This window comes from Amycolatopsis sp. NPDC004625 (assembly GCF_040609695.1).
Classification (GTDB): Bacteria; Actinomycetota; Actinomycetes; order Mycobacteriales; family Pseudonocardiaceae; genus Amycolatopsis.
In genome coordinates this window covers 144,277-201,947 of record NZ_JBEXKX010000003.1, presented here as the reverse complement: position 1 = coordinate 201,947, position 57,671 = coordinate 144,277, and the positions used below count along the sequence as shown (strand labels likewise).

38 protein-coding genes and 2 pseudogenes (1 of these 40 running past the window's edge) are annotated in these 57,671 nt (G+C 72.9%); 18 read left to right on the top strand and 22 right to left on the bottom strand.

Annotation, left to right across the window (positions count from 1 at the left end; translation table 11 throughout):
* The 3 genes from ABZW17_RS04650 to ABZW17_RS04640 form a co-directional block, all read right to left on the bottom strand.
* Positions 1 to 128 carry the 5' end (the start) of a glycosyl hydrolase family 18 protein gene (locus ABZW17_RS04650; RefSeq protein ID WP_354809615.1) on the bottom strand. 2,128 nt of this gene lie to the left of the window's left edge, so the window shows 128 of its 2,256 coding nt (coding positions 1-128); its start codon is at positions 126 to 128; the stop codon falls past the left edge of the window.
* Positions 129 to 247: 119 nt separating this feature from the next.
* The gene (locus ABZW17_RS04645) at positions 248 to 1,027 is read right to left on the bottom strand and encodes an enoyl-CoA hydratase/isomerase family protein (RefSeq protein WP_354809613.1); all 780 of its coding nucleotides are present in this window, start codon (positions 1,025 to 1,027) and stop codon (positions 248 to 250) included.
* Between the two features lie 2 nt (positions 1,028 to 1,029).
* A complete protein-coding gene (locus ABZW17_RS04640) occupies positions 1,030 to 1,941 on the bottom strand; it encodes a PaaX family transcriptional regulator C-terminal domain-containing protein (protein ID WP_354809898.1) in 912 nt (303 codons plus the stop codon).
* Positions 1,942 to 2,088: 147 nt separating this feature from the next.
* On the opposite strand from ABZW17_RS04640, the gene ABZW17_RS04635 reads away from it, so the two are divergent.
* Entirely contained in the window at positions 2,089 to 3,726 is a 1,638-nt protein-coding gene (locus tag ABZW17_RS04635) for an ABC-F family ATP-binding cassette domain-containing protein (protein WP_354809611.1), read from the top strand.
* A 39-nt stretch (positions 3,727 to 3,765) separates the two neighbouring features.
* Here ABZW17_RS04635 and ABZW17_RS04630 read toward each other — a convergent pair whose 3' ends face one another.
* From ABZW17_RS04630 to ABZW17_RS04610, 5 genes are all read right to left on the bottom strand, one after another.
* Positions 3,766 to 4,587 carry a carbohydrate ABC transporter permease gene (locus ABZW17_RS04630; RefSeq protein ID WP_354809609.1) on the bottom strand — a complete coding sequence of 274 codons (822 nt, stop codon included), beginning with the start codon at positions 4,585 to 4,587 and terminating at the stop codon, positions 3,766 to 3,768.
* Entirely contained in the window at positions 4,584 to 5,549 is a 966-nt protein-coding gene (locus ABZW17_RS04625; RefSeq protein ID WP_354809607.1) for a sugar ABC transporter permease, read from the bottom strand. The genes ABZW17_RS04630 and ABZW17_RS04625 overlap by 4 nt, the downstream gene beginning before the upstream one ends.
* On the bottom strand, positions 5,531 to 6,805 hold the full coding sequence (locus tag ABZW17_RS04620; RefSeq protein ID WP_354809605.1) for an extracellular solute-binding protein: 1,275 nt from the start codon (positions 6,803 to 6,805) through the stop codon (positions 5,531 to 5,533). The genes ABZW17_RS04625 and ABZW17_RS04620 overlap by 19 nt, the downstream gene beginning before the upstream one ends.
* A gap of 107 nt (positions 6,806 to 6,912) precedes the next feature.
* Positions 6,913 to 9,003 carry an alpha-galactosidase gene (locus ABZW17_RS04615; RefSeq protein WP_354809603.1) on the bottom strand — a complete coding sequence of 697 codons (2,091 nt, stop codon included), beginning with the start codon at positions 9,001 to 9,003 and terminating at the stop codon, positions 6,913 to 6,915.
* Positions 9,004 to 9,101: 98 nt separating this feature from the next.
* Entirely contained in the window at positions 9,102 to 10,058 is a 957-nt protein-coding gene (locus tag ABZW17_RS04610; RefSeq protein WP_354809601.1) for a methionyl-tRNA formyltransferase, read from the bottom strand.
* A 114-nt stretch (positions 10,059 to 10,172) separates the two neighbouring features.
* On the opposite strand from ABZW17_RS04610, the gene ABZW17_RS04605 reads away from it, so the two are divergent.
* The gene (locus ABZW17_RS04605) at positions 10,173 to 11,471 is read left to right on the top strand and encodes a SidA/IucD/PvdA family monooxygenase (RefSeq protein ID WP_354809599.1); all 1,299 of its coding nucleotides are present in this window, start codon (positions 10,173 to 10,175) and stop codon (positions 11,469 to 11,471) included.
* Positions 11,472 to 11,515: 44 nt separating this feature from the next.
* On the opposite strand, the gene ABZW17_RS04600 is transcribed toward ABZW17_RS04605, so the two are convergent.
* The 4 genes from ABZW17_RS04600 to ABZW17_RS04585 are packed head-to-tail and all read right to left on the bottom strand — an operon-like array spanning position 11,516 to position 14,931.
* Positions 11,516 to 12,001 (bottom strand): DinB family protein, encoded by a 486-nt coding sequence (locus tag ABZW17_RS04600; protein ID WP_354809597.1) that lies wholly within the window; start codon positions 11,999 to 12,001, stop codon positions 11,516 to 11,518.
* Between the two features lie 20 nt (positions 12,002 to 12,021).
* Positions 12,022 to 12,831 carry an ABC transporter ATP-binding protein gene (locus ABZW17_RS04595; RefSeq protein WP_354809595.1) on the bottom strand — a complete coding sequence of 270 codons (810 nt, stop codon included), beginning with the start codon at positions 12,829 to 12,831 and terminating at the stop codon, positions 12,022 to 12,024.
* 4 nt (positions 12,832 to 12,835) lie between these two features.
* Positions 12,836 to 13,894 (bottom strand): iron chelate uptake ABC transporter family permease subunit, encoded by a 1,059-nt coding sequence (locus ABZW17_RS04590; protein ID WP_354809593.1) that lies wholly within the window; start codon positions 13,892 to 13,894, stop codon positions 12,836 to 12,838.
* A complete protein-coding gene (locus ABZW17_RS04585) occupies positions 13,894 to 14,931 on the bottom strand; it encodes an iron chelate uptake ABC transporter family permease subunit (RefSeq protein WP_354809591.1) in 1,038 nt (345 codons plus the stop codon). The genes ABZW17_RS04590 and ABZW17_RS04585 overlap by 1 nt, the downstream gene beginning before the upstream one ends.
* A gap of 154 nt (positions 14,932 to 15,085) precedes the next feature.
* Here ABZW17_RS04585 and ABZW17_RS04580 point away from each other — a divergent pair, with 154 nt between their 5' ends.
* From ABZW17_RS04580 to ABZW17_RS04565, 4 genes are all read left to right on the top strand, one after another.
* A complete protein-coding gene (locus tag ABZW17_RS04580) occupies positions 15,086 to 33,076 on the top strand; it encodes an amino acid adenylation domain-containing protein (RefSeq protein ID WP_354809589.1) in 17,991 nt (5,996 codons plus the stop codon).
* A 2-nt stretch (positions 33,077 to 33,078) separates the two neighbouring features.
* Positions 33,079 to 33,492, top strand: coding sequence for an aspartate 1-decarboxylase (gene panD, locus ABZW17_RS04575; RefSeq protein WP_354809587.1), 414 nt, complete (start codon positions 33,079 to 33,081; stop codon positions 33,490 to 33,492).
* Positions 33,493 to 33,556: 64 nt separating this feature from the next.
* On the top strand, positions 33,557 to 34,576 hold the full coding sequence (locus ABZW17_RS04570) for an ABC transporter substrate-binding protein (RefSeq protein WP_354809585.1): 1,020 nt from the start codon (positions 33,557 to 33,559) through the stop codon (positions 34,574 to 34,576).
* A gap of 11 nt (positions 34,577 to 34,587) precedes the next feature.
* A complete protein-coding gene (locus ABZW17_RS04565; RefSeq protein ID WP_354809583.1) occupies positions 34,588 to 34,797 on the top strand; it encodes an MbtH family protein in 210 nt (69 codons plus the stop codon).
* Between the two features lie 339 nt (positions 34,798 to 35,136).
* Here the strand turns inward: ABZW17_RS04565 and ABZW17_RS04560 are convergent, their stop codons facing one another.
* From ABZW17_RS04560 to ABZW17_RS04550, 3 genes are read right to left on the bottom strand one after another with little or no spacing between them, the layout of a single operon-like run.
* A complete protein-coding gene (locus ABZW17_RS04560) occupies positions 35,137 to 36,888 on the bottom strand; it encodes an ABC transporter ATP-binding protein (protein WP_354809581.1) in 1,752 nt (583 codons plus the stop codon).
* Positions 36,885 to 38,555, bottom strand: coding sequence for an ABC transporter ATP-binding protein (locus tag ABZW17_RS04555; RefSeq protein ID WP_354809579.1), 1,671 nt, complete (start codon positions 38,553 to 38,555; stop codon positions 36,885 to 36,887). The genes ABZW17_RS04560 and ABZW17_RS04555 overlap by 4 nt, the downstream gene beginning before the upstream one ends.
* Positions 38,556 to 38,608: 53 nt before the next feature.
* On the bottom strand, positions 38,609 to 39,469 hold the full coding sequence (locus ABZW17_RS04550) for a hypothetical protein (protein WP_354809578.1): 861 nt from the start codon (positions 39,467 to 39,469) through the stop codon (positions 38,609 to 38,611).
* 55 nt (positions 39,470 to 39,524) lie between these two features.
* Here ABZW17_RS04550 and ABZW17_RS04545 point away from each other — a divergent pair, with 55 nt between their 5' ends.
* Together ABZW17_RS04545 and ABZW17_RS04540 are read left to right on the top strand one after the other, a co-directional pair.
* Positions 39,525 to 40,037: a DinB family protein gene (locus ABZW17_RS04545; protein ID WP_354809576.1), complete on the top strand. Its 513-nt coding sequence runs from the start codon at positions 39,525 to 39,527 to the stop codon at positions 40,035 to 40,037.
* A 269-nt stretch (positions 40,038 to 40,306) separates the two neighbouring features.
* On the top strand, positions 40,307 to 41,446 hold the full coding sequence (locus ABZW17_RS04540; protein ID WP_354809574.1) for a hypothetical protein: 1,140 nt from the start codon (positions 40,307 to 40,309) through the stop codon (positions 41,444 to 41,446).
* Here ABZW17_RS04540 and ABZW17_RS04535 read toward each other — a convergent pair.
* Positions 41,346 to 41,963, bottom strand: a complete 618-nt coding sequence (locus ABZW17_RS04535; protein ID WP_354809572.1) for a helix-turn-helix domain-containing protein — start codon at positions 41,961 to 41,963, stop codon at positions 41,346 to 41,348. The genes ABZW17_RS04540 and ABZW17_RS04535 overlap by 101 nt on opposite strands.
* A gap of 66 nt (positions 41,964 to 42,029) precedes the next feature.
* Here ABZW17_RS04535 and ABZW17_RS04530 point away from each other — a divergent pair, with 66 nt between their 5' ends.
* The 4 genes and pseudogenes from ABZW17_RS04530 (at position 42,030) to ABZW17_RS04515 (ending at position 45,408) form a co-directional block, all read left to right on the top strand.
* Positions 42,030 to 42,980, top strand: a complete 951-nt coding sequence (locus tag ABZW17_RS04530; protein WP_354809570.1) for a zinc-binding dehydrogenase — start codon at positions 42,030 to 42,032, stop codon at positions 42,978 to 42,980.
* A 10-nt stretch (positions 42,981 to 42,990) separates the two neighbouring features.
* A complete protein-coding gene (locus tag ABZW17_RS04525) occupies positions 42,991 to 43,701 on the top strand; it encodes an MBL fold metallo-hydrolase (protein ID WP_354809568.1) in 711 nt (236 codons plus the stop codon).
* 139 nt (positions 43,702 to 43,840) lie between these two features.
* Positions 43,841 to 44,308: pseudogene (locus tag ABZW17_RS04520) on the top strand (ABC transporter substrate-binding protein); the annotation flags it as partial.
* The gene (locus ABZW17_RS04515) at positions 44,305 to 45,408 is read left to right on the top strand and encodes an LLM class flavin-dependent oxidoreductase (protein ID WP_354809566.1); all 1,104 of its coding nucleotides are present in this window, start codon (positions 44,305 to 44,307) and stop codon (positions 45,406 to 45,408) included. The pseudogene ABZW17_RS04520 and the gene ABZW17_RS04515, both read left to right, overlap by 4 nt.
* Here the strand turns inward: ABZW17_RS04515 and ABZW17_RS04510 are convergent.
* From ABZW17_RS04510 to ABZW17_RS04490, 5 genes are all read right to left on the bottom strand, one after another.
* A complete protein-coding gene (locus ABZW17_RS04510) occupies positions 45,405 to 45,998 on the bottom strand; it encodes a class F sortase (protein WP_354809564.1) in 594 nt (197 codons plus the stop codon). The genes ABZW17_RS04515 and ABZW17_RS04510 overlap by 4 nt on opposite strands.
* The gene (locus tag ABZW17_RS04505; protein ID WP_354809562.1) at positions 45,988 to 46,821 is read right to left on the bottom strand and encodes a DUF4397 domain-containing protein; all 834 of its coding nucleotides are present in this window, start codon (positions 46,819 to 46,821) and stop codon (positions 45,988 to 45,990) included. The genes ABZW17_RS04510 and ABZW17_RS04505 overlap by 11 nt, the downstream gene beginning before the upstream one ends.
* 17 nt (positions 46,822 to 46,838) lie before the next feature.
* Positions 46,839 to 48,662, bottom strand: coding sequence for a glycosyl transferase (locus ABZW17_RS04500; RefSeq protein WP_354809560.1), 1,824 nt, complete (start codon positions 48,660 to 48,662; stop codon positions 46,839 to 46,841).
* 95 nt (positions 48,663 to 48,757) lie between these two features.
* Positions 48,758 to 49,543: an IclR family transcriptional regulator gene (locus ABZW17_RS04495; protein ID WP_354809558.1), complete on the bottom strand. Its 786-nt coding sequence runs from the start codon at positions 49,541 to 49,543 to the stop codon at positions 48,758 to 48,760.
* Positions 49,544 to 49,600: 57 nt separating this feature from the next.
* Positions 49,601 to 50,191, bottom strand: a complete 591-nt coding sequence (locus ABZW17_RS04490; protein ID WP_354809556.1) for a TetR/AcrR family transcriptional regulator — start codon at positions 50,189 to 50,191, stop codon at positions 49,601 to 49,603.
* 87 nt (positions 50,192 to 50,278) lie between these two features.
* Between ABZW17_RS04490 and ABZW17_RS04485 the strand changes: the two genes are divergently transcribed.
* The 3 genes and pseudogenes from ABZW17_RS04485 to ABZW17_RS04475 all read left to right on the top strand — a co-directional run bounded on the left by ABZW17_RS04485 (position 50,279) and on the right by ABZW17_RS04475 (position 53,350).
* On the top strand, positions 50,279 to 51,196 hold the full coding sequence (locus ABZW17_RS04485; RefSeq protein ID WP_354809554.1) for an oxygenase MpaB family protein: 918 nt from the start codon (positions 50,279 to 50,281) through the stop codon (positions 51,194 to 51,196).
* Between the two features lie 10 nt (positions 51,197 to 51,206).
* Positions 51,207 to 52,232: an LLM class F420-dependent oxidoreductase gene (locus ABZW17_RS04480; protein ID WP_354809552.1), complete on the top strand. Its 1,026-nt coding sequence runs from the start codon at positions 51,207 to 51,209 to the stop codon at positions 52,230 to 52,232.
* Between the two features lie 118 nt (positions 52,233 to 52,350).
* A pseudogene (locus ABZW17_RS04475) lies at positions 52,351 to 53,350 on the top strand (IS481 family transposase).
* Positions 53,351 to 53,358: 8 nt separating this feature from the next.
* Here the strand turns inward: ABZW17_RS04475 and ABZW17_RS04470 are convergent.
* Entirely contained in the window at positions 53,359 to 54,099 is a 741-nt protein-coding gene (locus tag ABZW17_RS04470; protein ID WP_354809550.1) for an SDR family oxidoreductase, read from the bottom strand.
* An 80-nt stretch (positions 54,100 to 54,179) separates the two neighbouring features.
* Here ABZW17_RS04470 and ABZW17_RS04465 point away from each other — a divergent pair, with 80 nt between their 5' ends.
* From ABZW17_RS04465 to ABZW17_RS04455, 3 genes are all read left to right on the top strand, one after another.
* A complete protein-coding gene (locus ABZW17_RS04465) occupies positions 54,180 to 54,737 on the top strand; it encodes a TetR/AcrR family transcriptional regulator (protein ID WP_354809548.1) in 558 nt (185 codons plus the stop codon).
* A gap of 118 nt (positions 54,738 to 54,855) precedes the next feature.
* Positions 54,856 to 56,169, top strand: a complete 1,314-nt coding sequence (locus ABZW17_RS04460; protein ID WP_354809546.1) for an MFS transporter — start codon at positions 54,856 to 54,858, stop codon at positions 56,167 to 56,169.
* A complete protein-coding gene (locus tag ABZW17_RS04455; RefSeq protein ID WP_354809544.1) occupies positions 56,156 to 57,586 on the top strand; it encodes an aminotransferase class V-fold PLP-dependent enzyme in 1,431 nt (476 codons plus the stop codon). Before ABZW17_RS04460 ends, ABZW17_RS04455 begins: the two co-directional genes overlap by 14 nt.
* Positions 57,587 to 57,671: the final 85 nt, after the last annotated feature.

Below are 57,671 nucleotides of genomic sequence, written 5' to 3'. Positions count from 1 at the left end.
CCGCTCATCGCCAGGGTGGCGGTCAGCGAACCGGCAGCGGCGGCGGGTGGCGCGAGCGCCGCGGTGCCGCCGGCTGCGATCAGCAAGGCGGCGAGCGCGGAGCGTAGTCGTGCGGGAGTGCGTCTCATGGCGGTTCTCCAAGCGGCACGAGGCGGGGGACGAGGTGGTCTAGACCACATCGAATGTAACCCGGCCCGGGGAGAACCGCGCACGCCCGAACGGCGGAAACCGCTGTCCGAACGGACTGTTAACGCCCGGAGAACGTCGCTTTCCCCGGCCCGTCGGCCAAGAACGACTTCACGGCGTTGCGGAGGTCTTCGGTTTCGAAGAGCTCGGCGGCGATCGTCGTGATGTGCGCGTTCGCCTCGGGGACGCCGCCGGCGGAGAAGTGGTCGAGGACGCGCTTGGTCGCCGCGTGCGCGCGGGTCGGGCCGTCGGCGAGCCGCCGGGCGAACGCCCGGGCCGCGTCGTCGAACCCCTCGTCCGGCAGCACGCGGTTGACGACGTTCCAGCGCTCCAGCGTCGCGGCGTCGTAGGTGTCGCCGGTCATGACGAACTCCTTCGCCCGCCCGACGCCGGCCCGCGCGGCGAGCCGCTGGGTGCCGCCCATGGTCGGCGTCAGCCCGACGACCTTCTCGACGAGGCCGAACTTCGCGCGCGAGGCGGCGAGGATGACGTCGCAGGCCACCGCGACCTCGAACGCCCAGGTCAGGCACAGGCCGTGCGCCGCGAACACGGTCGGGAACGGCAGCGCCGCGATCCGGTCCGGCACCGCCAGCATCTCGTCGAACAGCACCTTCGCCTCGGCGGGCGAGCCCTGGGCGTCGAACAGCGAGACGTCGACGCCGCCGCTGACGATCTTGCCCTCCGCGCGGATCAGCAGCGCCCGCGCGGGCTCGGCCTCCAGCTCGCCGATCGCCGAGGCGAGCGCGGACTGCAGCGAAGCCGTGTAGAGGTTCAACGGCGGAGCGTCGACGGTCAGGACGGCGAGCCCGCCGTCACGATCGAGGCGGACCTGCTGAGTCATGTTCACCCTGCTTCTTCGGCTTCGACGATGTCGTCCCAATACTGCTGGGCCTCGGGGCGCCAGTCGACGTGTTTGTGATGGAACAGTTCCGCCGCCTTCGTCCCGCTCCACTTCGCCGGCAGCAGCTCGGCGGGCAGCTGCGGGTCGAGGAAGGGGAACCGCCGCCACTCGTGGACCAGCTCGGTCTGCGCCCGCAGCACCGCGCGGCCGCCGGTCGGGTGCAGGCCGGTGAAGCGGTCGATGAAGTCCTCGTAGCGGTCCTTCAGCTCGGTCAGCTCCCAGGACCGGGCGACCATGGACTCCTGCTCGCCGACCTCGCCGTAGGCGGCGGTGAACGACATCGCCTGCGCGTCGAGGCCCAGTTCGCTGACGATCTGCTGGGCCTCCCGCTGCCGCGTCAGGTCCGGGCTCACCCACACACCGGCCACCGGCGAGCCGAAGCCCGCCCAGGTCAGCCGGGTGCGCAGCCGGTGCCGCAGGTCCCGCTTGGCCTCCGGGACGGACACGATGAGCATCAGCCACTGCCCGTTCCAGCGGCGTTCTTCGCGGCCGAACGCGTAGATCCGGTCGGCGCCCTCGGTCAGCAGCCGGCGCCCCGGCGGGGTCAGCGACCAGCGCACGCGGCGCCCGACGCGTTCGGAGACCACCCAGCCTTCGGCGGCCGAGCGGGCCAGCGCCTGCCGCGCCGACTTCTCCTCGATGTCGAGGATGCCCAGCACCTCGACGAGCATCGACGTCCAGACCGGCTTGTCCCGCGGCAGCGCGTACTCGCCGAGGACGGTCATCAGCAGCGACCGCGCGCTGGCGTGGCTGACCTCCCGGCGCCGGCTCACCGTGGGCCGCGGCGCGGACGGCCGGCCTTCCCTCGGCTTCGGCCTGCGGCCGAGGGTGACCGGGGGAGCGGGCTCGCCCATGCTGTTCACCGATCCTCACTGTGCTGCGGCACTGACAACCGAACAGGGTACCCACACTGAGTGATCAAAGCGCCACGGGACACACACTGTCGGTGGTTTTGACCTTGATCTGACAGTTCACCACGGGGTCGTAGACTCGGCTACCTCATGAGCGCAACACTCGTCGCGAAGGACCTGGCCGCGGGCCACGGTGACCGCATCCTCTTCTCCGGCCTCGATCTCGTCGTCGCCCCGGGCGACGTCGTCGGCCTGGTCGGCGTCAACGGCGCCGGCAAGTCGACACTCCTGCGGACGCTGGCCGGCCTCGCGAAACCGGACGGCGGGGAGATCCGGCTGAACCCGCCGTCGGCGACCGTCGGGCACCTGCCGCAGGAGCCGGAACGCCGGGAGGGCGAGTCGGTGCGGGCCTTCCTGGCGCGCCGCACCGGCGTCACGGCGGCCCAGGCCGACCTCGACGCGGCGACTGCGGCCCTCACCGACGGCGCGGCGGGCGCGGACGACCAGTACGCGGCGGCCCTGGACCGGTGGCTCGCCCTCGGCGGCGCCGACCTCGACGACCGGGCCGCCGAAGTGGCCGCTGAGCTGGGGCTTTCGGTGGATCTCGAGCAGCCGATGACGTCGCTGTCGGGCGGCCAGGCGGCGCGGGCGGGGCTCGCGTCGCTGCTGTTGAGCCGCTACGACGTCTTCCTGCTCGACGAGCCGACGAACGACCTCGACCTCGACGGGCTGGCCCGCCTGGAGCGGTTCGTGTCGGGCCTGCGGGCGGCGACGGTGCTGGTCAGCCACGACCGCGAGTTCCTGGCGCGGACGGTCGACCGCGTCGTCGAGCTGGACCTGGCGCAGCAGCAGGTGAACGTCTACGGCGGCGGGTACGAGTCCTACCTCGAGGAGCGCGAGGTCGCGCGCCGGCACGCGCGTGAGGACTACGAGGAGTACGCCGACACGAAGGCGTCACTGGAGGCGCGCGGGCGAATGCAGCGGGCGTGGATGGAGAAGGGCGTCAAGAACGCCCGCCGCAAGCAGCCCGACAACGACAAGGCGGCGCGTAAGTTTCGCAGCGAGGCCACCGAGAAGCAGGCGTCGAAGGCCCGGCAGACCGACCGGATGATCGAGCGGCTGGAGGTGGTCGAGGAGCCGCGCAAGGAGTGGGAGCTGCGGATGGAGATCGCCGCGGCGCCGCGGGCGGGGGCGGTGGTCGCGACGCTGCGGGGTGCGGTGGTGCGCCGGGGCGGGTTCACGCTCGGGCCGGTCGACCTGCAGATCGACTGGGCGGACAAGGTCGCGATCACCGGGGCGAACGGCTCCGGGAAGTCGACGCTCCTGGCGGCCTTGCTCGGGCGGGTGGCCGTGTCGGAGGGGGCGTCGGCGCTGGGGCCGGGGGTGGTGGTCGGCGAGGTCGACCAGGCCCGGCGGCTGTTCCTCGGGGACGTTCCGCTGGCCGAGGCGTTCGCGCGGGAGGTGCCGGAGCTCGCCGACGCCGAGGTGCGGACGCTGCTGGCGAAGTTCGGCTTGAAGGCGGCCCACGTGCTGCGCTCGGCGGCGACGCTTTCGCCGGGGGAGCGGACGCGGGCGGCCTTGGCCTTGCTGCAGGCCCGCGGGGTGAACCTGCTGGTGCTGGACGAGCCGACGAACCACCTGGACCTGCCGGCGATCGAGCAGCTGGAGGCGGCGCTGGACAAGTACCCGGGGACGCTGCTGCTGGTGACGCACGATCGCCGGATGCTGGATGCGGTGCAGGTGACGCGCCGGCTGGAGGTCGACGCGGGGAAGGTCCGCGAGCTGTGACGCCTTCGGGTGACGGCTCGGCTCGCGCGAGAGGGCAGCTCACCCCTTCGTAGCCCCGCCCGTCAGGCCCTTCACGAACTGCTTCTGCAGCGCCAGGTAGAAGATCAGCACCGGCAGCGTCGCCAGGAACATCAGCGCGAACACGCTCCCGAGGTCCGCCTGGTACTGGCCGATCGACCGGTAGATCCCCGTCGTGATCGTCGTGCCCTGGCTGGGCCCGAGGATGATGAGCGGGTCGATGAAGTCGTTCCAGATCCACACGCCCAGGAAGATCAGCACCGAGGCCGTCGCCGGGCGCAACAGCGGGAACACCACGCGCCAGAACACCTGCATCCGGCTCGCGCCGTCGAGCAGCGCCGCCTCCTCCAGCTCCACCGGCACCCCGCGGATGAACCCGGTGAACACGAACACCCCGAACGGCACGTAGTACCCGACGTTGAACAGGATCAGCCCCTGCAGCGTCGCCATCAGGTGGGTGACGCGCAGGACGTCGGTGATCGGGATCAGGATCACCTGCGGCGGGATCATCAACCCGGCCAGCAGCACCAGCGTCAGCACCTTCGTCCACCGCTTGCGCGAGCGCGCCAGGTAGTGGCCCAGCATCGCCGACAGCACCGTCAGGACCAGGATCGACAGCACCGTCACCACGATGCTGTTCGTCAGGCTCACCCAGAACAGCCCGTCCGGCCGGGTCAGGACCGCGTGGATGTTCGACAGCGTCGGCGGCACCGGCAAGGACGTGGGCTCCTTCGCGATCGAGGAACCCTCCTTGAACACGTTCGCCAGCACCAGGTACAGCGGCACGAAGAACACCGCACTGACCACCAGCGCGACCGCCGGCCGGGCCCACGAACGGGTCACAGGTCCACCTCCCGGCGGCGCAGGAAGGTCAGCACGACCGTCGTCACGACCGCGACGATCACCAGCATCAGCACGGCCATCGCCGACGCGTAGCCCACGTGGTTCGAGTCGAACCCCGTCTGCAGCACGTCGAACGCGATCGTGGCCGTGGCGCCGGAACCCGGGCCGCCGTTGGTGATCACCTTGACGTAGTCGTAGGTCTTGAACGCCGAAATCAGGAGCACCACCGTGTTGATCGTCAGCGACGGCGCCAGCAGCGGCCAGGTGACCGCCCGGAACCGGCGCAGCGGACCCGCACCGTCGATCTCCGCGGCTTCCAGCAGCTCGGCCGGCACCCCCTGCAGCCCGGCCAGGTACACCACGACGCAGAACCCGAGCATCTGCCAGCACACGATCGACGCCACCGAATACAGCGCGATGTCCGGATCGGACAGCCAGCCCGGCGGGTGCGAGACCCCCATTGCCCGCAGCAGGGTGTTCAGCGGCCCCCGGTCGTCGAGCAGGCGCGACCAGACGATCGACACCACGACCGAGCTGAGGATCACCGGCGTGAAGAACACGCTCCGCAAGGCGTTGTACAGCCAGCCCTTCCGGTCCAGCAGCAGCGCCACGCCGAGGCCGAGGACGTTCGGCACGACCACCACGACCACGGTCAGGATCGTCGTGACCTTCAACGCCGTGAGGAACTGGGCGTCGGTGAACAGCAGCCGGTAGTTGTCGAGGCCGACGAACTTCACCGGCGGGTTGAACGGGTTGTAGTTGGTCAGGCTGTAGCCGAAGCTGATCAGGATCGGCGCCATCACGAAGCACAGGTACACCAGCACACCCGGCGCGCCGAACGACGCGAAATGGGCCACGCGCGGCAGCACCGGGCGGCGCCGGCGACGGTGCCGGACGACGGTGCGGGGCGGGGACGGCGGGGAAACGACGGCGGTCAAGGACGTCAGCCCGCCTTCGCCCACTCGGTGTCCAGGAACGCGCACGCGTCGGCGACCGACTTGCGGCCGGTGATGACGTCCTGGGCGGCCTGGTCGACCTTGTCCTTCATTCCGGGCAGCAGCCCGTCGTCCGCGGTCTCCCAGCGGAAGGCGTGCACCACGGCGTTCTGCTGCACCGCCTGCGTGTACAGGTCGTAGCCGGCCTTGAACGTCGCGCCGACGTCGGACGGCGGCGTGTAACCCTTGATCGCCGGGAACAGGCCGTCGGCCTTCACCGAGGCGTCCAGCTGGTCCTTGTCGAGCTGGAAGCCGAGGGCGAACTTCCGGGCCGCGTCCAGGTTTCCGGCCTTGGCGTTCACGATCATGCCCCCGCCGGTGTAGGCCGGGACGACCAGTTTGCCGTCCTCGGTCGGGAAGTTGAACACGCCGACCTCGAAGTCGTGCTTCTTCGAGTCGGCGTTGGCGGAGAACCAGTTGCCCATCGGGTACATCGCGCTCTGGCCGTCGAGGAACGCCTGCTCGGTCGCCGCGTAGTCGCGGGACACACTCGTCTTGTCCACGTACCCCTTCGCCGCGAGGTCGGCGAGCTTCGCAAACGCGTGCTGGAAAGCGGGATCGGCGAACTTCACCTTGCCCGCGCGCCGCTGCGTCAGCCAGTCCGGCATCGTGCTGTACACCTCGGTGCTGACCAGTCCGGAAAGGATCATCGACGACGGGAAGCCGTCCTTGCCGCCGCCGATGGTGAACGGCGAAAAGCCCTTGTCCTTGAGTTTCCCGGCGTCGGTGACCAGTTCGTCCCAGGTCTTCGGGGGTGCCGCGATGCCCGCGTCGGCGAACATCTTCTTGTTGTAGTAGATCGGCGGGATGGTCTGGGTGTTGGCCGGCAGCTGGTAGTACTTGCCGTTGACCGGATTCGCCTGCGGGAACTGGAAGTCCTTCAGCTCGTCCGGAGTCCAGGCGTACAGGTTGCCCGCCTCGGCGAAGCCGGCCGAGTCGACGGCGATCATCACGTCCGGGAACTGGCCGGACTGCAGCAGCTGCTTCGCGTACGACGTCCGCCCGTCGGCGGTCGGTGCGACCAGCTTCTTGACCTTGATCCCGGGGTTCTTGTCCGTGACGCGCTTGATCGCGGCGTCCCAGTAGGCCGGGGTGAGGTTCGGGGTTTCGAACGTCAGGAAGGTGATCTCCGCGCCGTCGCCGCTGCCGCCGGTGTTCGACCCGACCGAGCACGCGCTCACCGCCAGGAGCATCGCCGCGCCCAGCGCCAGGGACCTTCTCATGTCCAAGCCACCTTCCACCATATGTGATGTATGACGCATTTGATCGGACCTATTCGACGATGTCAAGCGTCAGACGGCGACGAAACCGCATCACACCGCGAGATAGATCAGATCTTTACGCGATCGAGGCGAACGACAGCGCTGGCGAAGTCCCCGGCGGGCAGCTCGACGTCGAGCCCGTGGGCGAGCAGCACGGCCCCGCTGTGCGTGCGCCCCGAACCCGGGTCGAGGTACCGCGCGGCCGGGTCGAGGCCGTCGAGCCGCAGCGGCCGTCCCGGCTCGTTGAAGTGCGCGGCCTGCCGGTAGGCGAAGACGACCGCGTGCTCGCCGTGCACGTACTGGAGGGCGGTGACGCCGTCGTCGACGGGCGGGCGCAGCCGGTACAGCTCGCCGTGCTGCACCACGGGCCGGATTTCCTTGTACGACGTCACCAGGTCCCGGGCGAGGGCGAGGTCTTCGGAGGGCCAGTGCACGACGTCGCCGCCGAGGCCGAGGACGCCGGCCATGGCGACGTGGAACCGGAACCGCAGCGGGACCGACCGCGCCGTCACGAAGTTCGGGTTGTCGGTGACCCACGCCGACATCGCCCGCGCCGGGTAGAGCTGGCCGTAGCCGTGCTGGATCCGCAGCCGGTCGAGCGTGTCGGTGTTGTCGGAGGTCCAGACCTGGTCGGTGCGGGCGAGCACGCCGAGGTCGATCCGCCCGCCGCCGCCCGCGCAGGACTCGACGCGCAGGCCGGGGTGGTCCGCGCGCAGCCGGTCGAGCAGCGCGTACACCGCGCGGGTGTGGTCGACCCACAGCCGGTCCTGGTCGGCTTCGCCGGGCCAGCCCGCCTCGCTGAACGGCCGGTTCATGTCCCACTTGAGGAAGTCGACGCCGTGCGAGCCGACGAGCCGGTCGAGCCACTCGTGCGCCCACGCGGCGACGTCCGGGCGCGCGAAGTTGAGCACCAGCTGCCGCCGCAGCTCGGATCGGCGGCGGTGCGGGTGGTGCAGCACCCAGTCCGGGTGCGCGCGGTAGAGGTCGCTGTCGGGGTTGACCATCTCCGGCTCGACCCAGATGCCGAACTGCATCCCGAGCCCGTGCACCGCGTCGACCAGCGGTTTCAGCCCGTCGGGGAACCGCGAGCGGTTGACGTGCCAGTCGCCGAGGCCGGCGTGGTCGCCGGTGCGGGCGCCGAACCAGCCGTCGTCCATGACGAACAGCTCGGCTCCCAGCGCGGCGGCCCGCTCGGCGAGGGCGAGCTGCCCGGCCTCGGTGACGTCGAACCCGGTGGCCTCCCACGAGTTGTAGAGCACCGGACGCAGTTCGCCCGGGTGCGGCAGGACGTGCGCCCGCACGTAGGCGTGCCACGCGCGGCTCGCGGCGCCGAACCCGCCGCGGGTGTACAGCCCGGCGGAAACCGGCGTGGTCAGCGGACGTCCGGGCCCGACGCGGTGGACGACGCCGTCCTGCCCGAACCCGCCGCTCACCGTCAGGCGCCCGGTCGACGCGCGGGTGGTGGTCAGCCGCCACGACCCGCTCCAGGCCAGCGCGACGCCGTAGACCTCGCCGTGCCGCTCGGTCGCGCTGCCGTCGTCCACCATCACCCACGGATTGGCGTGGTGGCCGGTGATCCCGCGACGGCTGCCGAAGCCGGTCTCGCCGTGCGGCGCGAACTCGCGCCGCAGCTGCGTTTCCGCGGCCCAGCGGCCGGTGACGTGGCTGAGCCGGTAGTCCTCGAAGACCGGCAGCGCCCAGGTGGCCGAGTCGGCGCGGACGACCTCGACGTCGGTGTCGGCCGCCAGCTCGGTCCAGCGTTCGAGGACGTCGCCGCGCAGCCGGTAGTGCAGGGTGATCCGCAGCGGGTAGTGCCGGTCCGCGAAGTGCAGGGCCAGGTGGCCGGCGGTGATCTCGTGGTCGTCGTACCGCCATTCGAGCGCCCGCGTCCCGTCGGCGAACCGCACCTGCAGCGCGGGGGTCCAGTACCGGGTGCCGCCGTCGGCGGCGAGTTCGGCCAGGCCCTCGTTCGGGTCGTTGAAGCCGTCCCACCAGGGAAGCGTTTTCCCGGTCAGCTCGACGACGTCGGCGTCGGGCAGCGCGGGTCCCCAGTAGACGTGGACCGGGACGTCGTCTTCGTCGAGCCGCAGCGCGTAGGTGCTCGTTTCCCCGGTGAGGACCCAGGTGCGGTGCTCGTCGAGGAAGCTGATCCCGGCCATGCGGGACATCCTGCTCACCGGCGCGGCCGCCGCCAAGGGATGTCCCGCTCACCGGTCACGGCCGGTCGGTGAGTCCATCCATGCCCCCGCCATCACCCTCAATGGAGGCGCTTCGCGCCACTGCACAAATAGCCGCCCATCGTCTTGAAGTACTCGGCTGCCGGCAGGTCGGTCCCGTCGGCGGTGCGGACGCGCTCGACGAGCAGGCCCGGCGACCGGCCGCGGCGCGCGTCCGGCCCGGCGACGATCACCACGCCGTCGCCTTCGCGGATGAAGATCCGGCCCGGCGTGCCGCCGTAGTTGCCTCGCGACACCGACGCCTTCAGGATCCGCAGCTCCTCGCCGCGGTGGTAGGCGAACGCGTTCGGGTACGGGTCGGACAGCGCGCGCACGAACCGCTCGAGGTCGGCCGGGGGCAGCGTCCAGTCGATCAGGCTGTCGCGCTGGGCGCGCTTGTGGAAGAAGCTGGCCCGGGACCGGTCCTGCGGCACCGGCGTGTAGCCCGTCTCGATCAGCGAGAGGGCTTCGGCGGTGATCGGCGCGATGAGGTCGACCGTGCGGTGGAAGAGGTCGGTCGTGGTGTCGGCCGGCCCGACCGGGATCGCGCGCTGCAGCACGATGTCGCCGGCGTCGAGCTCACCGTCCATCATGTGGGCGGTGACGCCGACTTCGGGCTCGCCGTTGATCATCGCCCAGATGAGCGGCGAGAACCCCGCGTACGCCGGGAGCAGCGAGTCGTGGATGTTCAGGGTGCCGTGGCGCGGCAGCTCGAAGATCTCCGGCGGCAGCCAGGTGCGCCAGTTGTTCGCCACGATCAGGTCGAGGTCGGCCGCCTTGAGCTCGGCGAGCAGCTCGGCGTCGTCGGGCCGGGTGCGCAGGAGGACCCGGATGTCGTGCGCGGCCGCGAGGTCGGCCACCGAGTCGGCCCAGATCCGCTCGTAGGCGTGGTCGCTCTTCGGGTGCGTGATCACGAGGGCGACCTCGTGGCCGGCGTCGATGAGGGCCTGCAGGGTCCGGTGCCCCCAGGTCTGGTAGCCGAACATCGCCACGCGCATTCGAGAGTGCCTTTCGTGATCGGGGGACGAACATCACCACGAACGTACTAGGCGAGGCTCGCCTAAGTTAGGTTAGGGTTCCCTGAACCGTACCGGAGCGCGCGAGGGAGCAACATGACTGCAGAGGTCCCGATCTACGACATCGTCGGCGTGGGCTTCGGACCGTCGAACCTGGCCCTCGCGATCGCCCTCGCCGAGCACAACGCCGGCGCCGGGGAGCCGGTGACCGCGCACTTCCTCGAGCGGCAGCCCCGGTTCGGCTGGCACCGCGGGATGCTGATCGACACGGCGACGATGCAGGTGTCGTTCCTCAAGGACCTGGTCACCATGCGCAACCCGACCAGCGAGTTCAGCTTCCTCAACTACCTGCACGCGGCCGGCCGGCTGGTCGACTTCATCAACCACAAGAACCTCTTCCCGCTGCGCGTGGAGTTCCACGACTACTTCGAATGGGCGGCCGCGAAGGTCGACGACGTCGTCTCGTACGGCACCGAGGTCGTCGCGGTGACGCCGGTCCACGACGGCTCGGAAGTCGCGTACTTCGACGTCCGGGCCTCGGACGGCTCGTCGCTGCGCGCGCGGAACCTGGTGCTGGGCACGGGTCTGCGGCCCCGGCTGCCCGAGGGCGTCACCGCGGGTCCCCGGATCTGGCACAACAGCGAGCTGCTGTTCCGCGTGGACGCCCTGCGCGGCGCCGACCCGAAGCGGTTCGTCGTGGTCGGGGCCGGCCAGAGCGCGGCCGAGGTCGCCGCGCTGCTGCACGACGAGTTCCCGCGCGCGCAGGTGTGCGCGGTGTTCGCGCGCTACGGCTACAGCCCGGCCGACGACAGCTCGTTCGCGAACCGGATCTTCGACCCGGAGGCGGTCGACCAGTTCTACCGCGCGGGCGAGCCGGTGAAGGACCGCCTGATGCGCTACCACGGCGCGACGAACTACTCGGCCGTCGACGTCGACCTGATCGACGAGCTGTACCGGCGGGTGTACCGCGAACGGGTCCTGGGCGTGGAACGGCTGCGGCTGTTCAACGTCTCGCGCCCGGCCGAGGTGACCGACGCGGGAACGGTGACGGTCGAGTCGCTGACCACCGGCGAGCGCACGGTCCTCGAGGCCGACGCGGTCGTGTACGCGACGGGCTACCGTCCCGCGGACCCGACATCGCTGCTCGGCGAGCTGGGCGCGCGCTGCCTGCGTGACGTCGAAGGCCGGCTCCGCGTCGAGCGCGATTACCGCCTGAGGACGGACTTCCCGCTGCGCGGCGGGATCTACCTGCAGGGCGGCACCGAGCACACGCACGGGATCACTTCGTCGCTGCTGTCGAACACCGCGGTGCGGGTGGGGGAGATCCTGCAGTCCGTCGTGGACCGCCGGGTGGTCGCGGAGCCGGCCGGGGAATACGCGGTCAGCGCACGCTGACCGGCCGGTGACCCGGCGGTCGCCGCGGACCGCCGGGGACGCCGTCAGCCCGCCGTGATCTGTTCCCGCAGGATGTCGCCGTGGCCGGTGTGGCGGGCGAACTCCTCGATCAGGAACAGGTAGACGAACCGCAGGCTGACCTCGCCGACGACCGGGTGCGTCCACCGGTCCTCCAGCGAGCGGCCCGCCGCGATCTCGCGGGAGCGGGCGCTCGTGCGCTCGTACTCCGCGATCACGTCCGCCACCGTCTCGTCGTCGCCCACCGCGAAACTCGCGTCTCCCGGCGTCGACGGGCCGTCGATCTCCGCTTCGCTCATGCTCGCGACCAGCCACTGGAACCAGCGGCGTTCGGCGACGGCGGCGTGTTTGACCAAGGCGATCGGCGTGGTCAGGGACGAGACCAGGCGACGGCGGGCGTCGCCTTCCGACAGGCCTCGCGCGTTCTCCACCAGGGCGAGCCGGTTGCGGTCGAGCATGGCTTCGAGCAGCTCCCGCTCGGTGCCGACGGTCTTTTCGGGCAGCGCATACATGCCTTCAGCTTGCCGGAGAATCAGCCCTGGTGCACCGGTGCCGGGTGGTGGCGGCTGATCGGGATCACCATCGGCGTGCCGCTCACCGGGTCCGGGGTCACCTGGCAGCGGACGTCGAAGACCTCGTCGACCAGCTCCTCGGTGATCACCGCCGCCGGTTCGCCCGACGCCACCACGCGGCCCGCCTTCATCGCGATCACGTGGTCGGCGTAGCGGCACGCCTGCGGGAGGTCGTGCAGCACCATCACCACCGTCCGGCCTTCGCCGCGGTTGAGGTCGACGACCAGGTCCAGCACGTCGATCTGGTGCGCCAGGTCCAGGTAGGTCGTCGGCTCGTCGAGCAGCAGCACCGGCGTGTCCTGGGCGACCGCCATCGCGATCCACGCGCGTTGCCGCTGGCCGCCGGAGAGCTCGTCCACCGGGCGGTCGGCGAGGTCGGTCAGCTGCGTGGCCGCCAGCGCGGAGGCGACCGCGTCTTCGTCCGATGTGGACCACTGGCGCCACCAGCTCTGGTGCGGGGCGCGGCCGCGGCCGACGAGGTCGGCCACCGTCATGCCTTCCGGCGCCACCGGGGACTGCGGGAGGATGCCCAGCTGCCGGGCGACCTGGCGGGTCGGCAGGTCGTGGATCGAGCGGCCGTCGAGGTACACCCCGCCCGCCTTCGGCGTGAGCAGCCGGGCCAGGGTGCGCAGCAGCGTCGACTTCCCGCACGCGTTGGCCCCGACGATCGCGGTGATCTCGCCCGCCGGGATGTCGAGGTCGAGGCCGTCCAGGACGATCCGGTCGTCGTAGGCGACGCGCAGGTCCTGCACGCGCAGGGACGGTGTCATCTTCTCAGCCTCCGGAGCCGGATCGGTTGGCCCTGGCCAGCAGCCAGAGCAGCAGCGGGGCGCCGAGCGCGCCGGTCACGATGCCGACCGGCAGCGGGGACGCGGTGAGGGAACGGGCCAGGATGTCGCTGCCCAGCACCACGACCGCGCCGATGAGCGCGGACGCCGTCAGCGGCGGGGACGCCTGGCGCGCCAGGCGTTGTGCGATCTGCGGTGCGGTCAGCGCGACGAACGAGACCGGGCCCGCGGACGCCGTCGCGAAGGCCACCAGCCCGGCGCCGGCCAGCAGCAGCCCCAGCCGCACCGGCTGCACCGGCGTGCCGAGCCCGGCCGCGACGTCGTCGCCGAGCTGCAGCGTGCGCATCCACCGCGACAGGGCCAGCACGAGCGGCAGCAGCACTGCGAGCGCACAAGCCAGCGGGACGACGTGCTCCCAGCCGCGGTTGGCGAGGTTGCCGACGAGCCAGCCGATCGACGCCTGGGCCTCGGTGATCTGCGCGCGGCTGAGCAGGTAGTCGGTCAGGCTGGTGCACATCGCGAAGACGCCGATGCCGACCAGGATGATCCGGTAGCCGGTGGTGCCGCGCCGCCACGCGAGGGCGTACACGAGCAACCCGGTCAGCAGCCCGCCGAGCAGGCCGAGCGTGGTGGTGCCGAGGCCGCCGCCGAAGCCGAACGAGATCCCGGCGACGACGGCGGTCGCCGCGCCCGCGTTGATGCCGATCATGTCCGGACTGGCCAGCGGGTTGCGCGTGATGGTCTGGAACACCGCGCCGGACGCGCCGAACGCGAGCCCGGCCAGCAGCCCGGTGAGCGCGCGCGGCAGCCGGAGCTCCTGCACGATGTAGCCGGTCCCGCTGTCGCCGCCGCCGAACACCGCGGACAGGACGTCGGACACGCTCAGCGGGACGTCCCCGATCGTCATGCCCCAGCAGAACAACGCGAACGCCGCCACCGCCAGGACGACCGAGACGGCCAGCAGGCGGAGCCGGACCTGGCCGGACACCGCGGGTTTCGCGAGGCGGAAGGTGACGCGGGCGCGGCGGACCTGCAGCAGGCTCATCAGGACTCCACCAGCTTGCGGCGGCGGACCAGCCAGATGAAGAAGGGCGCGCCCAGGAAGGCGACGATCACCCCGGCGCGGACCTCGCCCGGCCGCGCCATGATCCGGCCGAGGATGTCGGCGGCCAGCAGCAGGCAGGGCGCGAGGACCGCGGTGTAGGGCAGCAGCCACCGGTGGTCGGGCCCGACGACGAACCGCACGGCGTGCGGGACGATCAGGCCGAGGAACACGATCGGGCCGGCGACCGCGACGGACGCGCCGGTCAGCAGCGTGATGGCGAGCGCGCCGCGCAACCGCAGCGGACCGAGCCGCCGTCCGAGCGCGACCGCGACGTCGTCGCCGAGGGCGAGGCTGTTCAACGCGGGCCCGCTCGCGATCGCCAGCACCACTCCGGCGAGCAGGAACGGCAGGACGCGCAGCAGCGAACCGCTGTCGACGCCGGCGAGCGAACCGGCCGACCAGAACCGGTAGCGGTTGAGCGCCACCGGGTCCGACAGCACCATCGCGCTGGTGAACGAGCCGAGCAACGCCGTCACGGCGGCCCCGGCGAGGGCGAGCTTGACCGGGCTGGAGCCGCTCCGGCCGCGGGTGCCGAGGAAGTAGACCACCGCGGTGGCCGCGAGCGCACCGGCGAAGGCGAACCAGATGTAGCCGTAGAGGGAACCGACGCCGAGCACGGTGATCGAGAAGACGATGGCGAACGCGGCTCCGGCGCTGATCCCGAGCAGGCCGGGGTCGGCCAGGGGGTTGCGGGTCAGCGCCTGCATGAGCGTTCCGGCGAGGCCCAGCGCGGCGCCGACCAGCACGGCCAGCAGGGTCCGCGGGATCCGGACACTGTGGATGATCACGGCGTCGGCCGAGCCGTCGTCGTGCCGGAGCACCTGCCAGACGGCGCCGAACGAAATCTCCTTGGACCCCAGCCAAACGCTCAGCAGGCACAGGAAAACGAGGACACCGAGGGCGGCCAGCAGCCCCAGTGCGCGGCCCAGGTGTGGCGGGCGTCGCTTGAGAGCGATCCCTCCGGGGTCTGTTCGCACCGCACCTCCGACTGGTACTCATTTTAGGTAAGGCTAACCGATGGTACAGGAGTGCATCCTCACCATCCGTTTGTTAGGGTCACCTAAGTTTGCACCCCGATCGGGGTGCCGTGAGCAGCGGGAGGCTGGTCTACCGGTGAGTAACGGTGACGCTGTGCAGCAGGTGCCGGCGCTTGGGTTCTGGCGTGACCGCCTCGCCTCGGCGCCGAAGGAGCTGCCGCTGCCGATCGACCGGCCCCACCTCGCGGAGCCCGTCTTCGCCCGGCTGGACGGGCCGCTGCCCGCCGTCGACGAGCTGACCCTGCTCGCGGCCTTCACGGTGCTGCTGTCCCGGTACGCGGGAACGGTGGACGTCGTGCTCGGGATCGGCGCGCTGGTGCCGCTCCGGGTGGATCTGGGTGGCTCGCCGGGGTTCGGCGAAGTGGTCGCGCGGGTGCGCGAAGCGCGGGAAGAAGCGCTGGCCCACCGGGTTCCGTTCGGCGACCTGGTCGCCGAGCTGGCGCCCGAACCGGGTCGCGGGGGATCGGTGCTGGTCAACGTGGGCTTCGGGGCCGAGACCGACCTGCCGCTCGAGCTGAACCTGACCGGGGGTGGGGTGCGCTACCGCGCCGACGTCCTCGACGAGTCCACTGTGGACCGGATGCTCGGGCACCTCGGCCACCTCCTGGCCGACGCGCGGGAGCGTCCACAGTGCCCGGTCGCGCGGCTGAGCGTGCTGCCGGAACCGGAACGGCACCGGATTCTCGAGGAGTGGAACGACACCGGCCTCGCGACACCGCTGTCGACGTTGCCGGAGCTGTTCGCCGCCCGCGTCCGCGAAAACCCCGACGCCGTGGCGCTCGTCTTCGAAGACGAGGAACTCACCTACGCCGAACTGGACGCGCGGGCCAACCGGCTCGCCCACGTGCTGATCGGCCGCGGTGCCGGGCCGGAACGCGTGGTCGCGCTCGCCGTGCCGCGCTCGATCGGGATGATCGTCGCCGAACTCGCCGTCCTCAAGGCCGGCGCCGCCTACCTGCCGCTGGACCCGGACTACCCGGCCGAGCGGATCGCCTTCATGCTGGCCGACGCCCGCCCGGTCTGCGTGGTGACCACGGGCGACCTCGCCGGCCGCTTCGACGGCGACGTCCTGCTCCTCGACGAGATCGCCGCGGACGACGTCCCGGCGACGGACCCGGCCGCCGCGATCGTCCCGGCCAACGCCGCCTACGTCATCTACACCTCCGGCTCCACCGGGCGGCCCAAGGGGGTCGTCGTTTCCCACGCGGGCGTGGCGAAGCTCGTCGCCACGCAGTCCGAGCGGTTCGGCGTGGGCCCGCACAGCCGGGTGCTGCAGTTCGCGTCGCCGAGTTTCGACGTCGCTTTCTGGGACCTCTGCCTCGGCCTGCTCTCGGGTGGACGGCTGGTGGTCGTCCCGGCCGAGCGCCGGGTGCCCGGCCCGGAACTGGCGGACTACGCCCACGCCCACGGCGTCGACTTCATGATCCTGCCGCCCGCGCTGCTCGCCGAGTTCCCGGCCGACTGCGACCTGCCGCGGGACAGCGTCCTGCTGGCCGGAACCGAGCGGGTGTCGCCGGAGCTGGTGCGCCGCTGGGCGCCGGGGCGGCGGATGTTCAACGCCTACGGCCCGACCGAGGCCACGACCAACTCCACCCTCGGTCTCTGCGACCCGGAGATCGCGCCCGGCTCGGCCGTGCCGATCGGCGTCCCGGACCCCGGCACCCGGGCGTATGTCCTCGACGCCCACCTCGAGCCGGTCCCGCCCGGGGTCGTCGGCGAGCTGTACCTCGCGGGAAGCGGCCTGGCGCGCGGGTACCTCGGCCGGCCGGGGCTGACGGCGCAGCGGTTCGTGGCGGATCCCTTCGGCTCCGGCGGGCGTCTGTACCGGACCGGTGACCTGGTCAAGTGGCTCCCGGACGGCCGGCTGGTGTTCCTGGGCCGGGCCGACGACCAGGTGAAGATCCGCGGCTACCGGATCGAGCTCGGCGAGATCGAGTCCGTGCTGGCCGAACACCCGCGTGTCGGCCAGTCGGTCGTCGTCGCGCAGGACGGGCAGCTGATCGCCTACGCCGTGCCGGTGCCCGACCGCGACCAGGCGGCCGAGCAGGGCCACGTCGACGAATGGCACGACGTCCACGAGGAAATGCTCGCCGGTTCCCACGGCATCGAGGAGAACTTCGCGGGCTGGAACTCCAGCTACGACGGCTCGGAGATCCCCCTCGCGCAGATGCGGGAGTGGCACGCGGCGACGATCGAGCGGATCCGCGCGCTGCGGCCGAAGCGGGTCCTGGAGATCGGCGTCGGCAGCGGGTTGATCCTCTCGCGGATCGCCCCGGACGCCGAAGCCTACTGGGGTGTCGACCTTTCCGAGAGCGCGATCGAGAACGTCCGGCGCGAGGTCGCCGCGACACCGTTCGCGAGCAAGGTCCACCTCGCCGCCCGGCCCGCCCACGACCTGGGCGAACTGCCGGAGTTCGACACGGTGATCATCAACTCCGTCGCCCAGTACTTCCCGAGCGCGGACTACCTCGCCGAGGTCGTCAGGACCGCGGCGGGCGTGCTGGCGCCGGGTGGGACGATCTTCCTCGGCGACATCCGGAACCTGCGTTCCCTGCGGGCGTTCCGGACCGCCGTCGAGCTGCACCACGGCCGCACCGACGTCGCCGTGGTGGACCAGGCCATCGCCCGCGAGGGCGAGCTGGTGCTCGACCCGGACTTCTTCCCGGCCTTGGCCCGCGACCTGGCCGGCTTCGGCGACGTCGACCTGGGGGTGAAGCGCGGCACCGCGCACAACGAGCTGACCCGGCACCGCTACGACGTCGTCCTGCGGAAGGCGCCCCGGCCCGAACCGGCCGAAGAGCAGGTCGTCGCGTTCGGCGATCTCGGTACGGTGGAACGGTTCCTGGCCGCCGAGACGCCGGAGCGGCTGCGCGTCACCGGCATCCCGGACGCGCGGCTGGCCGGCGAACTGGCCGCCGTCCGGGCCCTGGACGCCGGTGACGCCGAGGCGGCGTCGACCGCGCTCTCGCACCGAGACGGCGTCGACCCGGAAGCACTGCACGGGCTCGGCGAACGCGCCGGTTACCGCGTGGCGGTCACCCTGGCGCCCGTCGGCGGAGAGCTGGAAGCCGTCTTCTCGAGGGGGGAGGACGGCCCCGCCTACCGCCCGGTGCGGCAGACGGGCACCCCGGGGTCGTACGCCAACAACCCCGCGGCCCGGCGCGAAACCGGCGCTCTCGTGACGTCGTTGCGCGCGCACGTCCGGGACCGCCTGCCGCAGTACATGGTGCCGTCGGCGTTCGTCGTCCTGGACAGGCTGCCGGTGCTGGCGTCGGGCAAGCTCGACCGCAAGGCCCTGCCCAGCCCCGAGCGGTTCACCGCCGGGCCCGGCCGTGCGCCGCGCAACCCCGTCGAGCAGCTGCTGTGCGAGATGTTCGCCGACGTCCTCGGCGTGCCGCAGGCCGGGCCGGACGACGACTTCTTCGCCCTGGGCGGGCATTCGCTGCTGGCCACGCGGCTGATCCAGCGCATTCGCGCGGCCGTCGGTGCCGAGGTGGGCGTGCGGGCCGTGTTCGACGCGCCGACCCCCGCCGCGCTCGCCGACGTCCTGGCCGGTGCGGTCACCGGCACCGACCGGCGTCCCCTCGTGCGCGTCACCGAGCGGCCCGACCGGCTGCCGCTTTCGTTCGCGCAGCAGCGGCTGTGGTTCCTGCACGGCCTGGAAGGCGGCTCGGCGACCTACAACGTCCCGCTCGTCATGCGGCTCTCCGGCGAGCTGGACGTCGACGCCCTGCGTGCGGCGCTCGACGACGTCCTGGACCGGCACGAAGCCCTGCGGACGGTCTTCCCGGTCGTCGACGGCGTCCCGTACCAGGAAGTGCTGCCCGGGGGGACGGTGCAGCTCGCCGTCCGCGAGGTGTCCGATGTGGACTCCGCGGTCGATGCCCTGGTGCGCGGCGTGTTCGACCTGGACGCCGGAGTGCCGGTGCGCGCGGAACTGCTCACCGCCGACCCTCGGCGGCACGTGCTCGTCCTGGTCGTGCACCACATCGCCGCCGACGGCTGGTCGCTGTCCCCGCTCTGGCGGGACATCGCCACGGCCTACCGCGCCCGCCGGGGCGGTGAAGCTCCACAGTGGACGCCGTTACCCGTGCAGTACGCGGACTACACGCTCTGGCAACGCGAGCTGCTCGCCTCCGAAGAGACGGCGCAGCTGGCCTACTGGCGTGAAACCCTGGACGGCCTGCCCGACCGCGTCGCCCTCCCGCTGGACCGGCCGCACCCGCCGGTGTCCGCCTACCGCGGCGGCTTCTTCACCTTCACCTGGGACGCCGGGCTCCAGGCCGGGCTCACCGACCTCGCGCGCGCCTGCGGGGCCAGCCCGTTCATGGTCGTGCACGCGGGCCTGACGGCCCTGCTGTCCCGGCTCGGCGCGGGCACCGACATCCCGATCGGCACCCCGATCGCCGGCCGCACCGACCCGGCCCTCGATGATCTTGTCGGCTTCTTCGTCAACACCCTGGTCCTGCGCGTCGACACCGGCGGCGACCCGTCGTTCCGCGACCTGGTCGCCCGGGTGCGCGAGCGCAGCCTCGACGCCTACGCCCACCAGGACGTCCCGTTCGAGCGGCTCGTCGAGGCCCTGAACCCGGCCCGCTCCCTGGCGCACCACCCGCTGTTCCAGACCATGCTCGCCTGGCAGAACACCCCGGGCGCCGGTGTCGAGCTGCCCGGGCTGACCGTGACCGAGCAGCCGGTCGGCACCGGCACGGCCAAGTTCGACCTCTGGTTCTCCTTCACCGAGCGGCCCGACGGCCTGCACGGCCAGGCCGAGTTCAACGCCGAGGTGTTCGACCGGGCCACCGTGACCGGCCTCCTCGACCGCCTGGAAACCCTGCTGCGGCAGGTCGTCCAGGCACCGGACCGCCGCCTCGGCTCCCTCGACGTGCTCACCCCGGCCGAGCGCGACAGCCTCGAAGAGACCTGGTCAGGTGCCGTCGAGGAGGTTCCCGCGGTCACCGTGCCCGAGCTGTTCGCCGCCCAGGTCGCGCGAACGCCGGACCACCCGGCCCTGGTCTTCGAGGACGAGGAACTCACCTACGCCGAGCTGGACGCCGTCTCCGACCGCCTCGCGCGGGTGCTGGCGGAGCGCGGAGCGGGACCCGAGCGCGTGGTCGCCCTGGCCCTGCCGAGGTCGACGCACCTGGTCACGGCGATCCTCGCCGTCCTCAAGACGGGCGCGGCCTACCTGCCGCTCGACCCCGGCTACCCGGCCGACCGCATCGCCTTCATGCTCGACGACGCGGACCCGGCCCTGGTGCTGGCCGTCGCCGGAACCGCGGTTCCGGGCGCTTTGCTGCTCGACGACCCCGCCACTCTCGCCGACGTCCCGGACGTGCCCCCGGACGTCGTGCTCCGGCCGGAGAACCCGGCGTACGTCATCTACACGTCCGGTTCGACGGGCCGGCCGAAGGGCGTCGTCGTCCCGCACGCCGGGATCGTCAACCGGCTGCTCTGGATGCAGGCCGAACACGGCCTCACCGGCGACGACCGCGTGCTGCAGAAGACGCCGTCCAGCTTCGACGTCTCGGTGTGGGAGTTCCTCTGGCCGCTGCTCACCGGCGCCACCGAGGTCCTGGCCCGGCCCGACGGCCACAAGGACCCCGTCCACCTCGCCCGGCTGATCCGCGACCGCGGCATCACCACCGTCCATTTCGTCCCGTCGATGCTGCAGGTCTTCCTCCAGGAACCGGCGGCGGCCGGGTGCACGAGCCTGCGCCGGGTGCTGTGCAGCGGCGAGGCCCTGCCGCTCGACGCCGTCGCCCGGTTCGGGGAGGTCCTCGACGCCGGGCTGCACAACCTCTACGGCCCGACCGAAGCCTCGGTGGACGTCACGTCGTGGCGGACGTCCACGGAGGACACTTCGGTCCCGATCGGACGTCCGGTGTGGAACACGCGGACGTACGTGCTCGACGCCGCCCTGCGCCCGGTGCCGCCGGGCACCCCCGGCGAGCTGTACCTCGCCGGTGTCCAGCTGGCCCGCGGTTACCTCGGCCGGCCCGGGCTGACCGCCGAGCGGTTCGTCGCCGACCCGTTCGGCGCGCCCGGCTCCCGGATGTACCGCACCGGCGACCTCGCCCGCTTCCGCACCGGCGGCGTCCTCGAATTCCTCGGCCGCGGCGACGAGCAGATCAAGATCCGCGGCTTCCGCGTCGAGCCCGGCGAGATCGCCGCAACGCTGTCCGCGCACGACGACGTCGCCCACGCCGTGGTCGTCGCCCGCGAGGACCGCCCCGGCGACGTCCGCCTGGTCGGGTACGTCGTCCCGGCCGACACCGCCGGCTCGGCCGAGGAGGAGACCGAGCAGGTTGGCGAGTGGCGTGACCTGTACGACTCGATGTACTCGGGCGACGACGACGAGTTCGCGGGCTGGAACTCCAGCTACACCGGCGCGCCGATCCCGCGCGACGAGATGCGCGAGTGGCGCGACGCCATCGTCACCCGGATCCGGGAGCTGCAGCCGCGGCGCGTGCTCGAAATCGGGGTCGGCAGCGGCCTGCTGCTGACCGATCTCGCCCCGGACTGCGAGACCTACTGGGGAACGGACTTCTCCGCCGAGGTCATCGCTTCGCTCGGCGCCCGGGTCGCGGCCGAGCCCGCGCTCGCCGGGCGCGTCGAACTGCGCACCGGCGACGCCGCCGACGTCACCGGCCTGCCGCCGGGGTACTTCGACACGATCGTGCTCAACTCCGTCGTCCAGTACTTCCCGAGCGGGGCCTACCTCCTCGACGTCGTGCGGAAGGCCCTGGCCCTCCTGGCGCCGGGCGGCTCGCTGTTCGTCGGGGACGTGCGTGACCTGCGCCAGGTCCGGGCGTTCCACACCGCGGTGGCGCAGGCCCGCGGCGGCGACGTCGAGCAGCGGCTCCTGCGGGAGAAGGAACTCCTCGTCGCGCCGGAGTTCTTCGCGGGCCTCGACGGCGTTGCGGCGGACATCCGGGTCAAGCGCGGCCGCGCGGTCAACGAGCTCACGCAGTACCGCTACGACGTGGTCCTGCGGCCGGGAATCGCCGAGCTGTCCCCGGTCGAGACGCTCACGTGGGGCACCGAGGTGTCCACTGTGGAGGAAGTGGTGGCCCGCCGAGGCGACGGCCTGCGCGTCGAAGGCGTCCCGAACGGACGAATCACCGAAGGCGTGGACCCCGAAGACTGGTACGCCCTCGGTGCGGTGGTGACCTGGTCCGCGGCCGGTGACGGCTCGGTCGACGTCCTCTTCACCGGCGACGACCCCGCCGGGGCGTTCCGGCCTGGGCCCGGGCCGGTCCTGGCCCACACCGGCAACCCCCGGCGTTCGCGCCGGAGCACCGCCCTGCCGGCGGACCTGCGGACCCTCGCCGCCGAGCGGCTGCCCGAGCACATGGTGCCCTCGGCGATCGTCGTGCTCGACGCGCTCCCGGTGACGGCCAACGGCAAGCTCGACCACCGCGCGCTCCCGGCCCCCGACCCGGTCGCGCCGGTCTCGGACCGCGAGCCGCGCACCCCGGCCGAACGGCAGCTGTGCGAGCTGTTCGCCGACGTCCTCGGCCTGCCGCGGGTCGGCCCGGACGACAGCTTCTTCGCCCTGGGCGGGCATTCGCTGCTGGCGACCCGGCTCATCGCCCGCATCCGCACGGCGCTGCACGCCGAACTCGAAGTCCGGTCGGTCTTCGAGACGCCGACCCCGGCGGGCCTGGCCGGGGCGCTCGCCACCGCCGGCGGGACCGCGCGGCCGCCGCTGGTCGCCACCCGCCGCCCGGAGCTCGTCCCGCTGTCCGGCGCCCAGCGGCGGCTGTGGTTCCTGCACCACCTCGAAGGCCCGTCGGCCACCTACAACGTCCCGCTGGTCATGCGGCTCGAAGGCGACCTCGACGTCGAAGCGCTGCGCCTGGCCCTGTCCGATGTGGTCGCGCGGCACGAGGCGCTCCGCACCCGGTTCCCGCAGCGCGACGGCGTGCCCTACCAGGACATCCTCCCGCCCGGAGCAGCCGGCCTCCCGGTCCGCGAGGTCGCCGACCTCGACGCGGCCCTGACCGGGCTGGTCCGCGGCTCGTTCGATCTGGAGGCGCACGTGCCGGTGCGCGCCGAGCTGCTGCGGCTGGGCGCGCGCGAGCACGTCTTCGCGCTGGTGTTCCACCACATCGCCTCCGACGGCTGGTCGATGGCCCCGCTGTGGCGCGACATCGCCACGGCCTACGCCGCCCGTCAGTCCGGCGAGGCTCCACAGTGGACACCACTGCCGGTGCAGTACGCGGACTACACGCTCTGGCAGCAGGATCTCCTCGGCCGCGAGGCCGACCCGGACAGCGTGCTGAGCGTCCAGCTGGACTACTGGCGGGACACCCTCGACGGCCTGCCGGACCGGATCGAGCTGCCCCTGGACCGCCCGCACCCGGCGACCGCGACCTTCCGCGGCGAGCTGCACACCTTCACCTGGGACGCCGAGCTCCACGCCGGCCTGGCCGAGCTGGCCCGCGAGAGCGGCGCAAGTGTGTTCATGGTCGTGCACGCGGCCCTCGCGGCCCTGCTCACCCGCCTCGGCGCGGGCACCGACGTGCCCATCGGCTCGCCCATCGCCGGCCGCACCGACCCGGCACTGGACGACCTCGTCGGCTTCTTCGTCAACACCCTGGTGTTGCGAGTGGACACCGGCGGCGAACCGACGTTCCGGGAGCTCCTCGGCCGCGTCCGCGAACGCAACCTCGACGCGTACGCCCACCAGGACGTCCCGTTCGAGCGGCTGGTCGAGGTGCTCAACCCGGCGCGGTCGCTGTCGTATCACCCGCTGTTCCAGGTCATGCTCGCCGGCCAGAACAACGCCCGCGCCGAGGTCACCCTGCCCGGCCTGGCCGTCACCGAGGTGCCGGTGACCACCGGGACGGCGAAGTTCGACCTCGCGATCTCCCTGACCGAGCGGAACGCCGGGATCGACGGCGTGCTGGAATTCAACGCCGACGTCTTCGACCACACCGGTGCGCACGCGATCCTGCGCCGACTCGAAGTCCTGCTGCGCGCGGCCCTGGCCGAGCCCGACCGCCCGGTCGGCGCCCTGGACCTGCTCGAAGGCGACGAGCGCGCCCGCGTGCTCACCACATGGGCCGGCTCCCTCGAACCGGCGGGCACCGAGACGTTCCCCGCGATGTTCGCCCGGCGCGTCGCCGAGGCCCCCGACGCGGTGGCCCTCGTGTTCGAGGACGTCGAGCTCAGCTACGCCGAGGTGAACGCCCGCGCCAACCGGCTCGCGCACCTGCTGCTTTCCCGGGGTGCGGGGCCGGAGCGGGTGGTCGCGCTGGCCGTGCCGCGCTCGGTGGACATGATCGTCGCCGAGCTGGCGGTGCTCAAGGCCGGAGCCGCGTACCTGCCGATCGACGTCGACTACCCGGGCGACCGGATCGCCTACATGGCCGGCGATGCGGCCCCGGTGTGCGTGGTGACGACAGCGGACATCGAGGCGAAACTGCCGGCGTCCCTGCCGCGGGTCTTCCTCGAGGACCCGGCTCTGGCCGGAATGTCCACTGAGGACCCTTCCGTGGTGGTCAGGCCGGAGAACGCGGCGTACGTGATCTACACGTCCGGCTCGTCCGGGCGGCCGAAGGGCGTCGTCCTGCAGCACTCCGGCGTCGCGAAGCTGGTCGCCACCCAGAGGGAGCGGTTCGGGGTGGGCCCGCACAGCCGGGTCCTGCAGTTCGCGTCGCCGAGCTTCGACGTCGCCTTCTGGGACCTGTGCCTCGGGCTGCTTTCGGGTGGCCGCCTGGTGGTCGTCCCGGCCGAGCGGCGGGTCGCGGGCCCGGCGCTCACCGAATACGCGCACGCCCACGGCGTCGACTTCATGATCCTGCCGCCCGCCCTGCTCGACGCGATGCCGGCGGACCTCGACCTGCCGCGCGACAGCGTGCTGCTCGCGGGCACCGAACGCGTGTCGCCGGAGCTGGTCCGCCGCTGGGCGCCGGGGCGGCGGCTGTTCAACGCCTACGGCCCGACGGAGGCGACCACCAACTCGACCCTCGGCGAGAGCGACCCGGCCGAGCTGGCGGACGCGACCGTCGTCCCCATCGGCGTCCCCGACCCCGGCACCCGGGCGTACGTCCTCGACGCCGGGCTGCGGCCGGTCCCGCCCGGCGTGGTGGGGGAGCTGTACCTCGCCGGCTCCGGGCTGGCGCGCGGGTACCTCGGCCGGCCGGGGCTCACCGCGGAACGGTTCGTCGCGGACCCGTTCGGGTCGGGCGGGCGGCTGTACCGCACGGGCGACCTGGTCAAATGGCTGCCGGACGGGCGGCTGGTGTTCCTGGGCCGGGCCGACGACCAGGTCAAGATCCGCGGCTACCGGATCGAGCTCGGCGAAATCGAGTCCGTGCTCGCCGAGCACCCGGCCGTCGGGCAGTCCGTCGTCGTCGCGCAGGACGGGCGGCTCATCGCCTACGCCGTGCCCTCGGCCGGGCGCGACGAAGAAGCCGAACTGGACCACGTCGGCGAGTGGCGCGAGCTGCACGAGAACGTCTTCACCGAAGCCGCGTCCGGCGGGCTGGAGGAGAACTTCACCGGCTGGAACTCCAGCTACGACGGCTCCGAGATCCCGCTCGGCGAGATGCGCGAGTGGCACGCGGCGACGATCGAGCGGATCCGCGCGCTGCGGCCGAAGCGGGTCCTGGAGATCGGCGTCGGCAGCGGCCTGATCCTGTCCCGGATCGCGCCGGACGCCGAGGAGTACTGGGGCGTCGACCTGTCCGAGCGGGCCATCGCCAACCTGCGGCGTGAACTCGCGGCGACACCGTTCGCGAGCAGGGTCCACCTGGCCGCGCGGCCCGCCCACGACCTGGGCGAACTGCCGGAGTTCGACACGGTGGTCATCAACTCGGTCGCCCAGTACTTCCCGAGCGTCGGCTACCTCGCCGAAGTCGTCCGCATGGCCGCGGCGCACGTCCGCCCGGGCGGCGCGATCTTCCTCGGCGACATCCGGAACCTCCGTTCGCTGCGGGCGTTCCGGACGGCGACCGAGCTGCGCCACGGCCGCCGGGACGTCGCCGCGGTGGACCAGGCGATCGCGCGGGAGGGCGAGCTCGTGCTCGACCCGGACTTCTTCGCGGCCCTCGGACTCGACGGCTTCGACGACATCGACCTGTGGGTGAAACGCGGCCACGCGCACAACGAGCTGACCCGGCACCGCTACGACGTCGTGCTGCGGAAGGCACCTCGGCCCGCCGCTCCCGAAGAGCGGGTCGTGTCCGTGGCCGAGCTGGAACAGGCGTTGGCCACTCGCCCGGCCCGGCTGCGCGTGACCGGCGTGCCCAACGCCCGGCTGTCCGGGGAACTCGCCGCCGTCACCGCGCTGGCCTCGGGCGACGCCGAGACGGCACTGTCCGCTTTGGACGACCGGGCCGGAGTGGACCCCGAGACCCTGCACGACCTCGGCGAGCGTCACGGCTACCGCGTGTACGCGACCCTCACCGCGGACGAGGGCGTCCTGGAGGTCGTGTTCACCACCGGCGAGCCGACGCGGATCCACCGCGGCCGCCCGGTCCGGGCCGCCCTGGAAGCGCTCGGCACTCACCCGGCCGGGCAGCGGGACGCGAACGCGCTGGTCACGGCGTTGCGGGCGCACGTGCGGGACCGGCTGCCGCAGTACATGGTGCCGTCGGCGTTCGTGCTCCTCGACCGGCTCCCGCTGCTGGCTTCGGGCAAACTGGACCGGCGTGCCCTGCCGAGCCCCGACAAGCAGGCGGCCACCGCCGGCCGGGCCCCGCGGACCCCGGTCGAAGAAGTCCTCTGCGGACTCTTCGCCGAAATACTCGACACGGCGGCGATCGGCGTCGACGACGACTTCTTCGCCCTCGGCGGGCATTCCCTGATGGCGACGCGGCTGGTCGCACGGCTGCGGTCGGTGTTCGGCGTCGAGCTGCAGGTGCGGTCGGTGTTCGAGACGCCGACCGTGGCCGGGCTGGCCGCGCTGCTGGCCACCTCGGACGCCGCGGCCCGGCCCGCCCTGGTGCGCGCCGACCCGCGGCCGGAGGTGCTGCCGCTGTCGTTCGCCCAGCAGCGCCTGTGGTTCCTGCACCGGCTGGAAGGTCCGTCGGCGACGTACACCATGCCGACGGCGGTCCGGCTGACCGGCGACCTCGACGTCGAGGCTCTGCGCACGGCCCTGTCCGATGTGGTCGAACGCCACGAAGCCCTGCGCACGGTGTTCCCCGAGATCGACGGCGAAGCCCGGCAGCGCGTCCTCGCCGACGTCACGATCCCGCTGCCGGTCGGTGCGGTCACCGAGGCGACGCTCGCCGACGCGGTGTCCGAAGCGGCCGGCACGGTGTTCGAGCTGGAGTCGGAGATCCCGTTGCGGGCGACGCTGCTCCGCCTCGGGGTTCGCGAGCACGTCCTGGTGCTCGTGGTCCACCACATCGCCTCCGACGGCTGGTCGACCGCGCCGCTGTGGCGGGACCTGGCGACGGCCTACACCGCCCGCCGGACCGGCGAACCTCCACAGTGGACGCCGTTGCCGGTGCAGTACGCGGACTACACGCTGTGGCAGCGGGACGTCCTCGGCGAGCCGGTCCTCGAACCGCAGCTGGCCTACTGGCGCGAAACCCTCGCCGGCCTGCCGGAGCGGATCGAGCTCCCGACGGACCGGCCGCACCCGGCGGAGGCGTCCTACCGGGGCGAGCAGTTCGCCTTCGGCTGGGACGGTGAACTCCACAGTGGACTCGTCGAACTGGCCCGCGCCTGCGGCGCCAGCGTGTTCATGGTCGTGCACGCCGGGCTCACCGCGGTGCTGACCCGGCTCGGCGCGGGCACCGACATCCCGCTCGGTACGTCCATCGCCGGCCGCACCGACGCCGCCCTGGACGACGTCGTCGGGTTCTTCGTCAACACGCTCGTGCTGCGCGTGGACACCGGCGGCAACCCGTCCTTCCGGGACCTCGTCGCCCGCGTGCGCGAGCGCAGCCTCGACGCGTTCGCCCACCAGGACGTCCCGTTCGAGCGGCTGGTCGAAGCGCTGAACCCGGTCCGGTCGCCGGCCTACCACCCGCTGTTCCAGACGATGCTGGCCTGGCAGAACAACGCCGTCGCCGACCTCGCCCTGCCCGGTCTCACCGTCGCGGAGGAACCGGTCCGCACCGGCACCGCGCGGGCGGACCTGACGTTCTTCGTCGGCGAGCGGCCGGGCCACCGGGCCGGGATCCACGGCACGGCGGAGTACAACAGCGACGTCTTCGACCGCACGAGCGTCGAGGCGATCCTGGCGCGGCTGCGGACGTTCCTCGCCGCCGTCGTCGCCGGCCCGGACACCCGGATCGGTGCCGTCGACCTGCTCACCGGCGCCGAGCGGGAGCTGCTCGCCGCCGACCCCGCGACACCCCTGCCCGCGGAGACGGCCGCCGGGCTGTTCGCCGCCCAGGTCGCGCGGACGCCGGACGCGACGGCCCTGATGTCCGGTGCCGGACGGCTCACCTACGCCGAGCTGGACGCGCGGGCCACCGCGCTGGCGCGGGCCCTGCTCGCGCGGGGCGCGGGACCGGAACGGGTGGTGGCGGTCGCGCTGCCGCGGTCGGTGGACCTCGTGGTCGCGCTCCTGGCGGTGCTCAAGACCGGCGCCGCCTACCTGCCCCTGGACCTGAACCACCCCGCCGAGCGCATCGAGCTGATGCTCACCGACGCGGCCCCGCACCTGGTCGTCGCCGAAGCCGGCTTCGGGGGCAGGCTCGTCCGGCCGGGGGACACCGGGCCGGAAGCGGCCTGGCCGTCGATCGGCCCGGACCACCCGGCGTACGTGATCTTCACGTCCGGCTCCACCGGCCGCCCGAAGGCCGTCGCCGGAACCCAGCGCGCCCTGGCCAACCGCCTGCACTGGGGCCGGGGCCTCGCGCGAGGCGTGCGCCTGGCCAAGAGCGCCCTGACGTTCATCGACGGCTCCACCGAGCTGCTCGGCGGCCTCGTCGCGGGCGACCCGGTGGTCCTCGCCGACGACGCCACGGCCACCGACCCGATCGCCCTGGCCGAGCTGGTGCGGACGTCGGGCGCGCAGGTGCTCACCGTGGTCCCGAGCCTCCTCGGCACCTTCGCCGAGGACGCCCCGGCCGGCGCGTTCGACACGGTGACCACCTGGATCACCAGTGGCGAACCGCTTTCCGGCGCACTTGCCGGGAAGGTCGCGGCCCGGTGGCCGGCGGCGGAACTGGTCAACCTCTACGGCTGTTCCGAAGTCGCGGGCGACAGCCTGGCCCAGGTCTGCGGCCCGGTGGCCATCGGAGCGCCGATCGCCAACACCCGCGCGTACGTCCTCGACGCCGGTCTCCGCCCGGTGCCGCCGGGCGTGCGCGGCGAGCTGTACCTGGCCGGCGCCGGGCTCGCGCGGGGCTATCTCGGCCGGCCGGCGCTCACCGCCGAACGGTTCGTCGCCTCGCCGTTCGAGCCGGGGGAGCGGATGTACCGGACCGGCGACCTCGTCCGCCGCCGGGCCGACGGGGCGTGCGAGTTCCTCGGCCGCGCGGACCAGCAGCTCAAGATCCGCGGGTTCCGCGTCGAGCCCGGCGAGGTCGAAGCCCTGCTGACCACGGACGCGTCGGTGGCGCGCGCGGCCGTGATCGCCCGGGAGAACCGGCTGATCGCCTACGTGGCACCGTCGGGTGACCCGGTCGCGCTCCGGGCGCTGGTGGCCGGGCGCCTGCCGGAACACCTGGTGCCGTCGGCGATCGTCGTCCTGCCCGAGCTGCCGGTGAACGCCCACGGCAAGCTGGACCGCGCCGCCCTGCCCGACCCGGCGGTGCGGGCGTCCGGGCGGCTCGCGCGGACCCCGGCCGAGCAGGCGTTGTGCGAGCTGTTCGCCGACGTCCTCGGCTTGACCGTGGTCGGCCCGGACGACGGGTTCTTCGCCCTGGGCGGGCACTCGCTCCTGGCGACGCGGCTGGTCAGCCGGATCCGCGCGCTGCTCGGCGTCGAGGTGCCGCTGCGGGCGGTGTTCGACGCGCCGACCCCGGCCCGCCTCGCCGAACTCCTGGACCCGGGCCGGGGCAGCCGGCCCGCGCTGGTCCCGGCCCGGCGCCCGGACGTGCTGCCGCTGTCGTTCGCGCAGCAGCGGCTGTGGTTCCTCGACCGCCTCGACGGGCCGTCCGCGACCTACAACATCCCGTGGGCGTGGGAACTCACCGGCCCGGTCGACGCCGTCGCGCTGCGGGCCGCGCTGGGTGACGTCGTGGCGCGCCACGAGGTGCTCCGGACGCTCCTGGTCGAGGAGCAGGGCACCCCGCGGCAGGTCGTCCTCGACCGGGCGCGCCCGGTGCTGGTCACCGAGACCGTGGCCGAGGCCGGGCTCGACGAGCGCGTCGCCGCCGCCGCGTCGTACTGCTTCGCCCTGGACGCCGAGATCCCGGTCCGGGCGACCCTGGTTTCGGCCGGGCCGGACCGGCACGTGTTCGTGCTGCTGGTGCACCACAGCGCGGGCGACGGCTGGTCGCTGCCGCCGCTGAAGCGGGACCTGGACACCGCGTACGCGGCCCGCTGCCGCGCGGAGAGTCCACAGTGGACGCCGTTGCCGGTCCAGTACGCGGACTACACGCTGTGGCAACGCGAGCTGTTCGGCCGCGCCGACGACCCCGCGAGCGTGCTGGGCCGGCAGGCGGCGTTCTGGCGGGACACCCTCGCCGGTATCCCCGACGAGCTGGCGCTGCCGGCGGACCGGCCACGCCCGGCGCGGTCGACCAACCGCGGTGCCGCCGTGCCGTTCACCGTGCCCGCGTCCGTCCACAGGGGACTGCGGGAGCTGGCCCAGCGCAGTGGCACCAGCACCTTCATGGTCCTGCAGGCGGCCTTGGCCACGCTGCTGACCCGGCTCGGCGCGGGCACCGACATCCCGCTGGGGACCCCGGTGGCCGGCCGCACCGACCACGCGCTGGAGGACCTCGCCGGGTTCTTCGTCAACACCCTCGTCCTGCGCACCGACACCGGCGGCGACCCGACGTTCCGAGAGCTGCTGGCCCGCGTTCGCGAGGCGGACCTGGCGGCCTACGCCCACCAGGACCTGCCATTCGAGCACCTCGTCGAGCTGCTCAACCCGCCCCGGTCGCTGGCCCGGCACCCGGTGTTCCAGGTCATGCTCGCGGTCTACCACGCCGGTTCGGCGCCGGAGCGGCTGCTCGGGCTGGAAGCGTCCTATCGGGACACCGGACTGCGGCAGGCGAAGTTCGACCTGTCGTTCGACCTGGTCGAAACGGCCGAGGGCATCGACGGCGACCTCGAGTTCAGCCTCGACCTCTTCGACGAGCCGGCCGCGCGGACGCTCACCGAGCGCCTGGTCCGGCTGATGACCGCCGTCGTCGCCGACCCGGACCGGCCGCTGAGCCGCATCGACGTCCTCGATCCCGGTGAGCGGAACCGGATCCTGCACGACTGGGGGGCCGGGGCGCCGCTGACGCTCTCGGCGCCGACGGTCGTCGACCGGCTCGCCGCCCAGGTGGCGGCCACCCCGGACGCGACCGCGCTGAGCGACGCGGATTCGAGCGTCACGTTCGCCGAATTCGCCGCCCGTACCGACCGGCTCGCTCGGTGGCTCGCGTCCCGGGGCGCCGGTCCCGAGCGGGTCGTGGCGCTGGTGCTGCCGCGGTCGGCGGCCGTCGTCGAGGCGATCTTCGGCGTGTTCAAGACGGGTGCGGCCTACCTGCCGGTGGACCCGGACCAGCCGGACGACCGGATCTCGGCGATCCTCGCCGACGCCGGTCCCGCGCTGGTGCTCACCAGCCGTTCGCTGCCTTCGCCCCCTCCCGGCGCGCTGTTCGTCGAGGACATTGTGGACAGTTCCGCTCCGCTCACCCCGCCGTCACCGGCGAACCCGGCGTACGTGCTCTACACATCGGGGTCCACGGGCCAGCCGAAGGGCGTGGTCGTCCCGCACTCCGGGCTGGTCAACCTGTTCCACAGCCACCGCGAGACGCTCTACCGCCCGGCGGTCGCGGCGGCGGGCGGGCGGCGGCTGCGGGTCGGGCACGCGTGGGCGTTCTTCTTCGACGCGTCCTGGCAGCCGCAGCTGTGGCTGCTCGACGGGCACGAGGTGCACGTCGTCGACGACGACACCCGCCGCGACCCGGACCGGCTGGCGGCGGTGGTGCGCGACCGCGGGCTCGACTTCCTCGAGCTCACGCCGTCACACTTCGCGCAGCTGGCCGCGGCCGGCGTGGTCGCGGACGGCCGGTGCGCCCTCGGCGTGGTCGGCGTCGGCGGCGAAGCCGTGTCGCAGACGCTGTGGGAGACGCTGTCGTCGATGCCGGACACGGAGGCGTACAACCTCTACGGCCCCACCGAGGCCACGGTGGACGCGCTGGTCGGCCGCTTCCGCGACGCGGACCGGCCGGTGATTGGGCGTCCGGTGCACAACACGCGGGCGTACGTGCTCGACGGCGGGCTTTCGCCGGTCCCGGCCGGGGTGCCCGGCGAGCTGTACCTGGCCGGCGCCGGGCTGGCCCGCGGCTACCACGGGCGGCCCGGCCTCACCGCGGACCGGTTCGTCGCCTCGCCGCATCAGCCGGGGGAGCGGATGTACCGCACCGGCGACCTGGTGCGGTGGCGGCCCGACGGGCAGCTCGAATACCTCGGGCGCACCGACGACCAGGTCAAGATCCGCGGCTTCCGGATCGAACCGGGCGAGATCGAAACGGCCCTGACCCGGCACGACGACGTCACGCAGGCCCTGGTCGTGGTCCACAAGGAGCGGCTGGTCGCCTACACGACCCCGGCGGCCGCGGATCCCGTGCGGCTGCGGGAGTTCCTCGCCCGGTCGCTGCCGGCGTACATGGTGCCCGCGGCGATCGTGCCGGTGGACGCGTTCCCGGTGACGCCCAACGGGAAGCTGGACCGGGCGGCGCTGCCGTCGCCCGAGTTCGAAAGCCGTGGCCGGGCCCCCGGAACGGCCACGGAGAAGGCGCTCTGCGAGATCTTCGCGGAGGTCCTGGACGTCGCCGTCGTCGGCGCCGACGACGACCTGTTCACCCTCGGCGGCCATTCGATGCTGCTGGTGCTCCTGCGCACCCGGATCACCGAACGGCTCGGGACCGAGCTGCCGATCGCCGAGTTCTTCCGCACCCCCACCCCGGCCGGGCTGGCCGCGGTGCTGACCCGAGACACGGAGTAGACGTGCACCGCACCCTGATGAACGCCAAGATCCACCGCGCCACCGTCACCCAGGCCGACCTGCACTACGTCGGCTCGCTGACCATCGACGCCGACCTGATGGCCGCCGCGGACATCGTCGAGGGGGAGCGGGTCCAGGTCGTCGACATCACCAACGGCGCCCGGCTGGAGACCTACGCCATCACGGGCGAGCCTGGCTCCGGCGTGATCGGCGTCAACGGCGCGGCCGCACACCTGGTGCACCCCGGCGACCTCGTCATCATCATCACCTACGCGCAGGTGGCCGAATCCGAGCGCGCCGGGCACCGGCCGCGGGTGGTGCACGTGGACGGCGACAACCGGCAGGTCCACCTGGGACACGACCCGGCCGAGCCGGTGCCGGGGGCCGCGGCGCAGCTGTCCGGCCGTGGGCGCTGACACAGTTGCGTCGGCGAGGGTGCCCTAAATAAGGTGTGCCTATCCTAAAAGAGAGGTTCTCATCGTGTTCCAGAGCGCTGCCGGGCTCAGCCGGCGTGGTTTCCTGATCGGGGCGGGCGGCGTCGCGGCCGCCGCGGCCCTCACCGCGTGCGGCAGTGGCGGCGGCAAGCCGGCGGCCGGGGCGTCCGGCCCGTGGGAGTTCACCGACGACCGCGGCCGGAAGGCGGCGCGCGACCAGCGTCCGGCGCGGGTGGTGGCCTACGCCAGCTCGGCCGCCGCGCTGTGGGACTACGGCGTCCGCCCGGCCGGCGTGTTCGGCCCGCAGAAGACGGCGAGCGGCGGCAAGGAGATCCAGGCCGGCAACATCGACCTGAACGCCGTCACCTCCATCGGCAACGCCTGGGACGACTTCAGCATGGAGAAGTTCGCCGCGCTGAAGCCGGACCTGGTCGTCACCGGCCTGACCGGCACCAAGCCCACGGACATGTGGGTGCTCACCGGCGACCTCGGGCCCAAGGTGGGGCAGATCGCGCCGGTCGTCGCGCTGTCGGAGTACAAGGTCACGCTGCCCAAGGTGATCGAGCGGTACGCGCAGCTGGCCGTCGCGCTCGGCGGGGACGCGAACTCGGAGACGATGAAGAAGGCCAAGGCGGACTTCGACCAGGCGTCCGAGGACCTGCGCGCGGCGGCGAAGGAGAAGGCCGGCCTGAAGGTCCTGGTGCTCTACGGCGACAAGGACGGCCTGTACATCGCGAAGCCGGAGTTCTTCGCCGACCTCGCCTACTACCGCGAGCTCGGCCTGGACATCGTCTCCGGCGGCGGCAGCGAGGACTACTGGGAGCAGCTGTCCTGGGAGCAGGCCGGCAAGTACCCGGCGGACCTGATCCTGACCGACTCGCGCTCGTACGCGCTGCCGCGTGCCCAGATGACGCAGTTCCCGACCTGGAACCAGCTGCCCGCGGTCAAGGCGGGCCAGCTCGGCGACTGGTCGGCCGAGCCGCGTTTCAACCACCTGCTCGCCACGCCGGTCATCCAGAAGCTGACCGCGCTGGTGAAGGGTGCCCGCACGGACATCACCGCCTGAGGAGGCCCGTCGTGACCAACCCGTTCGAAGACCCGGCCGGGACGTACCTGGTCCTGGTCAACGCCGAGAACCAGCACAGCCTGTGGCCGGAGACCATCGACGTCCCGCCCGGCTGGACGTCCGCCTTCGGCCCGGCCTCCCGCCAGGACTGCCTGGACCACGTGGAAGCGAACTGGACGGACATGCGCCCGAAATCCCTGGCCGACGCCATGGACACCTGACCACCCCCACCACGACACGCCGGGAGCCCCAGGCCCCCGGCGTGTCGTCTTCCCGGCACCCGAACCGACCACCTGGGTACGCGAACCGACCACCTGGGTACGCGAACCGACCACCTGGGTACGCGAACCGACCACCTGGGTACGCGAACCGACCACCTGGGTACGCGAACCGGCCACCTGGGTACGCGAGATGCCCCTCCAGACACGCGAGATGCCCTTTCAATCACGCGAGATTCCCGTCCGATCACACGACTTCCGTGTACCGGAACGGTCGGCTCGCGTGCCTGGACGGACGACTCGCGTACCTGGACGGTCGGCTCGCGTACCTGGAGGGTCGGGTCAGGTGCGCTGGCCGGACCAGGCGGCCCAGAGCTTGGCGTACCGGCCGCCCGCGGCGACGAGGTCGTCGTGGGTTCCGGACTCGACCACCGCGCCCGCGTCCAGGACCACGATCCGGTCCGACGCCGCCGCCTGGGTCAGGCGGTGGGCGACCACCAGCGCCGTTCGCCCTTCCAACGCCGCAGCGGCGGCCGACTCCAGGACGCGGGAGCCCGCGCTGCCCGCCTCCGCAGTGGCCTCGTCGAGGATCGCGATCGGCGGGTCGGCCAGCACCAGCCGGACCAGGGCCAGCTGCTGCGCCTGCGTCACCGTCAGCTGGTGACCGCCTTCGCCGACCACCGTCGCCAATCCCGATGGCAAGGCGGACACCCAGGTCAGCGCCCCCACCTTCGCCAGCGCGGCCCGCAGTTCGGCGTCGGTCGCCGACGGGCGGGCCAGGCGCAGGTCGTCGGCCAGCGACCCGGCGAAGACGTGGACCTCCTGGCTGATCAGCCCGACCGCCCGGCGGGTGCCGTCCGGCCCCAGCTCGTCCAGCGGCACGCCGCCGACGGCGACCGAGCCCGCGTCCGGGCGGTGGATCCCGGCGACCAGCTTGGCCAGCGTCGTCTTCCCGGCGCCGCTCGCGCCCACCAGCGCCACCCGCTCCCCGGGGGCGACGCCGAGGTCGACGTCCCGCAGCACCGGGTGACCGTCCACATAGGAGTATCCGAGGCCCGCGGTCTTCACCGACGCGTCCCCCGGCCGTGACGGCTGCGCGGGCGACGTCTCCGCGGGCAGGTCGGCGACGCCGATCAGCCGCGCGAGGCTGGCGGTGGCCGCCTGGGCGTCGTCGACCAGCGCCAGCGCGGTCGTGATCGGCCCGAACAGGCTGTGGAAGTACAGGGCCGCCGCCGTCGCGACACCGACCGTGACCGCGTCCGCCCCGACCAGCAGGAACCCCGTCGCCAGCACGGCCGACAGCCCGACGAACTCCGCCAGGTTCAGCCGCGCGTAGAACCGCGTCACCAGCCGGATCCCGCGCAGCGCCAGGGAAACCGCGGTGCCGGACCGCTCGCGCACCCGCGCCAGATGGGTGTCCGCCAGCCGGAACGCCCGGACGGTCTTCGCGCCGCCGACGGTGTCCAGCAGCTGCTGCTGTTGCGCTCCGACGGCCTCGCGTTGCGCCGCGTACAACGGCTTCGCGCGCGGCACGTACCACCGCACGGTCCACAGCTGGATCGGCACGGCCAGCAACGCGGCCGGCAGGAACCGCCAGTCGAGCACGGCCAGGGCGCCGAACGTCAGGACGACCGTCAGCACCGACCGGCCCAGCTCCGGCAGCGCCTGCCGGACGCCCTCGGCGACGACCGAGACGTCGTTCGTCACGCGGGCGGTCAGGTCACCGGAGCCGGCCCGCTCGAGCTGTTCCAGCGGCAGGCCGAGAGCGCGCTCGACGAAGCGTTCGCGCAGCTCCGCCAGGATCGTCTCGCCCAGCCGCGCGACCAGGGACACGCCGATCGCGGTGGCCACCGCCTGCGCCACCGCGACGAGCACCAGTCCCGCCACCGGCGTCACCAGCTCGGCCGCCGGCCGGCGGGTGGCGACCAGGTCGACGACCCGGCCGAGCAGCGGCGCGGTGAGCAGGCCGATCGCGGTGGCCGCGGCGAGCGTCGTGAACGCGGCCGCCGCGCGGCCCTTCTGCCGGCCGACGAGCTCGCCGACGACGGCGCGGATCCGGCGGCCGTCGGCCACGGGGAGGAGTTCGCGGGTCATGCCAGCACCGCCGCTCGGTAGTCGGGACGGCCGGCCAGCTCGGCGTGCAGGCCTTCGCCCGCGACACGCCCGTCGTCGAGCAGGACGACGCGGTCGGCCGCGGCCAGCAGCGCCGGGCTGGTGGTCACCAGGATCGTGGTGCGGCCGCGCCGCAGTTCGGCCAGGCCGGCGGCGATCCGGGCCTCGGTGACCGTGTCGACGGCGGTCGTCGGGTCGTGCAGCACGAGCACCGGCGCGTCGGCGGCGAGCGCCCGGGCGAGGGCGACGCGCTGGCGCTGCCCGCCCGACAGCGACCGCCCGCGTTCGGTGACGGCGGTCGCGGCGCCGTCGGGCAGCGCGCTCGCCACCTCGTCGACGGCGGCCGCGGACATCGCTTCGGCGGCCAGCGGCCCGGACGTCACGTTGTCCGCGACCGTGCCGGCGAAGAGGTCCGCGTCGTGCGCGGCGACCAGTACCACCTCGCGGACCCGGCCGGGGTCCACTGTGGACAGGTCCACCGAGTCGACCGACACCGAACCGCCCGCGGGATCGGCGGCGCGGCCGAGGCAGTCGAGCAGGTCCGTCGCGGCGGCCGGGTCGGTGACGACCACCCCCAGCAGCTCACCCGGGCGGGCCTCGAAGGCGACGTCCCGCAGGGCGCCGCGGCTGAGCGCGGACAGCTTGACGTGCCCGGCCGCGGGGACCGGCAGCGTGGCGTCCCCGGCGCCGACGGCGGGGGGCGCGTCGAGGACGTCGGCGATGCGCGTGGCCGACGCCCGGCCCTGCGCGAGTTCGCCGTTGACCCACGAGAAGATCGTGAACGGCGTGATCAGGTACTGCGCGAGCCCGACCGCGGCCACCAGGTCGCCGACACTGATGTCACCCGCCGCGGCCAGGTTGCCGCCGACGAGCGCGACGACGGCGATGAAGATGCCGGTGAGCGCCAGCAGCGCGCCGTTGTGCCAGGCCTGGGCGCGGGCCGCGCGCAGGGTCGCGCGCAGCGAGTCCTGGCTGGTCCGGCGGTAGCGGTCGACGGCGGCGCGTTCGGCGCCGATCCCCTTGAGCACGCGCAGCCCGGCGACGAGGTCGGTCGCGACACCGGAGGCGAACGCCGAGCGCTCCTGCTCGGCTTCGCTGCGACGCTCCAGGGGCTTGCCGATCAGGTGCGCCAGGTACAGCATCGGCGGCGTGCCGAGCAGCACGAGCAGGCCGAGCGGCAGCGACATGGTGAGCAGCGCGACGGCGCTGACCAGCAGCCCGGCCAGGCCGGCGACGCCGAACGGCAGGACGCCGTTGACCGTGCCGACGCGCTTCGCGTCCGACGTCGCGATGCTCACCAGTTCGCCCGCGAGGGTGCCGGACTCCGCGACGCCGCCGGGGTGCAGGACCCGGCGGCCGAGGTCGAGGCGCAGGTCGTGGGCGGCGCGTTCGGCGGCGCGCTCGCCGAAGCGGGCGCCCAGGCGGTAGCTGGTCGACAAGGCGGCGAAGAGCACGCCCAGCACCGCGAGCCAGAGCAGCAGCGTGCTGACCGAGCCGTTCGCGATCGCCTGGTCGATGACCACGCCGATCACCACCGGCACCAGTGCTTCGCCGCCTTGGTGGCCCGCGGTCAGCAGCGCCGCGAGCGCCACCGACCGTCGTTGCCCGGCGATCGACCGGCGGAGGACCTGCCGTCCCGTCGTGCGCACCCGCGCCTCCCTGTCCAGAGCTGGGATAGGTAAGGCTAGTCTAAGTAAAGAAGTTACGGGAACACGGTCGGTTTCGTCTCACTTCGCGATTCGGTCGCCGGTTCGCCGAACCGCGCCAGCGCAAGGGCGGCCAGGACGGCGAGCGCGAACCCGGCGATGGCGACGACCGCGAACCCCGGCCGGGTCCGGTCGCCGAGGGCGAGCACACCGACCAGCGACGGGAACACCGTCTCGCCGAGCACCATCATCGCGGTCGAGGTGGTGACGCTCCCGCGTTGCAACGCCGTCGCGTAGAACAGCATGGCCAGGCCGCCGGCGACCGCGACGGTGTAGGTCGCGGGGTCGGTGAGCAGGTCGAGCGGCGCGAGGCTGGGGATGATCCGGCCGGCGATCGCGACGACACCGAAACACAACCCGGCGACGAGCCCGAGCGCCGGCGTCCGGATCCGGCGGCTCGCCCGGCCCGCGACGATCCCGGCCACGCCCAGCACGGCGACCGCGCCGATCAGGCCGAACCGGAACCCGAGCCCGACCGGATCGGACCCTTCGCTCTCGGCGGCCGCGCCCAGCAGCGCGAGGCCGGCGCACACGACGGCCACGGCCGCCCACTCGCGCCGGCCGAGCCGCACGCCGAGGAACCGCGCGGCGACGGCGGTCACGGCGAGGCTCGCGGCGAGCGCGGCCTGGACGACGAACAGCGGCAGGACGTGCAGCGCGGCGATCTGCGCGACGAACCCGAGGACGTCGAGCGACAGGCCGAGCACGAACTTCCACTGGCCGAGCACCCGGACCAGCAGTTTCGGGTCGACGCCGTCGGCCCCGGTGTCCGTGGCCCGCGCGGCGACGGACTGCATCACCGAAGCCACGCCGTACGCGCATGCCGCGCCCAGGGCGCAGAGCAGTCCCCACCACATGCGGGTCACTCTATTTGCCGCGGATTTTGTCGGACCGGTGCGGTACGTTGCGGCCATGTCGAACACGAGTTCGAAGACGCACCGCCGCTGGCCGGCCCGCCTGGCCGCCGACGAGCTGCGCCTGCAGCTGGAGTTCCTGCAGTTCCTCCGGGCGACGGCGGTCAACAAGCTGGCCGGGCTGCCGAGGGAGCAGGCGGTGGCGACGCTGTTGCCGACGTCGCCGCGGATGAGCGCGCTCGGCGTGGTGAAGCACCTGACGGCGGTCGAGCGCTGGTGGCTGTGCATCGAGGCGGGCGGGGCGGATCTGCCGTCGCTGTGGGCGGGCAGCCCGGACCCGAGCTGGGACGTGGGAGAGGAGGAGACGCCGGTTTCGGTGGTGGCGGCGTACAAGGCGGAGTGGGCACGGGCGGAGAAGGCCCTGCGCGGGCTGGGCCCGGACGACCGCACGCGGCGGCGGTCGGAGTTCAGCGTGCGGTGGGTGGTGGCGCATGTGGTTCAGGAGACGGCGCGGCATGTGGGGCATCTGGATGTGCTTCGGGAGCTGGCGGACGGGGAGGTGGGTGAGTGAGGGGTTGATGCCGGGCGGGCTGCCCCTGCTTCGGCGGGCCGCCAACCGCTGCTTCGGCAGCGAAAACCGCGTGACAGCGGCCGTTACCCTGGGTGCGTGGCCGTCGTTGCGGAATCCCGCCGATTTACCGGCCCCCTGGCCCTCGTAGGTGCCAGCGGGGTTCCGGTGCCATGCCCGCCGCCGCCTGACCGGCGGCCGTCGTACTGACCTCGCCGGGTGTCCGGGCCAGGGGGAGCCGTCCCCCATCCGCCCACCCCGGAGGTCCCGTCATGCCCGAACCACTCACCCCTGCCCAGCTCGCCCAAGCCCTCGCCGTCCGCGATCTCACCGATCCCGCTGCCGGGCCGCACGCCGTTCAGCTCGTCGTCGACCAGGCCGTCGAGGCCCTCGCCGCCTTGTGGCCCTGTTCCGTCCGGTGGTGGCGAGGTGCTCGGGTCGTCACCGTCGCCGACAACTACGACCACCTCGGCTACCACCCCGATGACGTCACCCGCGACGCCCGCTACACCCGGTACGTCGACCACGACCACGTCCTCCGCAGCCACTCCAGCGCTCTGGTCCCCGGGGCGCTGCGGCAGCTCGCCGAGACCCCGGCCGACGACGTCCTGCTCGTCTGCCCCGGCCTCGTCCACCGCCGGGACAGCATCGACCGGCTGCACAGCGGCACCCCGCACCAGCTCGACCTCTGGCGGATCACCCGGCGCCCGGCCACCCGGGCCGACCTCGAAGACATGGTCGCCGCGCTCGTTCCCGGGTGGAACCGGCGGCTCGAAGCGCGGCGGCATCCGTACACTGTGGACGGTGCGCAGCTCGACGTCGAGCACGACGGGCGGTGGGTCGAAGTCGCCGAATGCGGCCTCGCGCACCCCGCCGTGCTGCAGCGGGCCGGGCTCGACGAGACCTGGTCCGGGCTCGCGCTCGGGCTGGGCCTCGACCGGATGCTGATGCTGCGCAAGGGAATCCCGGACATCCGCCTGCTGCGCTCGCCCGACCCGGCCGTCGCCGCGCAGATGACGGACCTCGCGCCCTACCGGCCGGTCTCGGCGCTGCCGCCCGTGCGCCGCGACCTCTCGATCGCCGTCGACGCCGACGACCGGGCCGAAGACCTCGGCGACCGCGTCCGGGACGCCCTCGGCGACGACGCCGACGTCGTCGAGTCGGTCGAAATCCGGCAGGAGACGCCGGGTGCGGACCTGCCCGCGCGGGCGCTGGACCGGCTCGGGGCCCGCCGCGACCAGAAGAACCTCCTCGTCCGCCTGGTGCTCCGGCCACTCGACCGGACGCTGTCCGACCAGGAGGCGAACGTCCTCAGAGACCGCGTGTACGCCGCGTTGCACCAGGGAGCCGTCCACCACTGGGCGGACGCAGGCCCCGGATCGCCAGCGCCGCGAAGCGACGGGAGGCCTTGACACGCGCCGCCGGTGAAGCCGCCTGGAGGCCGCCGTTGGCCATGAGGATCAGGATCACGTCGGAGGGCTCGACGTCCGCGCGCAGGTGGCCGGCTTCGCGGGCGCGGCGGGTCAGCCGCGCGAGGGACTTCACCGCGCGCTCGCGGTCCGTCGTGAAGTCCAGCGCGTGCGGGAACTCCGCCGTGAACGCCGCGGCGAACCCCCGGTCGCGGGCGTGCAGCTCGCACAACCGCTCGATCGTCGACGTGAAGCCGCGTCCCGGGTCGGGGTCGGCGAGGCCCTCGTCGACGATCGCGTAGCACGCGCGCATCTGGCCGGCGAACGCCGCGGTGACCAGGGCTTCCTTCGTTGGGAAGTGGCGGTACAGGGTCGCCGGGCCGACGCCGGCGTGCCGGGCGATGCGCCGCATCGGCACCGCCGGGCCGTCCGCGGCGAACACCGTGCGCGCGGCCTCGAGGATGCGCTCGCGGTTGTCGCGGGCGTCGGAACGCCGGAGGTGAGGCAAAACCTCGGTCACGTTCTCACTTTAGCCAACCGGACGCCGGCGTCCGTTACCGTCCGCCGTCGACGATCGGAGGAAGACGTGCAGGCAGTGGCGGTACAGGCGTTCGGTGGTCCCGACGGCCTGGCGGTGGTCGACCTGCCGGACCCGGCGCCGGCCGGCGGCCAGGTGCTGATCCGGACCGAGGCCATCGGCGTCGGCGGCGTGGACGTCATGATCCGCAGCGGCGCGCTCGCCGCGTACGGCTTCGAGACCGGCCACGTCCTGGGCGGCGAGATCGCGGGCACGGTGGCGGGCGTCGGCGACGGCGTCGACCCGTCCTGGCTCGGCAAGCGCGTCTGGGCCTTCGCGGACGCGGGCGGGGGCTACGCCGATCAGGCGGTCGCCCCGGCCGCGACCCTCGTCCCGCTGCCGGCGGCCCTGTCGGCCGTCGACGCGGTGACGCTCGGCAGCTCCGGCGTGGTCGCCCGCTTCGGCCTGCGCCACGCCCGGTTCGAGGCCGGCGAGTCGCTGCTGGTCCGCGGCGCGGCCGGCGGCATCGGCACCATGGCCGTCCAGCTCGCGGCCCGCGGCGGCGCCGGAACCATCGCGGTGACGACGTCCTCGGCCGAACGCGGCGAGCGGCTGCGCGAACTGGGCGCCACCCACGTCCTGGGCCGCGACGGCGGCTCCGGGGCCTTCGACGTGATCCTCGACGTCGTGGCGGGCCCGGACCTCCCGGCGTTCTTCGACCGGCTCAAGCCGAGGGGCCGCCTCGTGGCGGTCGGCGCGGTGGCCGGCGACCCGCCCGCCGCCTTCGGCCAAGCGCTGTTCTCGGCGTTCCGCAAGTCGATGTCGTTCGCCACCTTCAGCGCGAGCACGGTGCCCCCGGCCGAACGCACCGCGGCGACGGCCGAGCTCTTCGCGAGCGGCCTGCGGGCGGTCGTGCACGAGGTGTTGCCGCTGGCGGAGGCCGCGCGGGCGCACCGGATGCTCGACGCGGGCGAGGTGTTCGGCCGGATCGTGCTCACCCCGCGCGGGCGCCGCCCGTAGGGTGTCCGGCATGACTGATCGGCTCTACTTCCGGCAGCTGCTCGCCGGGCGGGACTTCGCCGTCGGGGACCCCGTGGCGACGCAGATGGTGAACTTCGCCTACCTCATCGGGGACCGCGAGACCGGGGACGCTGTCATCGTCGACCCCGCCTATGCCGTGCAGGACCTCCTCGACGTCCTCGCGCAGGACGGCATGCGGCTCACCGGGGTGCTCGCCACGCACCACCACCCCGACCACGTCGGCGGCGAGATGCTCGGCTTCTCGCTGCCCGGCATCGCCGAGCTGCTCGCCGTCGAACAGGTGCCGATCCACGTCAACGGGGCCGAAACCGAATGGGTCCGGCGGGTCACCGGCGTGTCCGGCACCGACCTGCGCGCCCACGACCACGACGACGTCCTGGAGGTCGGCGCCGTCCCGATCCGGCTGCTGCACACGCCCGGGCACACGCCCGGCAGCCAGTGCTTCCTCGTCGAGGACAAGCTCGTCTCGGGGGACACGCTGTTCCTCGAAGGCTGCGGCCGCACCGACTTCCCGGGCGGGGACGCCGAGGAGATCTACCGCAGCCTGCAGGCGCTCGCCGGGCTGCCCGGGGACCCGGTCGTCTACCCCGGGCACCAGTACTCGGCCGAGCCGTCGGCCGCGCTGTCCGACGTCAAGCGCTCCAACTTCGTCTACCGGCCGCGCTCGCTCGACGAATGGAAGGTCATGTTCGGCGGCTGAGCCCCGTGCGTTCCACGGGGTGAAACACGGGACGTTCACGGAGTGGGCACCGATTGACTTCGGTTCCCCCGCACCGGAAATGCTGTGGCGTAAGGGAATACTGGCGGTCACTGCGGACCTGGCGAAGGTGACGCTCGAGTCGCGCAGCAACGTCGAGCGCGAAGCCGTCCTCGTCCCGCCGGACTCGCCGCTGCGGGATGTCGCCGGGCTGAAGGGCAAGACCGTCGGTGTCGCGAAGGGCACCTCGGCCCACGGACAGCTGCTGAACACGCTGCACAAGAACGGACTGTCCACGAAGGACGTCAAGCTGAGCTTCCTGCAGCCGTCCGAGGCGTACGCCGCGTCGAACGGCTTGGGGTTTCTGACCGCGAGCACGGCCGCGCTCGGCGATCCCGGCAAGAACTCCGCCCTGCGCGACTTCGCCGTCCGCGTGGTCAAGGCCCAGAAGTGGGCCGACACGCACCGCGAAGAATGGGCGCAGGCGTGGGCCAGGGAGACCGGGGACGCCTTCACCGACGAAAAGACGTTGCCGGGCAAGGTGGATTTCGCCGCCTTCGTCGACCGGCGGTTCGGTCCCGACCTGGACCAGGCGAGGAGCAACGGATGAGCATCAGGCTGCACTGGTTCCTGCCCACCAGCGGCGACGGCCGCACGATCGTGGAACGCTTCCACGCGAACGAGTCCGCCGGTCCGTCGGCGCAGCGGCAGCCCGACTTGGACTATCTCGCCCAGGTCGCCCGCGCCGCCGAGCGCCAGGGGTTCGAAGGCGTCCTGACGCCCACCGGCACGTGGTGCGAGGACGCGTGGCTCACCACGGCCGCGCTGATCCGCGAGACGACCCGGCTGAAGTTCCTGGTCGCGTTCCGTCCCGGGGTCCTCTCACCCACGCTCGCCGCGCAGATGGCGGGGACGTTCCAGCGCCTTTCGGGCGGCCGGGTGCTGCTCAACATCGTCACCGGCGGCGACGCGGTCGAGCAGCGGCGCTTCGGCGACTGGCACGACCACGACGCCCGGTACGCCCGCACCGACGAGTTCCTCACCATCGTGCGCGGCGTCTGGTCCGGCGAGCCGTTCACCTTCGAAGGCGAACACCTGCGGGTCGAAGGTGCGACGACGCTGGCCGCGCCCGATCCGGTGCCGCCGATCTACTTCGGCGGGTCGTCGCCGGCCGCGCTGCCGGTCGCCGCGCGGCACGCCGACGTCTACCTGACCTGGGGCGAACCGCCCGCGCAGGTGGCGGAGAAGATCGGCAAGGTGCGGGCGCTGGCCGGCGACCGGCCGATCCGCTTCGGCGTCCGGCTGCACACGATCTCGCGCGACACCTCGGCCGAAGCCTGGGCCGAGGCGCAGAAGCTGCTGGACGCGCTGAGCCCGGAGCAGGTCGCCAAGGCGCAGGCGCAGCTGGCGGCGAGTGAGTCGGTGGGGCAGCAGCGGATGGTCGCGCTGCACGGCGGCCGCACCGACGGCGGCGTGCGCGGGCTGGAGATCCATCCGCACCTGTGGGCCGGGGTGGGCCTGGTCCGCGGCGGCGCCGGCACGGCGCTGGTCGGCAGCCACGACGAGGTCGCGGACCTCATCGAGGAGTACCACAGCGTCGGCGTCAGCGAGTTCGTGCTGTCGGGCTACCCGCACCTGGAGGAGGCGTACTGGTTCGGTGACGGCGTCCGGCCGGAGCTGGCGCGCCGCGGGCTGCTCAAGGAGCACTAACCCCAACGCGTCGAGGCGTAGACGACGATGTTGTCGCGGTAGGAGCGTTTGGCCGCGTCGAAGCTGCCGCCGCAGGTGATGAGCCGCAGCGCGCTGCCCGGCGCGGGCCCGTACACCGCTCCGGTCGGGAAGGCGTCCTTCGGGTAGCGCTGGACGGTGTCCACGACGAACCGCAGCTGGCGGCCGTCGGAGCGGGCGACGAACACCTCGTCGCCGTCGTGCAGGTCGCGCAGCCGGAAGAACGGCGCCGGCCCGGACCGGGAGTCGACGTGCGCGGCGATCACCGCCGGGCCCGGGTCGCCCGGCACCGGGCCGGCCGCGTACCAGCCGACGTCCTCGAACCGCGCGGGCGCCACCAGCTGGTGGTCGGCGCCCAGCCCGAGCGGGACCAGCCCGGCCGCGTCGACGCCGATGGCGGGGATGCGCAGCCGCACCGGGCGGACGTCGGCCGCGTCGGGCAGCAGCTGCGGCCCGGTCGCCACTGGTGCCGGGGCCGAGGATGGGGTGGCGGGTGGCGGCGCGGCCGGGGCCGCCGAGCAGCCCGCGGCCAGCACGGCCACGACGAGCAGCGCGCCGAGGTCAGCGCGCACGAGCCGCCCGGCGTCCCACGAGCAGCGCGGCCAGCAGCCCGGCGGCCGCCGCGAACGCCGGCCACAGGGGCACCGGGACGGTACCGCCGCCGCCGGTCTCGACGCCGAGCTTCGGCGGCTCGGGCAGGGAAGCGCCGTCGGAGATCGGGTTCGCCTTCAGCGTGCCGCCGTTCTCGGTGACCAGCACCGTCGTCGACGACCCGGCCTTGACGTCGACGTCGGCGGCCGACCTGACCGAGCCGCCGCTCAGCTGCAGCGGCCACCGTCCTTCCGGGACGTCCACATAGGACGACGTCTGCCCGTAGGCGGCGTCCTTCGCGAGCGTGACGCCCTGCGGCCCCGCCACGGTGACCGGGGCGATCGCCGCCGACCCTTCGACGACCCGCACGCGGCCCTTGCCCGCGCCCGGCGGGGTGAGGTCGTCGGTGACCAGGTCGCCCTTGAGCGTCTCACCCGGGCCGTTGGTGAACACCAGCAGCGAGTAGGCGTTGCGCTCGGCGACGTCGATCGTCGCCGACAAGGCGGGCGGGGTGGTCGGTGCGGCGTCGGCGGGCCGCATCGAGAGGGTGTACTTGCCGGGGTCGAGCGACGAGTACGGCGTCACGGCGCCGTAGCCCGCCTTGCGGATGACGACCTTCTCGGCCTGGCCGAAGGGCGCGAAGTAGATGTCCACCGGCGGCACCTTCGGCGACAGGTGGCCGACCCGGATCCAGCCGACACCGGGACCGGGGGCGGTCGCCGCCCCGGCCGTCGCCGGCGTCACCGCGGTGAGCAGGAGGGCGGCGGCGATCAGCCCGCCGGGTCTGAGGAGGAAAGTGCGCATGGGAGGGCCTTTCACCGTCAGGGGGAGGAGAACGGGACCAGCAGTCCCGGGGGTGCGAACAGCGGGTAGGTGACGAGCACGCCGTCCGCGGTCCGGGTGACCGAAGACGGCCGGAACAGATCGCGCTGGCCGGTGTAGAACGCGGCCGCGCCCTCCTCGCCGCCGGCCAGCAGCACCCGGCGGCGCGGTTGCCCGGCGGGGTCTTCGCCGGGGACAGCGGGGAACGCCGAGACGTGGACCGGCTGGAGGGCCGCGAGCGCGGCGATCGTGGCGATCAGCCGCGGGTCGACGCGGCCCGCGCGCAGCACGGCGACGGCGTCCGGGGCGCAGGTGATCCGGGCCGACGCCGCCAGGGCCTCGCCCGCGTGGGTGCGGGCGGACTCCTCCGGCGGCGCGGCCGGGTCGGCGGCCGGCAGGCCGAGCCGGGACACGGTGACCTGCCGGTCGCCGGTGCCGAACACGGCGGTCACACCGGCGTCGGCGAGCGCGGTGCCGAGCGCCGGATAGCGGCCCCCGAGAGCCGGGGTGCCGGCGGTGAACACGGCCCAGTCGGCGGCCGGGCAGCCGGAGGCGCACGCGGCGGGCGGGACGAGCAGCCCGGTCGGCCAGCCGCCCTTGGCGAACTCGGCCCAGGCGCCGTCGTCGACGAGCACGCGCGCGCCGGAAGCGTTGGTGCGCAACCAGTCCTGCGCTTCGACGAGCGGGCCGCCGCGGTCCGTGGTCGGCCGCAGGGCGGGGTAGCCGTAGCTCCAGCCGGCGGCGACCACGGCGACGAGGACGCCGGTGGCCAGTACGGCCCCGGGACCGCGGCGCCGGTTCCCCCGGTGCACCGGGACGCGCTGCCGCGCCACGGTCTGGACCACCGCGGCGAACAGCAGCGGCGTGAGGGGCAGCAGCAGCGCGAGCACGGCCGTGTCCGGCACACCGGGCACGAGCAGGGCCGCCACGAGGAGCAGGCCGGACACCGCGAACGGCCGCAGGGGACCGACCGCGAGCGCCGCCACCAGCGCGACGGTCGAAAGCACCGCCCACGCCGGGTCGAGGGCCACCCAGGCGGCCACCGACGGCTGGCTCGCGGCTGCGAGGTGCGGCCGGAGCAGGCCGGCCGCCGGGCCGAACGCGATCCCCAGCCCGAGGTTGAGCAGCACCGCCACCAGCGCCGCGCGGGCGGGCGCCCGCCGCGCCAGCAGCCAGCCCGCGGCCGGCAGGAACAGCAGGGCCAGCGGTGAGGTGAGCACGGCCGCGAGCAGACAGACCGCCGCCAGGGCGTCGTGCCGGATCCGCGCGTCGGGCCGGGCGATGAGCACCAGCGCCCCGAGGACCCACACCGCCGCCAGGTGCTCGACGACGACCAGCCGCTGCAGGCCGAGCGCCAGCGGCGACGCCGCCACCAGCAGCACCGCGGCCGCCGACGCCCACCGCGTCAGGCCGAGCCGGCGCGCCAGGAACCACAGCAGCACGGCACCGGCCACCGCCGCCACGAGCATGGTCTCGCGGACCGCCGCGAGCGCCGTGGCGGATCGGCCGAAGGCATCGGAAACCATCGTGTACGCCGAAAGCTGCCACCAGCCGAACGGGCTGACCCCGGCGCCGCCGGCGTCGGTGAACGACGTGAGGTGCCCGAGCGCGTAGGCGTGGGCGACGTTCGCGGCCTCGGCGGGCAGCGCCGGTGCGGGCGCGGCGAGGTACAGCACGCGCAGCCCGCCCGCCAGCGCCAGCAGCGCGAGCACGATGTCGAGCGACAGCAACCGGTGCGCGGCCGGCGAGGTGGTGCCCGCCGGTCCGGGAAGCGTCGCGGGGGAGCGGCCCGGGTCGGTCGTCTCCCGGCTGTGCTGGGCCATTGGACGGATCGTAGCCGCTCCCGATCACCCGTCCAGCTCGGGAGGGTTACGTCAGCCGGACGGCCCAGTCGCCGGAAAAGCGTTGCCCGGCAAGATTATTTCCCACCGCGCGGGGTGGTCCCGGAGAGTGTCCGGGTCAACGCGAGCGCGACCGTCCGGACGGCCGGGGCGACCCGTTCGGTCCGCATCCGGTTGGCCCAGCCGGAAATCGACACCGCCGCCACCGCGACCCCGCCCGCGTCGAGCAGCGGGCTGGCCGCGCACACCACCCCGACGCCGGATTCTTCGCGTTCCAGGGCGATCCCCTCCTCCCGCACCCGGGTGAGCTGGCGGCGCAGCAGGCCGGGCGCGGTGATCGTGCGCGCGCTCATCCGCGGCAGCCCGGCGTCGATCACCTGGTCCACCACGGATTCCGGGGAGAACGCGAGGATCGCCTTGCCGACGCCGGTGGCGTGCGCGGGGAACCGGCCGCCGATGCGCGAGGGCAGCGTCGGCGCGTCCGGGCCGCGCAGCACGTCGAGGTACACGACCTCGGTGCCTTCGAGGATCGCGAGGTGGACGGTGTTGCGGGTGGCCTCGCGCAGATCGGCCAGGTACGGCCGGGCGGCTTCGACCAGCCCACGGCGGGGGGAGGCCAGTTGGCCGATTTCGAACAGCCGCAGCCCGAGCCGCACCGAGCCGTCCTCGCGTTCGAGCAGCCCGGTTCCGGTCAGGTGGCCGACGAGCCGGTGCACCGTCGTCTTCGCCAGGCCGGTCCGGCGGGCCAGCTCGGAGACGCCGAGGGTCTCGTCACCCGGCCGGAAGGCTTCCAGCAGCGCGGCGAGCCGGGCCGCGACGAGGCCGTCGCCGCTCGCGCCGTCGTTCCGCCCAGCGGTACGCATGGGTTGAGTGTGCCCGATCTGCCGCGCGACTGTCACGAGGTCGGCGCGGAGGTGAGGTCAGTGGCTGTCGGCCCCGAGGACGAGTTTCACGCAGTGCGCGACGAGCCGTTCGCGCGAGACCTTCAGCGACCCGTCGAGGTAGGCGATGAAGACGTTGCTCAACGCGCCGACCAGCCCGACCGCGACCATCCGGCGTTCGGTCTCGTCGCCGTGGGACAGCTGGTCGCCGACGAGCGCGGCGAACACCGGCAGCAGGTGCAGGCCCCGGCGCGTCAGCGCGGGGTCGGTCAGCGGCGCGAGCAGCAGGACACGGCCCTTGCGGGGGTCGTCGACGATCAGCTCGACGAACGCGCGGACGGCGTTCTCCGCTCGCGAAACCGGGGTCGGGGCGTCCCGGACGGCGGCCACGAGCGCCTGCCGCGCCTCCTCGCCGATGTGCTCGTACACCGCCGCGACGAGCTCTTCGCGGTCGGCGAAGCTTTCGTAGAAGTAGCGCTCGGTGAGCTTGGCGTGCCGGCACACCGCGCGGACGCTCGTACCGGCCGACCCTTCGGTGCCGAGCAGGTCCAGGCCCGCGGCCACGAGCTGCCCGCGCCGGAGCGCCTTGCGGTCGTCCAGCGTCGTGCCCGCCCACGTGCGGCCCGGCATGGTGGCTCCTCGGTTGACTACAACTGTTGTCAGATCCTAGCCTGACAACAGCCGTAGTCAGTTCCGGACCCGACGAGGAGTGCGCCGATGACCCCCCAGCCGCTGGGTCCCGACTCGCTGACGTGGAAGTACTTCGGCGACTGGCGCGGCCTGCTGATCGGCCTGTGGGCCGGGTCGATGCAGAACATGCACCCCGGCCTGGGCGCGGGCGTCGAGCAGCACTCGCGGTTCTTCGAGGAACGCTGGCAGCGCCTGTTCCGCTCGCTGTACCCGATCGGCGGGGTGGTCTACGACGGCCCGCGCGCCCACGCGACCGCCCTCGAAGTCCGCGGCTACCACGAGCGCATCAAGGGCGTCGACGCGAAGGGCCGCCGGTACCACGCGCTCGACCCGGACACCTACTACTGGGCGCACGCGACCTTCTTCGTCAGCACGATCCTCATCGCCGACCACTTCATGGGCGGCATCGGCGAGGCCGGGAAGCGGCAGCTGTTCGACGAGCACGTCCGCTGGTGGCGGATGTACGACATGACCCTGCGGCCGGTGCCCGAAAGCTGGGAGGACTTCCAGCGCTACTGGAAGCACATGTGCACCGAGGTCCTCGAGGACAACAAGGCGACGCGGGACGTCCTGGACATCCGCGGGCTCGGCAAGCCGCCGTTCCTGCCGTGGCTGCCGGACGCGCTGTGGCGGCCGGTGCAGCGGGTCGTCGCCCGCACCTTCGTCTGGCTGACGACCGGTCTCTACGACCGCGAGATCCGCGACCGGCTCGGCTTCCGCTGGACCGAGCGCGACGCGCGCCGGCACCGGCGGTTCGGGAAGCTCGTGAACGCCGTCTTCAAGCTCGTCCCGCACGACCGCCGCTACCACCCGCGGGCCCGCGCCGGCTGGCGGCGCGAGCGCGGGGAGGTGGCCGCGGACGCGCCCTTGGTCGAGACTCCACCCAGGAACCTGCCGCCGCTGCCGGAGCGGGGCAAGCCCGAGCACTACGCACCGAACGTCTAGGAGGCCTTTCGTGAAGCTGGGATTCCACCTCGGGTACTGGCAGAGCGGCCCGACCCCGGGTGCGCTGGACGCCGTCCGCAAGGCCGAGGAGCTCGGCTTCGACTCGGTGTGGACGGCGGAGGCGTACGGCTCGGACGCGTTCACCCCGCTGGCCTGGTACGGCTCGGCCACCAGCCGCATCCGGCTCGGCACCAACATCGTCCAGATGGCCGCGCGCACCCCGACGGCGACGGCGATGAGCGCGCTGACCCTGGACCACCTCTCCGGCGGCCGGATGGTCCTCGGGCTCGGCGCGTCCGGCCCGCAGGTCGTCGAGGGCTGGTACGGCCAGCCGTACCCGAAGCCCCTGGCGCGGACCCGCGAGTACGTCGACATCGTCCGGCAGGTGATCGCCCGCGAGGCCCCGGTGACCCTGGACGGCGACCACTTCCAGCTGCCGCTCAAGGGCGGCACCGGGCTCGGCAAGCCGCTGAAGCCGACGGTGCACCCGCTGCGCAAGGACATCCCGATCTACCTGGCGGCCGAGGGCCCGAAGAACGTCGCCCTGTCGGCCGAAATCGGCGACGGCTGGCTGCCGCTGTTCTTCTCGCCCAAGAGCAACGGCTTCTACCAGGCCGCGCTCGAAGAAGGCTTCGCGCGCCCGGGCGCCCGGCACACCTTGGAGACGTTCGAGGTGCCGTGCTCGCTGCCGGTGATCGTGCACGACGACGTCGAGGAGGCGGCGAGCTGGATCAAGCCGTCCCTCGCGTTGTACATCGGCGGGATGGGCGCGAAGAGCGTCAACTTCCACCACGACGTCTTCGCCCGCCTCGGCTACGAGGACGTCGCCGACAAGGTCCAGGAGCTGTACCTGGCCGGCCGCAAGGACGAGGCGACGGCGGCCATCCCGACGTCCCTGGTGGAGGACACGTCCCTGATCGGCCCGGCGGCGAAGATCCGCGACGAGCTGCAGGCGTGGGAGGAGACGGTGGTGACCCAGCTGCTCCTGCGCGGCGACGCGGCGACGCTGGAGAAGATCGCCCGCGCGCTGGGCTAGCTGTATTGCCTGGGGAGGTTGCGAGCGTGGTGACACGTGATCGGATGATCTTGGCGTGAAGGAGGGCCTCCGGGTTCGGTGTGGATTGCGACATCTACGCCGAGCAACGGAGGCCCTCGTGACTCACGCTAACGCACCTTTGACCCCGGCTGGGCGGCTGCGGCTTGCCCGGTGTGTCGTGGAGGATGGCTGGCCGCTGCGCAGGGCTGCGCAGCGGTTCCAGGTGTCGGTCTCGACCGCCCTGCGCTGGGCGGGCCGCTACCGTGACCTGGGCGAATCAGGTATGGCTGATCGGTCCAGCCGACCGCGGACCAGCCCGAACCGCACCCCCTCCCGGACGGAGCGGCGGGTAATCAAGGTCCGGCTGCTGCGTCGCTGGGGCCCGGCCCGCATCGGGTACTTGCTCGGCCTCAATCCCTCCACGGTGCATCGGATCCTGACTCGTTATCGGCTGGCCCGGCTGGCGCACCTGGACCGGGCCACCGCCCACCCGGTCCGCCGCTATGAACACGCGGTCCCGGGTGACTTGGTGCACGTGGATATCAAGAAAGCTGGGCAACATCCCCGACGGGGGTGGCCACAAGTTCCATGGCCGCGCTGCCGGCGGGCGCAACAGCTCGACTCACCGCGATCCCACCAGGCCCCGCAAGGTCCACGGACGCCCGAACCTCGGTTACAGCTACCTGCACAACGCCGTCGACGACCACTCCCGCCTGGCCTACACCGAAATCCTGCCCGATGAGACCAAGGAGACCGCGGCCGCGTTCTGGACCCGCGCACAAGCCTTCTTCACCAGCTGCGGGATCACCGTGACTCGGGTGCTGACCGACAACGGTTCTTGCTACCGCTCACGCATCTGGCGCGACACCCTGCTTCGGGCCGGGATCATCCACAAACGGACCCGGCCCTACCGGCCCCAGACCAATGGCAAGGTGGAGCGGTTCAACCGCACCCTGCTCGACGAATGGGCCTACGACCAGCCCTACACCTGCGAGACCGAACGCCGCGAAGCTCTGCCCGGGTGGTTGCACACCTACAGTCACCATCGCGGCCACACCGCACTCGCAGGCCAATCACCCGCCAGCCGCGTCCCCAACCTCACAAGACAGAACAGCTAGCGGCCGGCTCAGCCCTGGCGGGTGGGGCGGATGGTGAGGTCGCCGATCTCGACGTCGTCCGGTTGCTCGATGGCGAACGCGATCGCCCGCGCCACCGCCTCCGGGGCGATGCCGAGTGCCGCCATCGCCTGCTGGACCTGCTCGCGCTCGGCGGGGTCCTGGACGTAGTCGACCAGTTCGGTGCGCACGTACCCCGGCGAGATGGCCGTCGTGCGCAGGACGCCGTCGGTCGACTCCTGCCGCAGCGCCTCCAGCAGGGTGCGCACGGCGTTCTTGGTGCCCGCGTAGACGGCCTGGGCCGGGACGATCTTCAGCCCCGACGTCGAAACGGTCGTGACGAGGTGCCCGCGGCCCTGCGCGTGGAACACCGGCAGGGCCGCCGCGATGCCGTGGAGCACGCCGCGGAGGTTGACGTCGATCATCGCGTCCCAGTCGTCGAGGTCCAGCGCGCTCAGCGGCGCGATCCGGGCGACGCCGGCGTTGGCCACCAGGACGTCGAGGCGGCCGAAGCGGTCGACGGCGAGGGCGACGAGCCGCTCGAGGTCGGCCCGCCGGGTCACGTCGACCTCCAGGAGTTCCGCGCGGCCGCCGTCGTCGCGGATCTTCCGGGCCAGCGCTTCCAGCCGGTCGGTGCGCCGGGCGCCCAGCACGACGGCCGCGCCGCGGCTCGCCAGCTCCACGGCCGTCGCTTCGCCGATCCCGCTGCTCGCGCCGGTGATCGCGACGACCTTGTCCAGTCCGTTCGTCATGGCTCTCCTCGCTAAACTGACAACTGTCCGGTTGGCTTCCACCGTACCGGACAGTTGTCCACTTATTCGAGGGGTGTGCCTTGACCGGTCGCGAGCGCCGTTCGGACGCCGTCGCCAACCGCGACCGGATCGTCGAGGCCGCACGGGCGGAGCTGCGCGAGTCCAACGGCGCGCCCGAGGAGCTGAAACTGCACCGGGTCGCCAAGGCCGCGGGCGTCGGGCAGGGCACGCTCTACCGGCACTTCCCGACGCGCGAGCACCTGCTGGCGGAGGTGTACCGGGCCGAGCTGACCCAGCTCGTCGGCACCGTCGCACCGCTGCTGGCCGAGCACTCCCCGCTCGACGCGCTCTCCCGCTGGCTGGACCGCCTGGTCGAGTACGCACGCGTCAAACGCGGCGTCATGGCGGCGATCGAGGTACCGGCGTGGCAGGACCTGCACTCCGGTCAGCACCACCGGCTCGACGACGCGCTCCAGACGCTCCTGGACCGGGGGCAGGCCGACGGGCAGATCCGTGCCGGCGTCGACGCCGCCGACGTCATCCTGCTCCTCGGGGCCCTGTCGCGGATCCCCGAAGCCGACTGGGACGAGCGCGCACCGCGGATCGTGGCGGTGATCGTGGACGGCCTGCGCGCCTAGCGCGGGCCCGTGTCGTGGTCTTGGTCACGACGATGGCACGATTCCCCTCGACCACTTCCGGGGGCCCGCCGAGATCGAATACTCATGGCCTGCACCCGGTACGCCTTCGAGGAGGACCATGGCGACGCTGTCCGGCCGGACGAGGTTCCGCTATTCGCTCGGCTCGTTCGTCACCGGGTCCTTCGGCACGGTCCCCGGCCTGGTCCTGGTCAAGTACCTGACCGACACGATGGCCGTGCCCGCGGGCTGGGCCGCCGCGATCGTGTTCGTGCCGAAGGCCTGGGACGTGCTGTTCAACCCGGTCGCCGGCCGGCTGTCCGACGCCGACCTGATCAAGACCGGCAGCCGGCGGCGGTTCCTGCTGATCGGCGGCATCGGCGTGGCGATCCTGTTCGCGGCGATGTTCGCCCACCCCGGGTTCGGCGGCCCGCTGCCGGACGCGCTGTACGTGGCGATCATGTTCGCCGCCTGCGCCACGGCGTACGCGCTGTTCCAGGTGCCGTTCAACGCGCTGCCCGCCGAGCTGACCGAAGACGCGACCGAGCGCACGAAGCTCACCAGCGTCCGCATCGGCGTGCTCGCCGTGACGATCCTGATCTGCGGCGGCGGCGCCCCGGCGATCACCGCCGCGTTCGAAGGCGTGGCCGGCTACCGGATCATGGCCGTCGTGATCGGGCTGATCGTGCTGGCCGCGACCCTGCTGGTCTACTTCGGGCTCAAGGACGCGCCGGTCGGCTCGCTGCGGCCGAACACGGTGAACCTGAAGGAGCTCGTCGGCACGCTCGCCGGCTGGCGGCCGTTCCGCTGGCTGCTCGGCACGTACTTCATCCAGGCGCTCGGCATCGGCACGGTGCTCGCCGCGATCCCGTTCTTCGCGCAGCGCATCCTCGGCAGCGACAAGTACGGCACGATCCTGTTCGTCATCTTCGTCGGCCCGGCGCTGGTCACCATGCCGCTGTGGCCGCGCCTGGGCGATCGCGTCGGCAAGCTCAACGGCTTCCGCCTGGCCACCGCGGCTTTCGCGATCGGCCTGCTGGGGCTGGTCTTCGCCCAGTCGATCCCGCTGGTCGTCTCGTTCGTCTTCGTGGCTCTGTGCGGCGTCGGGTACGCCGGGATTTCGGTGTTCCCGCTGGCCATCCTGCCGGACCTGATCACCGCCGAGGAGGAGCGCACCGGCGAGACCCGCGCGGGCATCGCGGCCGGTGTGTGGACCGCGGGGGAGACGCTCGGCCTGGCCTTCGGCGGTGGCCTGTGGGCGCTGATCCTGGCGTTCGGCGGGTACGTGTCCAGCACGGACGCCACAGCCTTCCAGCCGCACAGCGCGATCGTGGCCATCCTGATCGGCGCGTCGATCGTCCCCGGCGTGCTGATCGCGCTGGCCCTGCCGCTGCTGCGGCGCTCGGTCCTGGAACCGCGGCGTGAACTCGCCTGAGGACGTCCTCGCGCGGCTGCGGGACCTGCGCGCGGGCGACCTGCCGACGCACGGCGGCCGCACCCTGGCCTACGTCTACGACAGCGGGCTGTCCGAAGTGGACTCCCTGGGCGCGGCGGCGCACGCGCTGGCGTCCTCGGCCAACGGCCTGGACCCGACGGCGTTCCCCAGTCTCCTGCGGATGGAGAACGACCTCGTCGCCGCGGCTTCGGCGCTGCTCGGCGACGTTCCCGGCGTCGTCGGCTCGGTGACGTCGGGCGGGACCGAGTCGTGCCTGCTGGCGGTGCTCGCGGCGCGGGACGCGCGACCCGACGTCCCCTCGCCGTCGATCGTGCTGCCGACGACCGCGCACGCGGCGTTCCACAAGGCCGCGCACCTGTTCGGGCTGCGGCGCATCGACGTCCCGGTCGACCCGGTGACCTTCCGCGCCGACCCGGCGGCGATGGCCGCGGCGATCGACGGCTCGACGGTCCTGGTGGTGGCGAGCGCGCCGTCGTACGCCCACGGCGTGCTCGACCCGATCGCCCCGATCGCGGCCGCGGCGCTCGAGCGCGGCGTCCGGATGCACGTCGACGCGTGCATCGGCGGTTGGGTCCTGCCGTACTTCGCCCTCCTCGGCGCGGACGTCCCGCCGTTCGGCTTCCGCGTCCCCGGCGTCACGAGCGTTTCGGTGGACCTGCACAAGTACGCGTACTGTCCGAAGGGGACTTCGGTGCTGCTGCACGCGTCGGCGGACTTGCGGCGCACGCACTACTTCGCGAGTGCGGCCTGGCCGGGCTACACGATGCTGAACACGACGATCCAGAGCACCCGCTCGGGTGGCCCGCTGGCGGCGGCGTGGGCGGTGGTGAACCACCTCGGTTCCGAGGGTTACCTGAAGCTGGCCGCTTCCACTCGCGAAGCGGTGTCCCGCATCCGTTCGGGCATCGCGGAGCTGCCCGGTCTCCGGATCCTCGGGGACCCGATCTCGACCTTGCTCGCGTTCACCGCTTCCGAAGACGGCTTCGACCTGTTCACGGTGGCCGACGAGATGAAGGCCCGCGGCTGGTACGTGCAGCCGCAGTTCGCGCACCTGTCGTCTCCGGTGAACCTCCACCTGACGGTGACGGCGGCCAACCACGGCAGCGAGAAGGAGTTCCTGACCGACCTCGCGGCCTCGGTGGACGCGGCCCGCGCTGCCGGTCCGGTCGTGATCGACCCGGCCGTCGCCGAGTTCGTGGCCGCCCTCGACCCGGCGACGCTGACGTCGGAGCAGTTCGCGGGCCTCCTCGCCGCGGCCGGCCTGGGCGGCGCTTCGGGACTGCCGGACCGGATGGCCCCGATCAACGCGCTCCTCGCCACGGCACCGGCGCCGCTTCGCGAGCGCCTCCTCCTGGAGTTCCTCGGCGCCCTCTACACCCCGTCGGGGGGGTGGTGATATTTTTTTATAAAGTTTATTTTATAAAAAACCATAAGAGAGGGGGGGGGGGCGGGGCGCGCGGGCCGGGGGGGGGGGCGCGGGG

What these genes read in the sequence shown, in the direction of transcription:
- ABZW17_RS04645 (WP_354809613.1), bottom strand. Translation starts at nt 1,027, where the DNA reads ATGACTCAGCAGGTCCGCCTCGATCGTGACGGCGGGCTCGCCGTCCTG.
- ABZW17_RS04640 (WP_354809898.1), bottom strand. Translation starts at nt 1,941, where the DNA reads ATGGGCGAGCCCGCTCCCCCGGTCACCCTCGGCCGCAGGCCGAAGCCG.
- ABZW17_RS04635 (WP_354809611.1), top strand. Translation starts at nt 2,089, where the DNA reads ATGAGCGCAACACTCGTCGCGAAGGACCTGGCCGCGGGCCACGGTGAC.
- ABZW17_RS04620 (WP_354809605.1), bottom strand. Translation starts at nt 6,805, where the DNA reads ATGAGAAGGTCCCTGGCGCTGGGCGCGGCGATGCTCCTGGCGGTGAGC.
- ABZW17_RS04615 (WP_354809603.1), bottom strand. Translation starts at nt 9,003, where the DNA reads ATGGCCGGGATCAGCTTCCTCGACGAGCACCGCACCTGGGTCCTCACC.
- ABZW17_RS04610 (WP_354809601.1), bottom strand. Translation starts at nt 10,058, where the DNA reads ATGCGCGTGGCGATGTTCGGCTACCAGACCTGGGGGCACCGGACCCTG.
- ABZW17_RS04605 (WP_354809599.1), top strand. Translation starts at nt 10,173, where the DNA reads ATGACTGCAGAGGTCCCGATCTACGACATCGTCGGCGTGGGCTTCGGA.
- ABZW17_RS04600 (WP_354809597.1), bottom strand. Translation starts at nt 12,001, where the DNA reads ATGTATGCGCTGCCCGAAAAGACCGTCGGCACCGAGCGGGAGCTGCTC.
- ABZW17_RS04595 (WP_354809595.1), bottom strand. Translation starts at nt 12,831, where the DNA reads ATGACACCGTCCCTGCGCGTGCAGGACCTGCGCGTCGCCTACGACGAC.
- ABZW17_RS04590 (WP_354809593.1), bottom strand. Translation starts at nt 13,894, where the DNA reads ATGAGCCTGCTGCAGGTCCGCCGCGCCCGCGTCACCTTCCGCCTCGCG.
- ABZW17_RS04560 (WP_354809581.1), bottom strand. Translation starts at nt 36,888, where the DNA reads ATGACCCGCGAACTCCTCCCCGTGGCCGACGGCCGCCGGATCCGCGCC.
- ABZW17_RS04550 (WP_354809578.1), bottom strand. Translation starts at nt 39,469, where the DNA reads ATGTGGTGGGGACTGCTCTGCGCCCTGGGCGCGGCATGCGCGTACGGC.
- ABZW17_RS04545 (WP_354809576.1), top strand. Translation starts at nt 39,525, where the DNA reads ATGTCGAACACGAGTTCGAAGACGCACCGCCGCTGGCCGGCCCGCCTG.
- ABZW17_RS04540 (WP_354809574.1), top strand. Translation starts at nt 40,307, where the DNA reads ATGCCCGAACCACTCACCCCTGCCCAGCTCGCCCAAGCCCTCGCCGTC.
- ABZW17_RS04525 (WP_354809568.1), top strand. Translation starts at nt 42,991, where the DNA reads ATGACTGATCGGCTCTACTTCCGGCAGCTGCTCGCCGGGCGGGACTTC.
- ABZW17_RS04515 (WP_354809566.1), top strand. Translation starts at nt 44,305, where the DNA reads ATGAGCATCAGGCTGCACTGGTTCCTGCCCACCAGCGGCGACGGCCGC.
- ABZW17_RS04505 (WP_354809562.1), bottom strand. Translation starts at nt 46,821, where the DNA reads ATGCGCACTTTCCTCCTCAGACCCGGCGGGCTGATCGCCGCCGCCCTC.
- ABZW17_RS04500 (WP_354809560.1), bottom strand. Translation starts at nt 48,662, where the DNA reads ATGGCCCAGCACAGCCGGGAGACGACCGACCCGGGCCGCTCCCCCGCG.
- ABZW17_RS04495 (WP_354809558.1), bottom strand. Translation starts at nt 49,543, where the DNA reads ATGCGTACCGCTGGGCGGAACGACGGCGCGAGCGGCGACGGCCTCGTC.
- ABZW17_RS04490 (WP_354809556.1), bottom strand. Translation starts at nt 50,191, where the DNA reads ATGCCGGGCCGCACGTGGGCGGGCACGACGCTGGACGACCGCAAGGCG.
- ABZW17_RS04485 (WP_354809554.1), top strand. Translation starts at nt 50,279, where the DNA reads ATGACCCCCCAGCCGCTGGGTCCCGACTCGCTGACGTGGAAGTACTTC.
- ABZW17_RS04470 (WP_354809550.1), bottom strand. Translation starts at nt 54,099, where the DNA reads ATGACGAACGGACTGGACAAGGTCGTCGCGATCACCGGCGCGAGCAGC.
- ABZW17_RS04460 (WP_354809546.1), top strand. Translation starts at nt 54,856, where the DNA reads ATGGCGACGCTGTCCGGCCGGACGAGGTTCCGCTATTCGCTCGGCTCG.